This is a genomic window from Arcicella rigui (genome assembly GCF_034929435.1).
Classification (GTDB): domain Bacteria; phylum Bacteroidota; class Bacteroidia; order Cytophagales; family Spirosomataceae; genus Arcicella; species Arcicella rigui.
In genome coordinates this window covers 1-57671 of sequence record NZ_JAYFUM010000017.1, presented here as the reverse complement: position 1 = coordinate 57671, position 57671 = coordinate 1, and the positions used below count along the sequence as shown (strand labels likewise).

Genomic DNA, 57671 nt, shown 5'->3' with positions numbered 1-57671 from the left:
ATAAAAATGCCCAACGATACCGTGTCTTATACAACAACGAATAAAGTTAAGATTGATACTGCTTATTATGACAGAAATGCCTTTAGCTTAAATGGCAAAACAAGCCAGTTGGGTTTACCGACTACTTCTATGATTGTTAGAACTGAAAGTTCAGGCGTAGGCGTAATGGCTTCTGATACTTGTTTTGGTTTACCTTCAAGTTTTCAAACAAATCATCTTTGCGAAGGCGTAACGTTTAAAAATACCCGTACCGACTGGTATTTTTATAGAGGAACGCCCCCTCAGCCCGGCGAAGGTGGTAAATATACCTTACCTGCTGGAGCAATTTATCAAAAATCAGGCGGAGCAGGCGACGCAGGCTTGCAAGTAACCCATACTTTTGATAGCCCCGGCAAGTACTATGTTTTTGTAAGTATGGGAAATCAATGTTTGCCCGATACCATACTTCCGCCCGAAGAGTTTGAAATATTTGCTTATCCAAATCCTGATTTAGGCCCAGATGTACAACTCTGTGCCAGCACGACAACGTTAAATTCAAATAATACGGTTGATAACAGCCGTTACTTTTGGTTGTTTAATGGTAGTTTTCTTCCAAATAATTCACTAAGTACACTTACAGCTACGAGGTCAGGAAAATATACCGTCGCAGTTGAAAGCAATGGTTGTGTTTCTCAAGATTCAATTTATGTAAGCTTGTATCAAGCAAAACCATTTAGTATTGGGGCAGATACTACTATTTGTCAGAATGCTACCTTTACTTTATCTGCCGCCAATGCAGGGGATGCTACCAGTACTTATACATGGAATACTGGACAAACAACATCAAGTATATTAGTGACAAGACCGGGAACATACTCGGTAACTGTAACAACAAATGGCTGTGAAAGTACAGACCAAGTAATAGTAAATGCTTTACCCAGAAGGATATATTCACTCTCGACAAAAACGCCAAGTACTTGCGTACTGAAAGACGGGCAGATAAGTGTTCAGAATCTTTCTGCCAATGATACTTATACTTTTACATGGTTTAAAGACGGCGTTCAACTGTATGGGCAGAATAGTAGCTCTCTTAACGGTTTAGATGCAGGAAGTTATCGAGTATTAATTCAAAGTAGGCTTTCTTGTGATACCACTATCAATATTTCATTATTATCGGTGAATACCAGACCCAATATTGTAGTACAGCCTGTTGATACTTATTGTGATGTATTAACAGATGGTGCAATTAACTTTACGGTAAATGCCAATAGTGGTATTCAGCCCAATATTTATGATTTGAAACTAAATGGTACTCCCGATTTAGCGATTAGCAATGGGACATTAAGTTCTATTCAAACAACTACTCCTCGCAACTATTCAATTGGTGGTTTGGGGGCAGGTTCTTATACTTTGGAGTTGACGGATGCTTCGGGCTGTAAGTTTATTGAAAATAATCTTACAATAGCTGTTCGACCGAGAACTGTTACGTCCATTATCACGCCTCCAAGCGAATGTCAGGGGGCAACTATTACACTAACAGCACAAAATACCAATGGAAGTATTTATTGGAGTACAGGAGCAACCACCCCAAGTATTCCCGTTACTTTTAACGGTACTTATTACGTAACCGTAACTGATGCCTCTGGGCGATGTGTAAGTACGGCTCGTTCTAATGTAACGTTCAAACCTTTACCTGCCATTGGGTTGAATATTCCTTTCAATATTTGTAGTGGTACAAACCCTATCCAGTTGGTTGCTATTCCTACAACAGGTACTTGGCAAGGAACAAATGTAAGTTCAACAGGGCTATTTACTCCGCCGTCAACAGGCGGACAAACGAGTACCGTAAGATATGAAGTAACAGGTACAAATGGTTGCGTAAATAGTGCCAGTAGAGTGATACAAATCATACAAACGCCTACTGTAAACTTAGGACCAGACGGTAATATTTGTAAAAATGGGGTCGATTTTATCGGAATAGCCCCAGAAAACGGTGTTACTTATCGCTGGAATACAGGGCAAACAACAAGTACTATTATTCCACAGCAGTCGGGTAACTTTACACTTACGGCAGTGAATAGTATTTGTACTGCCAGAGACGACATCAATATCATTTTGTTGCCTTCGCCATACATTCCATTGAAAGAGGAATTTGCTCTTTGCGTACCAGACAATTTACCGATTAAATTAGAAGCAAACGCAGGACAAAATGTAACTTATCGCTGGACACCCGGTGGGCAAACCGAGTCATCTATATATGTATCAAACATTGGTACGTATTCAGTAGCTGTTACCAATACCTTTGGTTGTACTTCTATCGCCTCAACCAATGTGGTGGACAGATGTGAGCCGAGTATTTTAGTGCCAACGATTTTTACACCTAACGGCGACAATCTTAACAATTCGTTCCAAGTTTTTACGGCACATATTACAGATTATGAACTCAAAATTTACAACCGTTGGGGCGAATTAGTTTTTGTATCAACTGACAAAGAAGTTTTTTGGGATGGCAAGTACAAAGGCGTGTTGGTAAAACCCGATTCATTCGCTTGGGAAATCACTTATAAATCTGAATATTTCCCCGAACGAGGTACATTAAAGAAACAAGGAGCTGTTACGGTAGCTTGGTAAACAAAAAAGCGTTGAAAACCACTTGAAGTTTTCAACGCTTTTTGTTTTTAGATAGACAACTTATGGCTATTCACTAAATGAAATAAGCTATTATCTAAATGATGATGGCTATTATCTAAATAAAATGAGCTTGTATCTAAATAATGGTGGCGATTCACTAAATGATGATAGGCTATTATCTAAAAGATGATGCCTATTTACTAAATGAAATGGGCTATTATCTAAAGAATGATGGCTATTTATTAGATTAAAGTCTTTATTTACAAGACTAAAGCCTAATAACGCCAAATGCAATTGGCATCACGCCAGATGAAAGCCTAATAACTCCAAATGTAATTGGCATCACGCCAGATGAAAGCCTAATAACTCCAAATGTAATTGGCATCACGCCAGATAAAGGCATTATAACGCTAAATACAATTGGCATAACTCCAGATAAAAGCCTCATAACGCTTAATGTTATTGGCATCACGCCAGATGAAAGCCTAATAACTCCAAATGTAATTGGCATCACGCCAGATAAAGGCATTATAACGCTAAATACAATTGGCATAACTCCAGATAAAAGCCTCATAACGCTAAAGATAAGTAGCATCACACCAGAGAAAAGTCTTATATTAAACAACTCATGGCATGACTAATAGTAATCTGTCAATTGTTAACTCATCCCATTAGTCATGCCATGAGTAATTAGTGGCAATTAAAGCTTTTATAAAGGCTTAATCAACATCGCTTTTACCGTTTAATAAAATTAAGCTCTTCCTCATGCTTTTATTTTGTTATTTCATTAACTTAGAATTGTTTGAATACAAATAGTCAATTTGTATCCAAAGAATATCGACGTTTAGTTATAATAAAACAGCCCAAAAATGTATTCTTACGCCGTTGCCCGTGTCATCACGGGCAATATTTCGTTGATTTGTCTATTAAACTGGCAAAATGCTCGTGGAGACACGAGCAATGGCACAAAAACTTCTGGCGTTTTAACCAAATAAAAACAGATTGGATATTTAGAAATAAATACTTAGTTTTAAAAAAAGAGTGGACTAACTAACTAATTCAGATACATACAATATAACCGCCATAAGGCTATGTTTTTTATAGTTTATGGCGGTTATATATTCGTTATAGGCTATTTTAAAACGACACAATGAAAAAATATTTAGCGACATTATTTTTAGTTTTAGTTGGACTAACCCTTTTCGGACAAAACGCTGACGAGTTAAATGAACAAGCGAAGAAATTCATAGAAACTCAACAGTTTGATAAAGCAGTTCCATTACTTAAACAATCAGCCGAATTAGGAAATGCCGAAGCTCAATATAATTTAGGCTATTGCTATCACGCAGGCGTTGTTGTTGAAAAAAATCAAAAAAAGGCAATCGAATGGTATTTAAAATCTGCCGAACAAGGATTTAATGACGCATTATACCAAATGATGATGGCTTATGGTAACGGAGACGGTGTTGAACAAGACCCTAAAAAAGCATTTTCTTACGCTCTAAAATGTGCTCAAAACAACGATGGAACCTGTATGTGGAATGTTGTTAATTGTTACTACTCAGGAATAGGTGTTGACAAAAACATTGACAAAATGCTTGAATGGGCTACAAGACTTGGAAAATTAGATAATCCTGAAAACTTATCTAAAAGTGGTTATATCACTTCGACACGACTACAACTCGCTAATATGTATCGTGATGGAAAGGACATTAAACAGGATTATTTTAAAAGCTATTTGTGGTTTTTAGTTTATAATGAATTTAAAGTTGACTTTTCCGTTTTACAACAGCAACAAGTAATAAAAGACATTCAAGATTTAGAAACTAAGCTAACAAATGAACAAAAAGCAAACGGACAGAGAGAAGCGGAAAAGTTATTAGGACGACACTTAAAGAATATAAGGAATTTATACAAGACAGACATATAAAAAACAGCCTGTAACACGGGTTTTACGTCAGGCTGGATGACATGCAAACCTGAAACTTTGTGCTTTTAATGAACTTTTATGTTCCGAAACCCGCCCGAACGCCAAGCCTTTTTCGTTGTGTGCAATTAAACAAACCTTCTCAATGTGCAAGTTTCTTCTAACAGCTTTTCTTTTTTGTTTTATTTCCTGTTCGACATCGAAAGAGAGTATGTCTGCTTATAACACAAATGACATAAACAGACTTGTAGCTTTAAGTGGAACGATTAAAACAGAATATACAAAAACAGAGTACGGACCGAATACCTTTAGAATAACAGATGTAAGACTTAGGGACAGTTTGACTATGCTAAACATTTCTTCGATTTCGATTAAATACTCTCAAGACACAATAAATTCGAACGAGTATTTCTATGGCAACAGCATAGTATTACCTGACAGTTGCATCATTTTTTCAAAGGACGATTATAAAGCAACAAACGACCAAGTGACTTCAACGTTGTTATTCTATTTTTTTAATAAAGTAAGACCTTTGAACTTTCATTTTAGCACTTATAAGCCAATAAACGAAAAGACGAAGAAAGTCAATGACAGTATATGGATTTACAAATCTGTACATCAACTGGTAGTAGTTCATTGACAATGTAAATAACTGTAAACAACATTAGGTTGGGTATTATTGAGGCTTGGTAAAACAAAAAAGCGTTGAAAACCATTTGAAGTTTTCAACGCTTTTTTGTTTTCGGGTTGGAAACCCGAATTACTGTCCTTTTACCATTTTTACGAAGGCTTTTGTATCGCCGTCTAAATCTGTGGAGGTACTTAGCATTTTGATAAAGGCACTACCAATAATTGCTCCTGCCGAATGTGATGATGCTTTTTTGAAGGTTTCATTATCTGAAATACCAAAACCGATGAGTCTTGGGTTTTTCAAATTCATGGCATTTACTCTCTCAAAATACTCTTCTTGTGCATCTGAAATACCAGATTTTGCCCCAGTAGTACTTGCCGACGAAACCATGTAGATAAAACCATGTGATATTTCGTCGATATGTCTGATTCTGCTTTCGCTGGTTTGCGGCGTAATCAAGAAAATATTCAGAATACCGTACTTATCAAAAATGGCTTTGTATTCTTCTTCATAAACGCTTGCTGGCATATCGGGCAAAATCAAACCATCAATGCCTACTTCTTGACATTTCTGACAAAAAGCTTCAACGCCAAATTGTAAAACTGGATTTACATAACCCATCAATAAAATGGGAACGGTAATACCTTCTTCACGAATACCTGCCAATTGTTCAAACAAAAGCTTTACCGTCATGCCATTGTCCAAAGCCACTTGGTTGGCTTGTTGAATCGTCTCGCCATCTGCCACTGGGTCTGAATAAGGCATTCCGATTTCGACTAAATCTGCTCCGCCTTCTTGTAAAGACTTCAAAATCAATTTTGTATCATTGATTTTTGGGAAACCAGCAGTAAAGTAAACATTAAGATTATTAGTCTTTTTTTCTGAAAAAAGTGCTGTAATACGGTTCATATAACTAAAGACCTCACCCCCCGCCCCCCTCTCCTGTTGAGAGGGGGAGATACTTTGGATGATAAGCTCCCCCTCTCAACAGGAGAGGGGGCTGGGGGGTGAGGTTTTATTTTTTTATTGTAAAATTCCTTGTGATAATTCTTTAAAATCAAGTCCATCAAAAGTACCTGACGACATCATTAATAAATTACAGCTACGCCATCGCTCGCCTAATAAAAAGGCTTTCAGCGTATCACGCTCGGTAAAAACTAATAAATTCGGATTATTGAAATGACTTTTAATGTCTTCGGGCGTAATAGCTGGCAATTTTTTATGTGCCAATGTTTTTGGACTGAAATAAACAATGGCGACATCGGCAGCATTCAGTTTATTTACGTACTCGCCCAAAAAGTTTTTATTCAAACTACTGAAAGTATGAAGTTCCAAACAAGCCACCAATTTACGATTGGGAAATTGTGCTTTTACGGCTTTGGTGGTTGCTTCTACTTTTGAAGGAGCATGAGCAAAATCTTTATAGATGATTGTTTCATCGTTTTCAGCTACTAATTCCAAACGTTTAGCTGCACCTTTGAAAGAAGGAATGGCTTGGTAAAACTCCTCTTCTTCGATACCGATTTGAGAAAGTACCAATTTTGCACCATTCAAATTTTTCAAATTATGTTCTCCGAATACTTCAATTTCCAATTCCTTTTTGTCAGGTAAAATCAAGAATGTTTTTCCATTTTTTACTTTATAAGGATGAGCTTTGTACGGAAACTTCCTTACGCTTTCGTATTCTTTTTCGCCGATTTTTTTCACTAAAGCGTCTGTTTCATCATATACAAAACTTCCTGCTTTGGGCAAAGTATCAGCCAATAATTCAAATTGATGTACGTAATCGTTGAAATCTGGATAGACATTGATATGATCCCAAGCAATGCCCGACATCAACATTACGTGTGGATGATAATGCAAAAATTTAGGTTGGCGGTCGATTGGCGAGGATAAGTATTCATCACCTTCAATCACAATTACGGGAGCATCCGACAAACTTGCCATCGTATCGAAGCCTTCAATTCTTGCTCCAACCATATAGTCAAATTTACGTTTGTGATACTTCAATACGTGCAGAATCATAGAAGTAATAGTGGTTTTTCCATGACTTCCAGCAATCACTACACGTTGTTTATGCAAACTTTGGCTGTAAATAAATTCGGGATATGAGTAAATTTTAATGCCCAATTCCTGAGCTTTAGCCAATTCTGGATTATCCACACGAGCGTGCATTCCTAAAATTACACAAGTTAAATCATGGGTAATTTTTTCAGGAAACCAACCAATTTCAGCAGGAAGTAAGCCTTTTTCAGCTAACAAAGTGCGTGAAGGCTCATAGATTTCATCATCCGAACCCGTAATTTGGTAGCCTTTGTTATGTAAATCAATGGCCAAATTGTGCATTGCTGCACCCCCAATAGCAATAAAATGTATTTTTTCCATGAAACCAATTTTACGGAAAGATCTCTCCGTAGAAACTAAAACTAAAAACGGAACGTTAAATATTGAATATATCCAATTTTTATGCTTGCAAAGGTCATACTTTTATTGCACTTTTGCACGCTTTTTATTGTAGCTTTTCGTTTATATACAACAATCAAAAAGTATATTTACATAAAAAAACAAGGTGGTTAGTAGCCACGAAGTTAAAAGTATTTTAATCAAAACCCCGCATTTATGCTTTTCGCAGTAGGATGAAAAATTACATTGACCTAATTGACCAAACCATTGAGTTCCCAACTTTGGAATTCAACATTGACCAAGACAATGAACTTTTGTTCAATAATGTGCCACTCATGGACATTATCCAGCAATATGGTACACCCTTGAAAATTACGTACTTACCTAAAGTTGGCGAGCATATCGAGAATGCCAAAAGGATGTTTAAGAACGCCATCAAAAAGTACAACTATAAGGGGAATTACACTTATTGTTATTGTACAAAATCATCTCATTTTAAGTTTATTGTTGAGGAGGTTCTGAGTCACAATGTTCACATTGAAACTTCTTCTGCTTTCGACATTTCTATCATCCGTGATTTATACCGAGAAAATAAGTTATCTAAATCTACTTATATTCTTTGCAATGGCTATAAATTACCCCTTTACACACAGTATATCAGCGAGTTAATCAACGAAGGCTTTAATTGTATTCCAATTTTAGATAACCTTAAAGAGATTGACTTTTACGATAAATTTGTAACAACTGAAACCGTAAATTTGGGTATCAGAATTGCCACCGACGAAGAGCCAGACTTTGCTTTTTATACTTCTCGTTTGGGCTTACGTTATTCAGATGTAATGGATTTGTACAAAAACAAAATCCAAAACAGCGAACGTTATAAATTAAAAATGCTACACTTCTTTATCAATACAGGTATTAAAGATAGTGCCTATTATTGGTCGGAATTGAGCCGTTTTATTTATAAGTATTGCGAACTGAAAAAAGTTTGTCCTGAATTAGATTCTATCGACTTAGGTGGCGGTTTGCCAATCCAAACTTCATTGCAATTCAATTATGATTATCAAGCAATGATTGACGAAATCGTTGAATCAATTTCATGGATTTGCAACAAAAGTAACGTTCCTGTTCCGAATTTGTTTACAGAATTTGGTTCTTATACGGTTGGCGAAAGTGGTGCAGTTTTATACGAAATCATCGACCAAAAATTACAGAACGATAAAGAATTGTGGTACATGATTAATGGTTCTTTCATTACTCAATTGCCAGATTCGTGGGGAATGAACCAGAAATACATCATGTTGCCAGTGAATAACTGGGGAAGTCCTTACCAAAAAGTGAATTTAGGCGGACTTACTTGCGACTCGATGGATTTCTATAATACCGAAGCCCACAGTTCAGATTTGTACTTGCCAATTTTTGAAGAAGGACAAGAACGCCAGTTTGTAGGTTTCTTCCACACAGGTGCTTATCAAGAATCTTTGGGCGGTTATGGCGGTATTCAGCACTGTTTGATTCCTGCTCCAAAACACGTAATTGTGGACAGATTAGAAAATGGAACGATTACAACTCGCCTTTTTGCCGACGAACAAGGAAAAGAAGGAATGATGACGATTTTGGGTTATGGCGAAAAAGACGATAAAGACGAAAAAGTTTTTATCCTTAGTCAAGACGACATGACTTTAGCTGAAAATTTATCGCTTGTTGAACAATGATTTTTTTAAGTGCTGAGTTTTGAGTGCGGAATGAGGAGTGTTTTAACGTGGGCGTTATGATGAAACTTTTTGTTCAAATCTGATGCCCGAAATCCGACAGCCGAATACTCAATCCTTTGAAAATTAATTCTTTGACAAACAATATTTTACGTTTTTTTTCGTAATTTAACTCAAAGAATTCGCTTTCATAATACTCACATACAAATTTTAAGCATGAAAAAAGTAAGCATCATCATTGGTTTTGTAGCCGTTTTATCTCTGGCATCATGTGCAAGAAGAAACAATTGTCCTGCTTATGGAAGCACAAGTATCGACAAACCAAGCTATAAAGGAAGAAACTAATTATCAACAATAATAGTAAAACCATTTTATAAAGAGCAACAGCTAAGGGCATTTCTTTGGCTGTTGCTCTTTTATTTTGCAAGAAACTTATATAAGTATTTTGTTGTATTCAATAAATCGTGTTAGGTTTACACATTTCTAAAAATACCCTTTTTCATATAACAACATCATTTATGCAGGCATTTATTTTTGATATGGATGGCACAATGATTGACAACATGATGGTTCATCATCGTGCTTGGCAATTGAAATTACGAGAATTAGGACTTGACTTGAGCCTCGAAGAAGTAAAAGAACGTTGTCACGGCAAAAATGAGGAAATCATTGAACGCCTTTTTCCAAATCGCTTCACACCCGAAGAACGCTACCGAGTGTCTTTTGAAAAAGAAGCACAGTACCGTGAAGTATTCAAAGACGAATTGAAATTAATTGATGGACTTCAAGCATTTTTGGATGAAGCCAAAGCTGCCAACATTCCTTTGGGTATCGGTAGTGCTGCACCTGTCGAAAACGTAGATTTCGTTTTAGATAATCTGGACATTCGCCATTATTTCACTACGGTTATACATTCAGGTTTAGTAAATCGTGGAAAACCCAACCCAGAAGTATTTGAAAAAGTATCGAAGGAATTGGGCGTTTCTTTAGAAAAATGTATCGTTTTTGAAGATTCACCAACGGGAGCAAAAACTTCAGAAGTGGCTGGTTGTAAAACAATTATCTTAACTACCACCCATCAGCAAGAAGAATTTTCGGCTTTCTCGAATATCAAACTTTTTTTACAAGATTACCAAACTCTTAGCATCGAACAAGTGCTAAACCTCTAAAAATATGAAAAAGTACTTCGTTTTATTTTTATTACTTTGTGTAGTTCATTTCGGACAAGCCCAAGACAAAGTATTCCTATTTTCTTACTTTGTAGATAACGGGCAAGACGGTCTGCATTTTGCCAGCAGTACCGACGGTATTACTTGGAAAGCCCTAAAAGGAGGCGATTCTTTCTTGAAACCCAATGTTGGAAAAGACAAACTCATGCGTGACCCTTGTATCATTCAGGGCAAAGATGGTGTTTTTAGAATGGTTTGGACAAGTGGCTGGAATGATAGAATCATTGGCTACGCTTCATCAACAGACTTAATCAATTGGTCGGAACAAGAAGCCATTCCAGTAATGGAACATGAACCCACCGCCAAAAACGCTTGGGCTCCTGAGGTTTTTTATGACGATAAAACCAAAAACTATTTGATTTTCTGGGCAACCACTATTCCGGGCAGACACTCGGACGTGGCAGAATCTGAAAGAGAAAAAGGTTTAAACCACCGTATTTACTACACAAAAACGCCAGATTTCAAGACTTTCAGTGAAACGAAAATGTTTTTCAATCCTACTTTTAGTGCGATTGACGCTACCATTCTGAAAGATGGAAAATGGTATTATATGTTTGTGAAAAACGAAAATCCTAAACCTGCCGAAAAAAATATCCGAATTACTCGTTCTAAAAAAGCAGAAGGTCCATTTCCAATAGAAGTATCCGCTCCAATCACAGGAAATTATTGGGCAGAAGGGCCAACAAGCATAAAAATTGGCGAATATACTTATGTGTATTTCGATAAATACATCGACCATAAGTATGGAGCTGTACGTTCTAAAGATTTCAAAACTTGGGAAGATGTTTCAGACCAAGTAAGTTTTCCGAAAGGACTTCGCCACGGAACAGTTTTAGAAGTATCTAAAAGTATTTACGATAAACTTTTAGCAGAATAAAGCTGTACTACGACTTTCCAATTCGTACCGCAAAAGTAAAACGGTAACTTTTCAGTTACCGTTTTACTTTTGCATCTTTACTGGCTTCCAATTCTTTAAGTCTTGTCGTCGCTAAAGTAATGTAGGCAACATTTTTCTTACTTTTTGATGAAAGATAACGCTCATAAAGTTTTACAGCTTTTTCTTTATTCTTTGATTTCCAATCATTTACTCTGGCAATTAAATATAAATAATCATCTTTCTCAGAGTACTCAAAAGCTTTTTCATAAGCATCTAAAGCAATTCCATATCTTGACTTTACTTCATTTATAAATCCGATTTGCTCGTAGTACTTCGGCAACTCTTCTGACAAACCCGCTTTTATGGCTTGCTGAAAGTATTGAAGTGCCTTATCCTCTTCTTTCAACTTTATATAACACAAACCAAGGTAATAAAACACAGGTTCTGAGGCATCTTCAACCACCAATACTCGCTCGAAACAAGTAATTGCCTGCGAAATGCTATCAAGATGAAAATAAGAATATCCTAACAATTGCTGAAAGCCCAAGGTAGTATCGCCCAAAGCCATTGTTTTTTTAATAGAAGAAAGTACTTCTTTAAAATTACTTTCACGATAGTTTACTCTTGCATTCAGTTGCCAAGCCGGAATATAGGAGCTATCACAAAAGATACCTTTTTTGATTAAAGTTTTGGTTTGTTGTACACTATCAATTTTTAAATACAATTTCCCCAATTCAACGATACTCTCCACATCGTTGGCATTTAAAGAAATGGATTTCTTCAAATATTCTCTTGCCTGCGAGTCTTGATTGAGCCTTTGGCATAGCGTTGCAAAACTCCTATGCACATAAGCGTTGAGTGAATCTATTTTCAAAAGAGATTGATAAACATTTTTTGCTTGATACAGCTTGCTACTTTTTTCATAAAGATTAGCCAAACCCAACATAGCCTGAGTATTGGTTGGCTCTTGGGATAATATCGTCTGAAAATTATCAATGGCTTCTTTTATCTTTCCAAGCCGAACCTGACAGTAAGCCAAATCTAAACGGCAAGAAATAGTACCACAACTTTGTAGGCGAACTATCGCTTTCTCAAATTGATGATTACGCATCAACATCTGAACATCTGCATCCGTCTGAGCCTCTGCCCTACTCGCACAGATCCATAAAATCAATAAAATATTAATCAGTTTAGCCATTGGTAATGTATTGAATTAAAATATTAATGATGAGAAACTTGTAATTAGCAATTTGAAAGAATGATTTTAAATTGCTAATTATCAATTTTTTAACAAAAAAATAAACCTTTCTAAAATTGTATATATTTATTAATCACACATTTTAAACTATAAATTTAGTTAAAATAAATTAATACAAAAATATTTAAACTAAAATTTTCGTTATAAAGTCAATTCCAAGCTTGAAGTTTGAAAATAAAAGGCTTATTTATTTGCAATACCGTTGCATTGTTGTATTTTTGCAACATGATTACAACAATGAAACATACTCATCATACTTTGAAAATAGAGAAGGTTGGTTTTTATCTTTCTATTCTTTGTGCAATACACTGCATTGCTACGCCAGTATTAATTACGCTTATTCCGTTTTTGGGTGGAAGTTTAATCGCTAACCATACTTGGGAATTATGGTTTATTGGTGGAAGTATCGTATTGGCAGGCGTGATTTTGTGGATAGATTATAAAAAACACTTCAATACAACTCCGCTTTTACTTCTGATTGGAAGCTTAGTAATTAAGCTTATTGAAGTACTTTGGCTGGGAGACCATTTTGAGTTTATTACTGGAAGTTTAGGAGCTTTATTAATTGCTTCGGCTTATTATATCAACTGGAAATCTAAAGTAAAAACCTGTAATTGTTAAGGATTTTTTACTTCAAAAAAATAGCCATCCAAATAAATTGGGTGGCTATTTTTATTTAACAACAAATCCCTTAGAAGTTTACTCCTAATTTCACCGACATTTTATTCAAGCTATAATCAATTCTGTTGTAATACGAATAATCGCCAGCACCAGAATAAGTCTCTGTTTGAAAGGCATTGTATTTATAGCCAATACTTAGCGTAAAATTCGCTTGTCCGCCCGTTGGAATCAGCAAACCAACCATTGGATTCAAAGCCAAGCCTCCTCTTGTTTTCTGATATTCGGTATCGCCAGTACTTAGCCATGTAAAGCCATAACCTGCATCAATGCCCGCAAAAGTTTTTACTTTTTTGTTGCTGCTGTCACCAAATGAATTTCTTATTCCCAAAGAGATTGGTATAAGCTGCTGAGTACTATACCAATCTACCCCAACGGTAATACCAGCCGCCAAATTTTTATAGACCTTCACGCCATTAAAAGTTTGAAAACTAATATTGGCACTGGCTTTTACGGGATAACTATAATAACTGTAATTAATTGGCGTAATCTGATAACCTCTACCAAACAAAACGCCAAATTCGGTATAATTAACAAATCTGTTTTTTAAGTTTTTACCAAAACTTACTTTTTCTTGTGAATAAGCCACCGAAAGTATGAAACAGAAGAGGAATGTGAAAATACTTTTCATGTTATCGTGTTTGGATTAATTCGTTTTTTTAACCAACATTTTACTCAACAATTTCAAATTATTCGGATTGCTGTAATCATACTGATACAAACCATCTTTACCAATCAACATCAATACTCCGTTGAGTGGAATTACATCAAAAGTATCCATTTCTTTAAACTGCTGTACTTGGGTAATATTCATTGGGTCGGTGGCATTGAAGGTTTTCAAGCCGTTTGTTCCTTCACAAATAAATAATTGATTTTTATCAATGCCCAAGCCATAAGGACTATCCATTTGATATGTTTTTTTCAAGGTTGGTACTGCTGGATTCGATACATCAATCACATCTAATTGATTAGCGATGGCTGCACCGCAACGAGAAAAATTACTCACCGAGCGAAGTGTCACGTAAGCAATGTCGTTTTCAACAACAACGGGGTCGCAAGCACGCACGTGGTCGAGGCGAGACAAGTACGTTGGAGCTTTAGGATTTGAATTTTCCCAGATTTGCATTCCAGTGGTTGTTCCTAAAAATAATTTATCCTTGTATGGGAAAATGGTTTCGATACCAAAACCCAATTTAATAGAAGCATCTTTTGTAGGTTTTTCAGGAGTACTCAGGTTAAAAAGCTTCATTTCGTCTTGCGTTACGGCATAAAGGTTATCATCTACAATAGCAAATCTTGCCGTAGAACCAGACTTTCCAACACTGTTCGCAGAAACCCCTGAAGCACTGAACGAGCTTGATGAACTTGATGCATTTGCTAAAGCGAATTTATCGTACTGGGCATAATAAACCATTTGGTTTTCGCAAGCTACTTCTTGTGTAGTAGTGTACCATTTCCATTTAGCATCATAAATGGTTTGGTCGTTCGTATTGAAATTCCAAGTAATGCCATCAATTGTACCATAATTAAAAACATCTTTTACTCTTGAAATTTCTTTTACGGCATTCGGATTACTGATGTCAAGTGCCACAAAATCGGTGTAACTATCGGCATAAAGGATATTGCCTTTTACTGCCATATCGATATTGCCCAAAATCTTAACAAAAGCAAGGGCCCGTGGAGCAGAAGGATTACTGTTATCAATAATGTGGATACCTTTTTTTAATTCATTGATAAACAGAAAATTATCTTTTACATAAATCTTGCCCGGACTTTCTAAATCCTGAGCTGGCAATACTTTTATACTACTTCTGAGTTCGTTTAAAGTAATAAGTACCGATTCAGTACCTCTGTAAGTAGTAGTTTGTTGGCAATTATCCTTACAAGATGCCAAAACAAACGTAAAACCTATCAATAAAAATAGTTTAATTAAAGAGCCTTTCATATTGAGCAACCCAAAGGGCTTTAAGATTTTAAGTTATTATTTCGCAGTACAAAAGCCATTTACACAATCTACACTTGGAGGCATCAGGAAAGCACAATCTGAAACACGATTGTATTTTAGATTAATCTCTTTTTGTAAATCTGTATAATTTTTTACTTTTTCAGCCAATACCTTTTCATCTACTTTTGATAAAGAATAGATGATATACCTCGTAGGGCCACCACAGGGTTTCGAACCCATCGCCATTGCCTTGCAGTCGTTGCCTGCACAAGCTTTATTCTGTGCAAAACTCTCGATGTCGGCTGCCAAAAGAGCAAGCTTTGCGTCATCAGAACTTTCGGCATTAATTTCTTCATTTTTTGAACAAGCAGAAATTAAGATAAAAGTAAGAATGATAAAAATCGAAAGAAGGTTTTTCATCGCTAATATTAATATTTAAGACTGGTTATTACTTTGCCTAAAGACTGCCCATATTTTGCTAAATAAGTCGGGAAAGGATTATTCAGCACATCGGAATCTCGATAAAAAACAGCATCATCAATCCTCCATGTTTTTAGAGATACACCTTTCTTTTTGTATTGCAAATACAGCATTCCACCATCAGCACAACCCGGGCAACCAAATGTTTTACTTTCTTCTTTAGCTAATTCGGCAGGGAAAGCTGATACAATGTCTTTTACTTTATTGTACTCACTTTCAGGCAATTGATAGCCTGTGAAAGTGTAATTTTCTTGGTCGTTACAAAAAGTCTTAGAAGTATCAGCATAGATTTTATTATTAGATACCATATAAATAACCGATGAGCGACAGCCCCAACCTAAACCAACATAACCAAAAACAACATAATTATCAAGCGATTCGACTGATACTTTTTGTGAAGAATTCAACACTTCAATTTCTTTTTTGGTACAAGCCAACATAGCGAATACCAAGCCTAATACAAGGATAAAAAAGTTCTTTTTCATAAGCATTAATGTTGATAAGTTCCGATGCCAACAGAGATTTTTACATTTTTCAAAATTGAATTTTTCTTAGGTTTGGGTTTGGTTGGTTCATAATAAGGCGTAGTTTCAGTTTGAATTTCCACAGGAGGCGTTTGGAAACTTCCTGTTAGTTTTTTTACAGGCAGTGGCGATAACGTTGAAATAGAATCTGCCAATTTAATACGTTCGGGTTCTATTTCTTCGGGTAGCACATTTGGCTGTTCTTCGGGTACTTCTTCTTTCTGAGGAACAGCCAAATTAGCCTTAGTAGGTAGGTTCAGAGGCTTTCTAACATTCTCTTTTTGAGCTATAACAGACGTAGAATGGGTACTCTCAGGCATTTTTATTACCTGTTTTTCTTGAATTTCCACTGGTTCTTCGGCTTGCAATTGTGTTTCTTGGATAAAAAGCCAAGAGCCTACCCCCAAGAGAACAGCCAACACCGCCCCGAAATAAGACCATGGAAAAGTATTTTTAGGACTTTGAGGCAAAGGCGTTTCTTCGATACTCAAGCCCTGCTCAATCTTTTCCCATACGGAATCAGAGGGAGTCAGAGAGGCATCGTCAAAGGCTTTTTGCCATTGTTCCTCAAATGAATTATTTGTAAAATCGTTCATCATTAGCTATTTACGGATAATTGGCTTTGTAAAATGGCTCTTGCTCGTGCATATTGCGATTTTGATGTTCCTTCTGTAATATTTAGCATTTCGGCTATTTCTTTATGCTGATACCCTTCGATGGCATAAAGGTTAAACACCGACTGACAGCCTTTGGGTAATTTCCGAATCATTTCTAATAAATCTTGAAAATGAATTCCTTCAATACTTGTCAGCCCGTCGGTAAATTGATTTTCGTATTCCTGCACATCGCTCATGCCTTGAAAATGTTGTTGAGCCCTGATGTGATTAATGGCAACATTTATCACAATTCGCTTAATCCATGCCCCGAGCGAGCTTTCTCCTCGGAATTTATCTAAATTTTGAAAAATCTTGATAAAGGCTTCTTGCAAGACATCTTCGGCTTCGGCAGTATTTTGGGTATAGCGTGAACAGACCACCAACATCCTACCAGCATAAGCCTGATACAGCTTACGTTGGGCGTTACGGTCTTTTTGCAGACAAGCTTGTATGAGCTGTTCCTCCTTTTCCAAAATCAATTCATTCAATTAGTGAGTCTTACGAAATTCTACAATAAAATTTTGCGTGTTTATCAGTCTTTTCTTATAGACGCTAATCATTATAAAATGGTTGGAATCTGATAAAAATATTTACATTTTCAAGAAGAGAGCCTTTAGTTCTCGGTTTGAAGGCTCATAACTAATGTTTTTAATTATCTTTGCATTCTAAAAATTGAAATTTTACCTTCTGTGAATCAAGAAATAAGAGACAAATACGAAGTCGTTATCGGCTTAGAAGTACACGCTCAGTTACAAACTGAGAGTAAAATTTTTGCGGCTGATGCTGCTTCTTTTGGTGCTTCACCTAATACACATATTTCACCCATTACGCTCGGGCATCCCGGTACTTTACCTAAATTAAACAAAAGAGCCGTAGAGTTTGCCATGAAAATGGGCTTGGCTTGTAATTCTAAAATTACTGAAAATCAATATTTTGACAGAAAGAATTACTTCTATCCAGACCTTCCGAAAGGCTATCAAATTACCCAAGACAAAACTCCCATTTGTATGGGCGGTGGCGTTCATGTAAAACTTTCAACGGGCGAAAAAACAGTTCGTTTTCATCATATTCACTTAGAGGAAGATGCAGGGAAATCTTTGCATACGGATGGCTCAAGCGATAGTTTGCTGGACTATAACCGTGCAGGAACGCCTTTGATTGAAATGGTGACAGAACCCGAAATTAAGTCTGCCGAAGAAGCCGCAACTTTTATGACCGAAGTACGAAAACTGGTTCGTTACTTGGGTATTTGCGACGGAAACATGGAAGAAGGTTCGCTACGTTGTGATGTGAATATTTCTGTAATGCCTGTCGGAAGTAAAGTATTCGGAACAAAAGTTGAGATAAAAAACATGAATTCAATGCGTTTTATTCAGAAAGCCATTGAATACGAAATTGTACGCCAAATTGATGCCGTAGAAAACAACGAGAAAATCATTCAAGAAACTCGTAGTTTCGACCCTGCCAGTGGACGTACTTCGGGTATGCGTGAAAAAGAAACGATGAACGATTATCGTTATTTCCCAGAGCCAGACCTTGTTCCTTTAGTAATTTCAGAAGAATGGCTTAGTTCTGTAAAAGCACAAATGCCAGCTTTGCCGTGGGAGCTTTTCGAGAAATTTACAAAACAATACGGCTTGCCAGAATACGACGCACAAGTACTTACCGACAGCCGAGAAATAGCCGAGTACTTTGATGCGACTTGTCAGTTTACGAAAAACTACAAAGCCGTTTCCAACTGGATTATGGGAACTGTAAAATCTTACTTAAACGACCATAATTTAGAAATCTCTCAGCTAAGTATTCAGCCAGAACAATTGGCTAAATTGATTCAGTTGATTGATGATGGAAAAGTAAGTAACTCAACGGCTTCTCAGCAGATTTTCCCAGAAATGCTTGCCGATAATAGCAAAACTCCATTACAAATTGCAGAAGCTAAAAATCTTATTCAACAAAGCAATAGCGATACACTGCAAGCGTTAATTGATGAAGTTTTAGCAAAAAATCCTGCTAAAGTGAAAGAATACAAAAATGGGAAAAAAGGGCTTTTGAGTATGTTCATGGGTGAAATTATGAAAAAAACAAAAGGCTCGGCAGACCCTAAAGTAACAACTGCTTTATTACAATCAACTTTAGAAAAAATGTAATATACAACACCACAAGTATATTATACCGCAAGCCATGAAAAATGTATCACTAAGCGTTTTATTCGCATTGATGAGTATTACAGCGTTTTGCCAAAAACCAGCAGGCAAAACTGTAATCATTACGGGAAAAGTAGCCAATGTTTATCCCAACAAAAAAGTGTATCTACAATTAATCAATGGCAGAAGTACTGCACTTACTGTGGATTCGTCGGATGTGGCAGCTGATAAATCATTTAAGTTTAAAAGTGCGGTTGTTGATGGTGGTGGATATTATATATTGAATTTTTTTGCGGTTGATTTAAGCCAAAAAATCTTATTGATTTTAGAAGGAGGCGAAACACTCAATGTCATTGCCGACGGAATGGACACGCCTACCAAACGAGGAAGTTTTCAGCTAACAGGCAATTCTAAAAATATCGAGTACTTCAATAAAGTAATTGATGTAAATAAAGCTTTGCAAGTAAAAGTAGAAGGTTGGAATAAAATTGTACAGGAAGCTCAAGCTAAAAAAGACGAAGCTACTATCAAGAAAATTCAACAAGAGTTTCTGGCAGAAGAGCAGAAAAATATCCAGAAAATAAAAGCTATGATTCCAGAAATGGGAACAAATTTGGTGGCTTTGTGGACGGCCGATAATTTTCTGAATCCAGAAAATGACTTAGAAACCATGATAACAGTGGCGAACAAATTCAAAACTGAAAAACCCAATACGCCAAATGTACATATCAAAGCATTTATTCAACAAGTGATGCGTATTCAAGGCATTCAAATTGGTTCGGAAGCTCCAGAAATTGCCTTAAAAACACCAGAAGACAATGTTTTGAAATTATCATCGCTCAGAGGAAAGTACATCTTACTTGATTTTTGGGCTTCGTGGTGTGGGCCTTGTCGCAGAGAAAATCCTAATGTAGTAAGGATTTTCAATAAGTTTAAAGACAAAGACTTTGATATTTATTCAGTAAGTCTCGACCAAGAAAGAAACGCATGGTTGAAAGCCATCGAAAAAGATGGAATGATTTGGCATCATGTTTCAGACCTACAATTTTGGAATTCTGCCGCCGCTGCCGCTTATGGAGTACAAGCCATACCAGCGACTTTTCTGTTAGATAAAGAAGGAAAAATCATCGCTAAAAATTTAAGAGGTGAAGAATTAGAAAAAACATTAGAAGAAATTTTAAAGTAAAAGCCTTGCTAAATGTTGAATCCCTGATAGTTTTATAAAACTGTCAGGGATTTTTCATGTAATTTTGTTTTCTCAGAAAATTAAAACAGACAAGCCACACAGGAACGTCTATCACTCAATTACCCTTTTGAAATGAAAGTAGCCATCATCGGAGCAGGAAATATGGGAATGGCATTTGCCAAATCGTTTATCCAATATGATTTAGTAAAAAAAGAAGACCTTTTCCTTATCGAAAAAAACTCAGACCGTGCCGAAGCATTACGTCTGGAAAAAGCAGGAGTAGTCATTGATACGATTTCTTCAAAAATCGGAGAATATGACTTAATCATTTTGTCGGTAAAACCACAAGATTTTCCTTCATTACAAGACGAACTTCGTGCAGTAATTCAACCCAAACAATTGGTATTGAGTATCATGGCAGGGATTTCAATCGAAAAAATCATTAGCTCGCTGAATCATCCTTTGGTAGTACGTGCCATGCCTAACACACCTGCTTTATTGGGAATGGGAATGACGGCTTTCTCCGCTGCTGGTGATATTACTTTGAGTCAATTGAAAAAAGTAGAAAACCTCATCAACTCGACAGGTAGAGCGGTTTTCTTAGAAGACGAAAGTTTGTTAGATGCCGTAACAGCCCTAAGCGGTAGCGGCCCTGCGTACTTTTTCTATTTAGTAAAAGCGATGATTGAAGCTGGAAAGAAAATGGGATTTGAAGAATCAATGTCGTCATTATTGGTAAAACAAACGATGTTGGGTTCGTTTCATTTAATTAATAATGCAGAGAAAAGTTTAGACGAATTAATCAAAGCGGTAGCTTCAAAAGGCGGAACAACCGAAGCGGCTTTAAAACGTTTTGAAGAAGGACTTTTAGCACAAAATTTACAAGAAGGTATTTTTGCGGCTCAGAAAAGAGCGACGGAATTATCAAAATAAGTTTCGGATATTGGATTTCAGGTTTTCGACTATCACTAAGAAAATCTGAAATCTGATATTTAAATAATATGCCAAAGCAAGTACTCCAAATTTTAATTCTCACCTTATTCTTTTTTACTACGAGAATCCAATAGTTTTAGTCCAAATTCCATTTCTTCATTACTTCATCCAGAAATTACGATAAAAAGCAAAAAAGCCACTACTTGAAACCCAAAAGCTAAAATTCATTGGCAACCAAATACTTCATTAATAAAAGAACTATTTCAAGCAAAAATATAATTTTATACTTATACCCTTTATTTTGAAGCTAATTTTCGCTTTTTTTACATAAATCATTAAAACTAACGTTCAAATTCAATCTATATGTCGATAAAAGTTGCCATTTCTCACAAGACGAAATACAAGTTTGATAGAAGCGTAAGTCTATCTCCACACGTTTTTAGATTACGTCCTGCTCCACACTCAAGGACAGCGATTGAAGGTTATTCGTTCAAAATTTTCCCTAAAAACCACTTTATCAACTGGCAACAAGACCCCTTCGGGAATTATCAAGCCAGAGTAGTTTTTCCAGAAAAAACAACTGAATTACACATAGAAGTAGAGGTAATTGCCAAATTAGAGGTGATTAATCCATTTGATTTTTTTGTAGAAGAGTATGCTGAAAAGTTTCCTTTTCAATACGACGACCAGTTAAAAAGAGAATTAAGTCCTTATTTTGAAATACGAGAATCAGGAGATAGTCTGAAAAGCTGGATTGAAAACAATAAAGTAAATGGTGAAATCAATACGGTAGATTTTTTAGTTCACCTCAACCAAAGAGTATTTAATGATTTGAAATACAACATCCGTATGGAAACGGGTGTACAAACTTGTGAAGAAACCCTTAGGATAAAGAGTGGCTCTTGTAGAGATTCCTCTTGGTTATTGGTTCAAATTCTAAGACATCACGGTATTGCATCAAGATTTGTTTCTGGTTATTTAGTACAGCTTACTCCCGATGTGAAGTCATTAGACGGCCCATCTGGCCCCGAAGCCGACTTTACTGATTTACACGCTTGGGTTGAAGCCTACGTACCGGGTGCAGGTTGGATTGGTCTTGACCCTACTTCTGGTCTTTTTGCAGGCGAAGGTCACATTCCATTATCGTGTACACCAGACTATGTAAGTGCTGCCCCAGTAACAGGAGCTACCGATATTTGTAATGTTACTTTTGAATTCGACAACCAAGTAACCCGAATCCACGAAGACCCAAGAGTAACCAAACCATACACCGACGAACAATGGGAAAACATCATGCAAGTAGGTTATGATGTAGAAAAAGATTTACAAGAAGGTGATGTTCGGATGACGATGGGTGGTGAACCAACTTTTGTTTCGGTAGATGACTTTGAATCGCCTGAATGGAATTCTACGGCAGATGGGCCTCTGAAACGTAAATTAGCTTATGATTTAGCTCTTCGTTTGAAAAACCGTTTCGCTCATGGTGGATTATTGCATTTCGGACAGGGAAAATGGTATCCGGGAGAATTGATTCCTCGTTGGCAATATGCCCTTTATTGGAGAAAAGACGGACAAACTATTTGGAAAAATGATGCTTTGGTAGCAAAAGAAAACGACCAAAAGTTTACTTTCCATGATGCCGAAAAATTCACAATTGAACTTACGAAGTACTTAGGTATCAATACCAATAATATTATTCCAGCCTACGAAGACCCTATTTATTGGGCTTTAGAAGAAGGGAAAATTCCTGTCAATATTGACCCGCTTAAAGTAAATCTAAAAGATTCAGTTGAAAGAAGGACTTTAGCGAAATTACTGGAGAAAGGACTGAACAATCCAACTGGTTTTGTTTTCCCTTTAAAATGGGAGTACGGCACCCAGTCGTGGACAAGTTGTGCTTGGACTTTCAGAAGAAATCATTGTTACTTGATTCCGGGTAATTCTCCGATTGGTTATCGTTTGCCTCTTAATTCCCTGCCAGCTTTATCGGATGACAGAAAAGAATTTCCAGCAGAGCGTAGTCCATTTGAAGATTTACCAGCTTTAGGCGATTTTAGCGAAGTAGTTGAAAAGCGTTATGGAACGATTGCTCCAGACTACGAGCTTCCACCTGCTAAAAAGAAAGTTGGTGACGAAGACGAAAAACTCGACAAAAATAAAGACAAAGAAGAAGGTAACGAAAAGCAAATCATTTTTGAGATTCCAACCTTTACTACGGCTTTAACCATCGAAGAAAGAGAAGGTATAATTTATGCTTTCTTGCCTCCGACAGACTATCTGGAGCATTATTTAGATTTGATTGCTTCGATAGAAGCTACTTCTGAAAAATTACAGATGCCAATTCGTATTGAAGGCTATCCGCCTCCATCGGATTATCGTTTAGAAAAACTTAACGTTACGCCTGACCCAGGTGTAATTGAAGTAAATATTCACCCAGCTAAAAACTGGCAAGAATTAGTAGATAACATCAGTGCTTTGTACGAAGAAGCGTTTTTCGCTCGCTTGGGTACAGAGAAATTTATGGTTGATGGCAAACACACTGGTACTGGTGGCGGAAACCACGTAACCATTGGTGGTTCAAAACCAGAAGATAGTCCAATTTTGCGTCGCCCTGATTTATTACGCAGTTTGATTACTTATTGGCAACATCACCCAGTATTGAGTTACTTATTCTCAGGCCCATTCATCGGTCCAACCAGTCAAGCTCCACGATTTGACGAAGGTAGAGAAGAGCGACTTTATGAAATGGAAATTGCTTTCGACCAAATTCCAGAAGGCGAAAATATTCCATTCTGGATGGTTGATAGAATTTTCAGAAATCTTTTGGTGGATGTTACAGGCAATACACACCGTACAGAATTCTGTATTGATAAAATGTATTCGCCTGACTCATCAACGGGTCGTTTGGGAATTTTAGAGTTCCGTGGTTTTGATATGCCTCCTCATAAACACATGAGTTTGGTACAAAACTTATTAATTAGAGCTTTAATCGCTAAATTCTGGAAAGAACCATACAAGAAAAAACTTGTCCGTTGGGGAACAGAATTACACGATCGTTTCCTTTTACCGCATTATGCGTACTTGGATATGATTGATGTAGTAAACGACTTGAAAGATGCTGGCTACAACTTTGATATTTCTTGGTTTGACCCATTCTTTGAATTCCGTTTCCCTTATTACGGTGGTATTACGGTTGACAATACGCAATTAGAAATCCGTTCGGGTATCGAGCCTTGGCACGTTTTGGGCGAAGAATTATCGAATGCAGGTACAGCCAGATTTGTGGATTCGTCATTAGAAAAAATCCAAGTAAAAGTAACGGGCTTTATTGAAGGTCGTCATATTCTAACTTGTAATGGTTGCCGTGTGCCTTTAAGAAGCACAGGAGTAAAAAGTGAATTTGTAGCAGGTGTTCGTTACAAAGCATGGAATCCACCTTCGGCATTGCATCCAACCATCGGAGCAGACGCACCTTTGGTATTTGACATTTTAGATACTTGGAATAATAAAGTAATTGGCGGTTGTACTTACTTTGTATCGCATCCGGGCGGTAGAAGTTTTGATACTTATCCGATTAACAGTTATGAAGCTGAATCGAGAATGATTAGCCGTTTCTGGGGTTTTGGTCATACACCAGATGCACCAGAAACACAAGAAGCATCGCCAATCAGAAATACGCCAACGATTTCGAGGTTTGTGGCAGAAAACAAAAAAGAGTTAAAAGCAGATACTCCAATAGAATTAGTAAACCCAGAGTATCCACTTACTTTAGATTTACGGAAGTTTTGGAAGAAAAGATAGATTAAGCAAGAGTTATAAATGATAAATTAGGGAAAATTGTCTGGTCGAATCAGGTGATTTTCCCTAATTTGGTTTTAGGGGTATTTGTATTTTCAAATCGAATACTTTTATTATTCTCTAATAAGATACTTCAGATAATTGAGTGTACCCAAGATAGTCTAACCCTAATTTCTCTGCAAAAGTATGTTCCTTATTGATAATTAATTTCTTTCTTAATTCAAGCACCCTTTCAATGTTACTTTTTGAATATTCATCTCTCATTTCATCTGTAATAAAATACTCTGAATATCTTCCTTTATTTTCCAGAGCAAGCATAAAGGATAAGTCGTTGGTTTTTTTCCCCGACTGAATAAATACATTGTCAGTAGTTTTATTTAGGCATACAACCATATTTGCACTTTCTCCTAAATCAGATGAAAATTTAGTTTCTGCAAAGAGTTTTAAAACCTTGTAGTCTTCAATATGCTCTGTATTTACAGGTTGAAAATTATTCGAGTAATTCAACATAAACAAAATATGAGCTTTTGAACGCACTGAACCTAAATTCACTTTATCAGACAATGCTGGCACAACGAATGGTTGCTCAGTTCTATCGCTATAGACTGGGTTTAGTTCGACATTTTTTATAAATTTTTGAAAATGCTGAAATGCTGTCTTTCTTTTACTTGGGCTAAAAATGGTAAAGTAATTCGAGTAAGTTGTAATCCAAAACCATTGTTTTAGCTTTTTTATTTGTTCATTATTTGGTTCAGGAATGTGGTTAAAAAACTCTACCAAAAAAATAAACTGGATATTAGCTGGTAACAGTTTATTATCGACAATTAATAGTTCCTCAAATAAAAATTTAGCCACAAGCTCTATACTTTTTACGGTAATTTCTATTTGACTTTGAAAGTTTGGGTTTTTAGAAAGGGAGATAATATCTGTTTTTTTATTGTCTAAATATAAATCGCCAAACGAGCTTTGAATACTTCTAAAAACCAAATCTCTTACCGCTACTTCTCTTGGTTTTTTATCAACAAAGTTATATTTCTCTATTTTATCAAGTGTTATATCAATTTTGTGTCCTAATCTAAAATTATCGGTATAAGTTTTAGCCGACAATATCCAATCGGGCGTTATTGGCTTTCCCTCTTTATTTAGTAATGTAAATATATCTATCGCTTCATCTAAAGTTCCGCCAGCTATCTCAATTACTGGCATTTGGTATCTACTAAAAGTAGTAACTATTTTTTTTAATCTATCAGTATATTTTTTAGATATTTCAGGAGTGTATTCCCGCTGTATTTTTTCTGAGTAAGTTAAAAAAGATTCATAATCCAATAAGGTATATGCTGGTACAGAACACAGTTCAAGATTACGACCAAATACCTCAAATACTTCATTTTCAAGGTTGTAGTAAATATTAAAAGTAGAGTTAAATGCTTTCTCATTAAACTCAAAATTCTTAATTTTTTCTGGATTAGAAAGGACGCCAAACAGAGCAGACATTCTCTGATAACCATCAAGAATATATTTTCGTTGCCTTTTTTCAAAAGCATCAAAAACAGATTCTTTAATAAAGTAAGGCCCTACCTGTTTTGCTATTCTAAATTCTGTTTCTGGTGTCCAAAATAAAAATGAACCTATGGGATAATTTTTTTTGATGCTATATAATAAGTTGAGTACATTTTCAAGCTCCCAAACAAAATCACGTTGAAACTCTGGAATTAGCAATAACCCCGAATTAATATCATCCAAATAAGTATCAAAGTTGTTATTTGATGGTTTTAAACTGATTAATGAACTCATAGTAATTGATTGATTTTATTAAATATACGTTCCAGTTCATCCGTTCCACTTCTCGCTTTAAGAGATACCTTATTAACCAATGGTGATTTTGTGAACAGTTTTGGAAAAGCGTTCTTAAATCGTTTTTCTTCGTCCTCTTTAGCATTATGGTCTCTATATCTAATACCTGATACCAATAAATTAAAGTTGGATGGTAATTGATTTCGATATAAATCTTGAGCATCTGGATTCAATTTATTAAATGCCTCCAAACCATCGTATTTTAGAAAGTCTTTTTGCTCATCAGATAGATAACGATAGACATTTGCCCACATTACAAACTCTTTGTCGTCAGGATTTTTTGAATTAGACTTTTCTTGTTGAACACTAAATATAACCTCGTCTGGCATATAATTTTCCATCGCTCTTTTTTCAAGAATATGAAAAGGTATATTATTTTTATCAAAATACTGAACCAGTTTGTCGTAATCTGGTTTCATGCTTTGCGTTGAAAACTCCTTATCACTATCCAAAATGACTATTCCACGATAATATTTTCTAGGGTCTGTATTAAGAGTGTTGGATATATACTCAAATGAATTAATTCTTTGAGTTAGTAAATTCTTTACATTACCACAGCCACCAGCGTTATCAAACTGTATCCATCTGTTTTTCAAACATTCTTTAAGATATTCACAATCCTCCTCAAAATGGAAAATGATTGATTTGATAAACTCTTGGTCATTTTTTGAGTTTTCAAGTAGTATCCAGAATGGTTCATTTAATAATGCTATTGCTTCTTCTAAAGCATAAGATTCATGTTTCTTATCGTTTGAAACTGTATAATTAATAGAGGGAGAGTCTTCATAAAAATAATCTTTTGTTGAAACTTCTAATAGTTCTTTGTCTATCGAGTCTAGCCTTTCATATAGAATGGAATTCACGCATTTATCTAAATCAATAAATACTTTCGCTTTAGTATTGGCTGAACCCTGAGGGCATTGGAAGACTATTCTAATAAGATGGACTAAATTAGTAAAGTCATTTGAGTTAAATATATCGTCTTTTATTTCTATTCGCATAGAGGCATCTATTTTTGAGCGTTTTTCATTGCTAACAATTCATCCATTGATTCACTAAATACTCCTTTAGGCCAATTTTTAACATTTCCATTTCCTTCAACTACGACTTCCCTCAAAAAACTCTCATTCAAATCTTCATCGTAATAGACATAATAAATCTTTAAATTTTGCTCTGTAAAATAGGGGTATTTACTTTCTGCAATTAACCGTCTTAGTCTTAGAATAAAGTTTTCAGAATGTGTTTCAATCAAATATCTTTTATTGACATCAATTAAAGATTCAGCAAATCGTTCTGCTAAATTACCATGAGCAGATGGATGTAAATGTAATTCTGGTTCTTCTATAATTGTCAAGGAAGGTTTTTCTTCCTCTATAAATGACTTGGTTATCAAAGGTAAAATTTGGCTCATCCCTTGTCCAACATTTTCTAAAGATGTCTTGAATGGTCTTGGATAATCTCTTTTTAGTTCAAAGTAAAATTTATTACGAAGTGTATCTCTGTCTATATTAACCTCCCAGCTTTCAAATACTTTTTTATACCAATTGCTTACCTTGTTTAGTAATTGACCATCCGAATAAATAGCATCATTGATTAATATTTCATATGCGTGTTTTCCATCTATTCCAATTTTTCTAATATTCTTTTCTTTAGGTTGGTCTTCCTTAATATCTTTCGGTTCTACCCTGTATGAACATACATAATCAAATTCAAAACTGAAGTTTATTAAATTCGGTATTTCTATTTCTCCTTCAAAGTCAACAATCTTTTCCAGTAAAAAACCTTTAAACCTACAATCATACAGCTTTATACTATTATTAATGGAGTAAAGCTTTTCTTTAAAATGATATTGTAATTTAAATTCATCATTATAATTCCATGAATAAATAGTTAGCTTACTACCCCCATATTCTAATTTAACAGTGATGTATAAAAACGTTCTATTTTTCAGTTCCAACTTAAAAACAAACTCTCCTGTAGTATCTTTTTCATAGTTTAAATCTGAATAATTATTCCCCAACACAACCCCTTCATTTTCACAAGTAAAACAATCATCAGTTCTACCAGATAAACTTCCTGAAATCAAAGTAGGAAGTTTGGCTAAGGCACTTTTACCAGAACTATTCTTGCCTATTAAAATAGTCATTGGGGCAAGCTCAATACTTTGCTTACTATTGAAGATTTTATAATTTGTAAACGTTATTTTATTTACCATTGTGCTCTAATTTTATAATCATACAAATATACACTTTATTCTAAGTTGAAAGATTCTAACTCAAACATCCTTAGTAAGGATTGAGAAACTCCCTTTTCACGAATATTACATCTTGTCAGACTAATATGATAAAAGTATTTATGCTGAATAAATTTAGAATTTAAGAATAAGTACCTGCATATTTCTACATTCCCCCAAAAATTCACCTAAGAGCAAATCTAAAGGCTCAAAACCGAAATTTGTCAACAACCGTACAAATTTTTCCTACAAAAATCTTAATTTTAGTAAATTTTAAGCACTTCATTTATAACCAGTGAGCAATGATTACAGATATATCCCCTAATTTACTTCAAGCCTATCAACAAGAAATTAATTCTTATGATGAAATTCTGGGAGCTGATGGTCAGGTGAAACCTCATTGGCGAACGCTTTTCGCTACTTTAGAGAAGTTGGGAATGAAAGAGCTACAAGCTCGGAATTTCGAACTTATTAATAAACTCCGTGAAAATGGGGTTACTTATAATGTTTATGAAAACTCTGGAAGTTTGAATCGCCCTTGGCAATTAGACCCTATCCCTTTTTTAATTGAACAAAAAGAATGGAATAACATTGCTCGTGGACTAAAACAAAGAGCTTTGGTGCTTGATTTGATGTTGCGGGATATTTATGGGCCACAACGTTTAATCAAAGAAAATATTCTTCCTGCTGAATTGGTTTATGGAAATACTGGCTTTTTTAGAGTCTGTAATGATATAAAAGTACCCTCTGAAAATCAATTGATTTTATATGCTGCCGACCTTGCTCGTGGCCCTGATGGTAGAATGTGGATTGTGGATAATAGAACCCAAGCTCCTTCTGGCTCGGGCTATGCACTCGAAAACAGAAGTGTGATGAGTAAGATTCTACCAGAACTTACTAATGGAATGTTTGTAAGTCGCCTCTCTCCTTTCTTCAATAGTTTTCAACATACGGTTGCTTCTTTGGCGGTGAAAGCCAAAGAAAATCCTAATATTGTTTACTTAACTCCGGGTTCAAACAACGAAACTTATTTTGAACACGCTTACTTGGCGGCTTACTTGGGTTATACTTTGGTACAAGGCGATGATTTGCTGGTGCGTGATGGCTACGTTTGGCTAAAATCTATTGATGGCTTAGAGAAAGTGGATGTGATTGTGAGAAGGATTGACGACGACTGGTGCGACCCACTCGAACTTCGTCAAGATTCACGACTGGGTATTCCGGGTTTACTTCATGCCATTCGTTTGGGAAATGTTTCGGTGATAAATCCTCCCGGCTCAAGTGTACTTGAGAATAATGGGCTTCTTCCCTTTATGAATGCTGCTTGTAGGTTCTTCTTGGGCGAAACGTTGATACTCCCTGCCGTAGCTACTTGGTGGTGCGGACAACCCAAAGAATTAAATTTTGTATTAAACAATCTCCATAAACTGATTATCAAAAATACGAATCGTAAACAAAAAATACGTTCGTTGTATGGACGATTATTAGAAAAAGAGGAATTAGAATCACTCCGAAAAGCGATTATTGAAAACCCTGCTGAGTATGTAGCTCAAGAAGAAGTAAGTCTTTCTACTACGCCATCGTTGGTAAACGGAAAGATTGAACCTCGTTTTGCTGCCATGCGTGCTTACTTGGTTTCAGATGGCAAAAATTATCAAGTAATGGATGGCGGACTTACTCGTAGCTCGCCAGAAAGAGACCGTTTCGTGATTTCAAACCAGTACGGAGGGGTTTCAAAAGATACTTGGATTGTCTCTGATACTGTTCCACAACTTACACAGAAAATTGTAGTACCGCCTACGGCATCTTCAATGCAGCATCATACTTCCTTGCCAAGTAGAAGTGCTGAGAATTTATTTTGGGTGGGTCGTTACTGTGAACGAACAATGGCTGCTACAAAATTCTTGAAAATCACGATTAACGCTTTACAAGAAAATGTCAATTTTGGCGGCTCAGTAAAATCAGAACATATTGATGTTTTATTAAAATCTGTTACACATTTAACGCTTACTTATCCCGGTTTTACCGATGAAGAAAACACGGCGATTCGTAAAAACCCTTATAAAGAAATTCACGATTTAGTGTCTAATTCAAGAAGAGGTGGCACAGTGGCTGGAAGTGTAGAATGTTTTCTTAGAGGAGTCATTGCGGTAAGTGATAAGTGGAGTCATGATACTTGGCGAATCATTAATTTGATTGAAAACAGTTTGAAAAAAATAAAATCTTTGAACGCTGAACAAAATAACCCTAATGAAATCCAGAAAGTATTAGACAAATTGCACACAAGGCTATTTACTTTTTATGGTATCATTTCAGAGTCGATGCCACGTGACAAAGGATTTTATCTTTTAGAAGCAGGCAAACTGATTGAGCGTATTCTTTCACGAATCAGCATTATTCGTTCTACTTTTAGTTTTAAAAATGACCATAACGTAGAAAATGACTTGATTGAAGCAACCCTTATCAATCATCATTTGTTAGTACATTATCGACTGTTGTATAAATCGCATTTGAGCTTGGAAGCCATGCTTGATATGGTTTTACAAGAAGCCGATTTGCCGTACTCTTTAAGCTACCAATTGGATGCTTTAGCCGAGTGCCTTGCGAAACTTCCAAAAACATCGCAGTCGGACAGACTTACAAAAGCCGAGAAAGCTGTTTTGGAAGCTTCCACGAAAATTAAATTGACCGATATTTCAACCTTGTGTAGTTTTCAAGCAGATTCTTTGTACCGTGAAAACTTAGATAGTTTATTAGCCAAAGTTTTTGAGCTTATTTCATCCGTAACGGTGAGCCTAACAGATTTGTATTTTACTCATACGGTTATGCAGCATTCGTTAATGGAAAGCCCAGCAAATAGTGAAACCAATGAAATATAAACTTACACACCAGACAAAATATAAGTACTTCGAGCCAGTCAATAGTTACCATAGCTTGGTTTGTTTGAAACCTCAAACATTAACCAATCAGACTTGCCATGAGTTTTCTTTGAAAATCAGCCCAAAACCTTCTGAAATCGTAGAAAGAAAAGATTTTTTTGGCAATACTGTTCATTATTTTTCGATTCAATCTGCTCATCAAGAATTAATTGTTCAGGCTGAAAGTATCGTAGAAACCTTTTCAAAAAATATTAGAGCCGATTACTCTCTTTCTTGCCGACAAGCGAAAGAAAAAATAAAAAGAACGCATTTATTAAAAGTTGAACTTTTACAATATTTATTACCAAGTCCATTTATTAATTGGGACGCTGAAATAGAAGATTTTGCCAAAGACTGTTTTCCAGAAAATCAATCTTTGTATGAATGTGTAAAGGCTCTTTGTCATAAAATATTTACAGAATTCAACTTTGTTTCTAATTTCACCAGTATCAATACACCCATCAAAACAGTCTTGAAAGAGCGAAAAGGCGTTTGTCAAGATTTCTCACATTTAGCCATTGCTTGTCTGAGAAGTTTAGGTTTTCCTGCTCGTTATGTTAGTGGTTATTTAGAAACACTTCCGCCTCCGGGCAAAAAAAAATTACAAGGTTCGGATGCTTCTCATGCTTGGATTTCGGTTTTCATTCCTGATATTGGCTGGTGCGAATTCGACCCAACCAACGATTTAGTACCACAAGAAAGACACATTATTACAGCTTATGGACGTGATTACAGCGACGTTCCGCCATTAAAAGGCATTATTTTTAGCTCTGGTCGTCATACGCTTTCTGTTTCCGTAGATGTCATTCCATTACTTTAACCATAGTGACCATTAGCATTAAATTGTTAATCGCTAATTCATTACACTCATTCGCCAAATCACTCATTCACTAAATAGTGAAGAAATCGGAGTGTTTTTCCGTATATTTGAGAAAAACATATTAATTCCTAAATGATTAAACCAAAACAATCAAAAGAACAAACTTTTCGTGACAGAATCAAAGAAGAAATTCTTGAGTTCTTTCGCCTAAATGAAGATACAGCTTGGTCGCTCAACCAAGTTCATAAAGCTTTTGCCATTCGTGACCGTAGCACTAAAACTTTGTACGGAGAACTCCTTGAAGAACTTCAAAAAAACAAAAAACTCATTCGCCAACAAAACGGAAGTTATATCATTGATACCGTAACGGAATTCGTAGTCGGTAAAGTAGATCATGTAAATGCTCGATTTGCCTTTGTGGTAGTTGAAAACCGTGAAGATGACGTTTGGATAAATACTCGTGAACTCAACGGTGCTGTCGATGGCGATACCGTGAAAGTATTGGTTTTTCCAAAAAACAAAAAAGGTACTACCAGAGCCGAAGGCGAAGTAGTAGAAATTGTAGAAAGAGGTAGAAAAGAAATTGTAGGTACAATCGAGATTTTACCGAACTACGCTTTTGTAACGCCCGATGCCAAAAAGATTTATCAAGACATTTTTGTTTCAAAATATGATGTCGGTGAAGCTCAGAATGGCGATAAAGTAATCGTAAAAGTGATGACTTGGGCTGAAAAGGAGCGTAAAATGGAAGGTCAGGTAATAGAAGTACTCGGAAAAGCAGGAGAAAACAATACCGAAATGCACGCTATTTTAGCTGAATTTGGTTTGCCTATTACTTTCCCGAAAGCTATCGAAGACGAAGCTGAAGCCATTCCTGTAAAAATTCCTGCCGCAGAAATCAAAAAACGTCGTGATTTCAGAGAAACGACGACCTTTACGATTGACCCAGTCGATGCAAAAGATTTCGACGATGCTCTTAGTTTTACTTTCTTAGAAAATGGTAATTACGAAATCGGTGTACACATTGCCGATGTTACGCATTATGTTTTGCCAGAAAGTAATTTAGAAGCCGAAGCTTTTAAAAGAGCTACTTCGGTGTATTTGGTGGACAGAGTAGTACCGATGTTGCCTGAAAAATTATCGAATGGCTTATGTTCGCTTCGCCCGAATGAAGATAAATTGACATTTTCGGCCGTTTTTGAAATTACTCCAGATGCAAAAGTTGTGGGCGAATGGTTTGGCAGAACCGTTATTCATTCAGACAGAAGGTTTACTTATGAAGAAGCTCAAGAAGTATTGGATGGTGAAGGAATCAATGTGATTTCAGAAGAAGTAAAAGAAACTGAAATTGTAGCAGAAGAACCCAAGAAAAAAGGACGTAAAAAGAAATCGGACGAAGTAACAGTATTGCCGAGTTTCTCGAAAGAACTTTTAACCTTGAACCAATTAGCTCACAAACTTCGTGACGAACGTTTTGCTAAAGGTGCGGTAAATTTTGAAACCGTTGAAGTAAAATTCAATTTAGATGAAAACGGAAAACCGCTTGGGATTTATCAGAAAATCAGAAAAGATTCGCATAAACTGATTGAAGAATTTATGCTACTTGCCAATAAAAAAGTAGCAGAATATGTTTTCAATTTACGCAAAACCGAACCAAGAAATACGATGGTGTATCGTACTCACGACGCACCAGACCCCGAAAAACTGAGGAATTTCTCTACTTTCGCCAAGCGTTTTGGTTATAATGTACAAACGGAAGTTTCGCAGATTAGTACTTCGTTCAATGCTTTGATGCACGATGTAGAAGGAAAACCAGAGCAAAATATTTTGGAAAATTTGGCAGTAAGAACAATGTCGAAAGCCAAGTACAGCACCGACCCAATCGGTCACTTTGGTTTGGCATTTCCGTTTTACTCGCATTTTACCAGCCCGATTCGTCGCTATCCAGATATGATGGCACACAGAATGCTTCAACATTATTTAGATGGCGGACAGCCTTTGGAACGTGCCGTTTGGGAAGCCAAATGTAAGCACAGTTCTGAAATGGAAAAAATGGCAGCCGAAGCCGAACGTGCCTCTATCAAATACAAGCAAGTAGAGTACATGAGCTTGATGGAAGAAGGCAAAGTTTGGGAAGGAATTATTTCGGGCGTTACTGAATTCGGAATTTTTGTAGAAATTACCGAAACGGCTTCCGAAGGTTTAATCAGAATGAATGATTTGAAAGATGATTTCTATGATTTCGACCGAGATAATTACAGAATCGTTGGACAAAGAAATGGACGAGTATTTACTTTTGGCGATAAATTACAAGTAAAAGTAAAAGAATGTAATTTGGGCAGAAGAAGTATGGATTTGATTTTAGTTGGCAACGGCGGAAGTGAAGGCAAAAAGAAAAAACCTTCACATCGGGGCGATTCAAGGCATAAATCTAAAAATCCTAAATCAGCACCAAGAGGAGACAGACGTTCGTCGCCGAAAAGTTCTGAAAGTAGAGATAGAAAAAAGAGAAGATAAAAAGAAAGTCCCTATGCTGAATAAGTATAGGGACTTTTTTTATTGTAAAACCAGTTCACTTGCTTTTAGCAAATTACTGGTGGTTAATTCTGAAAGTGATTCTTCTGGTTTTTCGGTTAAATGAATCGTTTTTACACCTGCTTTTTTCCCAGCTTTAATATCACGGTGGGCATCACCAATCATCCATGAAGCATCACGGTCTATTTTATATTTGGCAATTGCCTTTTCAATCATCAATGAATCAGGTTTACGAGTCAATGACGCTGAATTAAATTTTTCATGATGTGGGCTAAAGTAAATATCATCTAACAAATAGCCACATTGCTCTTGGAAATAATTATGGCATTTCCACACATCTTCACGAGTATAAATTCCTTTTGCAATACCCGACTGATTTGTAATTACTATTAATAAATATCCTGCTTCTTTGAATCTTTTCAACGCCTCAATCGCACCATCTGGAATTATTAAATCTTCAAGGCGATACACATAATCCACTCGGTCAATATTCAACACGCCATCTCGGTCTAAAAAAATACATTTCTTCATTACTTATAAATTTAGTCAATAGATAACAAACTGCTTTGTAAACACGATAATTGTGTACGAGGCTAAAATTACAGAACAATATAACAATTTTATTATTTTTTTGTATATTTTCTTTGGAAAATCTATTGAACGGTAATAGTATTTAGATAAACCACAAAAAAACGCAGACTTTTTGAAAAGTCTGCGTTTTTTCATAAAAAATCTTTGGAAGATTTCGGATGTCAGTCGTAAGATTTCGGAAATCGGATTTCAGATGTCGGATTTATTTTTGCTTACAAAGCTATTGTAGGATTCAGACTTATTTTAATTAAAGTATAATATCTGATTACCGACAGCCGAAGTCTGAAATCTGATTACCGAAAGCCGACAGCCAAGATAAAAACTACAATTTATCCCAAGGAATACGGCTTAATAATAAAACCAAACCTAAACCAAAGAAAAGTAAAGCGTTTTTGTGGCGAACCAATGAATCAGTAGCACGCTTGTTTTTAGAATATCCAATCGTAATCAACACAATAGCGATAATATTTGTTGAAATATGTTCAACAGCAATTTTACGATACTCTGCAATTTTCATTACTTCTGAACCAAAATCTGTAAAAGCTTTTAAGCCAAAAGGACTTAAAAATAAGTACAAAACCAAACCAATCAATAATTGAGTATGGTTTGAGATAAGGAAAAATAGACCAAATTTGCGGTCTGTTTCTGTGAAATCACTTTTTGAGTTTAAGCCCATTACCGCACGGACAATTACGATAAGCCCTAAAATCATCACTACGAAGAAAAGAGTCTTATGAATGAGTTGAAATATTTCGTACATAAATTTTGAATTTTGATTTGTCAATTTTTCCCAAAGATAATAAACAAAGCCTTCGTTTATGGTGTAATTTTATAAAAACATCTATAACCTTTAATTCGCCACAGGAATTTAAAACCTAACAATAGCCAGAAAGTAATGGCGTTTAAATTTTATTCAATTTTTAAACCGATGAAATATGAATTTTAAGAGAATTGTATTGTCAGTAATTTGTATAATTCCATTCAATACTTTTGCCCAAAGCATTACGCAAACGCAAGCTTTACAAAAAATGCTTGAAACCGAAAAAGCCTTTGCTCAAAGTTCAATTGACCAAGGTACGAAGAAAGCTTTTCTTACTTTTTTGGGAAAAGATGCGGTTGTTTTTGATAAAAATATGCCCGCCAACGGCATTGAAAAATGGGAAAAACTTGAGCTAAAAGAAGTAATTACTTGGCAACCTTATGTAGCAGAAATTGCCCATGATGGAGATTTAGGTTTTACTACGGGCGATTGGCAAATACATCCGAAAAATGCAAAAGAAAAAGCCATTGGGTTTGGCAGTTTCATTACTGTTTGGAAAATACAAAGTGATAGTACTTGGAAAGTCGCCGCAGACATTGGCGTAAGTCATAAAGAGTTAATAAATGATAAAAGTTTTCTTTTGAAGAATTATCCGATTTACAAACCTTCTGAATTAAAAAATAACGCTACCTTCGCTGAACGTTTTGTTTTTATGAACGACCATTTTTATTGGAAAAATGCTAAAAACTCGCCAAATCCATTCGAGCCACATTTGGCTCAAAATGTAAGAATTTATCGAAACGACCAAAAGCCAATTGTTGGCAAAGAAGCAGCCAATACTTTCTTGAAAAAAACGTTTGACAAAAACTTAGTTTACACAGGTTTCAAAACGATTACTTCTAATGCTGGCGATTTAGTTTGTGTTTATGGCACAATTTCAGGCAACAAAACGGGAACATATCTAAGAATTTGGCGACAAGAGGCAAAAGGAGTATGGAAAATTGCCCTTGAAGTGGTAAGTATTTGAGTGATGTTGGCTTTGAGCTATCAGCTTTGAGCTAAAAATTCAGTACTTATAAGTAATGAATAATACGATTTAATTGACGTTTTATATTTTTAGTAAATATCTGATAATTAGAGAATTGAAATACTAATCACCAATCTCTAATTACTAATCACTACTTAATTATATCATTATGTACGCACTAAAAAACTGTAAAATATTTACTTCAGAACAGATTTTGGAGAACACAATTTTGCTAATCAAAGGAAATAAAATTGGTCAATTTTTCGCCGAAGACGAAGTAGAAGAACTCGCCAATCTTGACCCTGATATTCAAATTGTAGATTTGAAAGGTTTCAATATTGCTCCTGCTTTTATTGATATTCAGATTTATGGCGGAAGTGGAAGTTTGTTTAATTCTAAAATAAGCGAAGAAACCATTCATAAAACCCATTTAGAAATTCGTAAATCTGGAACAACACATTTTCAGATTACGCTTTCCTCTACGCCACTTCCAACGATTTTAGAAGCGATAACAGTAGCCAAAAGTTATTTAAAAAATGGCGGAAAAGGCTTGGCTGGACTTCATATCGAAGGCCCATTTTTTAGTTTTCCCAAGCGTGGAGCTCACGTAGCAGAATTTATCCGTAAACCTACCGACGAAGAGCTAAAAACCATCATCGACGCTTGTGTGGGTTTGCCAACTTACATGACCATTGCCCCAGAAGAATTTACAGAAGCACAATTAGACTTACTTTTGCAAAGCGATATAAAAATTGCGGCTGGTCACAGTTCGGCTACTTATGCACAAGCTCAGTTTGCTTTCGGCAAAGGAATCAAAAGAGTAACGCATTTATTCAATGCCATGTCGGCTTTCCAAAGCAGAGAACCGGGCTTGGTGGGTGCTACTTATGACTCGGAAGTTTGGGCAAGTATTATTCCCGACGGCATCCATGTTGATTTTAAGAGTGTAAAAATTTCTAAAAAAATCATGGGCGAAAGACTGTTTATGATTACTGATGCTGTAACAGACGACGTTTCTGGAGATTACAAATTTATCCACGCAGGCACACATTATACCGATACCAAAGGTACTTTATCAGGTTCAGCCCTAACGATGATGCAGGGCGTAAAAAACTGCGTTGAAAAAATAGAAATTCCATTGGAAGAAGCCCTACGAATGGCTTCAACCTATCCAGCAAAAGTACTTGAGCTTGACCATACTTTGGGTAAAATAAAAAAGGATTATCAAGCACATCTTGTCATTTTTGATGAAGAATTAAAAGTAAAGGGTATCATCGAAAATGGCTGTTTGGTTTGGTTTTAGCGATAATTGTGATTGAGTGAGTTCCTCAAGCGATAACTTCCAAATCTAACCTTAAACAGATACTATAAACCCTGAAAGCCAAATACCGAAAGCATTTAAAAAATGAATTTGATTTCAAAACAACCGAATACAGGTACAACGATATTTACAGTAATGTCTAAATTGGCTTCAGAATATGAAGCATTGAATTTATCTCAAGGTTTTCCCAATTTTGATTGCTCGCCCAAGCTGGCAGCCTTGGTAAATCATTACTTACAAAAAGGAATGAACCAATATGCACCCATGACGGGTATTCCTGCCCTTCGTGAAGTGATAGCTCAGAAAGTAAGCGATTTATACCAAGTAAATTATCATCCAGAATCTGAAGTTACCGTAGTTTCTGGGGCAACCGAGGCACTTTATGCGGCCATTACGGCGGTGGTTCATCAAGGCGATGAAGTAATTTTGCTTGAACCTTGTTATGACTCCTACGCTCCTGCCATTACGCTTAATGGTGGTATTCCTGTTTATGTTACACTCAGTCCCGAAAATGGCTATCAAATTGACTGGAACATTGTAAAAGCCAAGATTAACGAAAAAACGAAGTTAATCATCTTAAATACGCCACACAATCCGACAGGAACGGTACTTTCCGTAGAAGATTTAAACACTTTAGCTGACATCGTAAAAGACAGTAATATCTTTTTGATTGGCGATGAAGTGTATGAACACATCATTTTTGACGGACTTTCACATTGGTCACTCCTCCGCAATCCTGTACTAAAAGAAAGAAGTTTTATTTGTGGTTCTTTCGGAAAAACCTTTCACGTTACGGGTTGGAAAGTTGGCTATTGCCTTGCCCCAAAGCAACTGAGCGAAGAATTCAGAAAAGTACATCAATGGCTGACTTTCTCGACAGTTACGCCGATTCAATACGCATTAGCTGATTTTTTAAAAGAACCCGAAAACTATCTTTCAATTCCGATGTTCTATCAACAGAAGCGAGATAAGTTTTTGAGTTGTATCCAAAATTCTCGTTTTTCCTTTACACCAGCCAAAGGTAGTTTTTTTCAGTGTGTGAATTATGAAAAAATTACAGACGAAAACGACTATGATTTAGCCGTTAGGCTTACGAAGGAAATCGGTGTAGCGAGTATTCCTGTTTCGGTATTTTATCATCAAAAAAACGATTTTAAAATTCTTAGATTTTGCTTTGCAAAAGATGATGAAACGTTAGAAAAAGCAGGAGAAAAACTATCGAAACTTTGAGATTTTTGATGTCTGATTTCGGGATATTGGATTGATGATAAAATCAGTCACTTGTAAAATTTAAAATTTGTAAACTTAAACTATTGGATTTATTTCCCAACAACATGAAACATCCCATTTATATATTACTCTTATTGATTACTTGTGCTTCTTGTACTAAACAACCTAAATTAGACGGTATCGACCTCGAAAAATTTCGTGCTGATTATGGCGGATGCAAAGGAGACAGAACAAAAATGATTGAAAAATTAAAATCATTAAAGAGTGAAATCAAAGGAGTAAGTTCAAACGATTTGGATAATTACTTTGGAAAGCCCGACATTCAACAATTATCCGACCGTAGCCAAGAGTATTACATTTACTTTTTAGAAGCAGGAACGCATTGTGAGGACATAAAAAAGCCATCATCATCGCTGATAATGGCTGTAAGATTTAGTGCTATGGGAATGGCAACCGAAGTGAACTTTCAAAGAGGAATGCCAGAAGAATAAACTAAAATTTGATAGGTAATTCATAGAAGGAAGCAACTTCAATTCCTTGAATTTTTGCAGGATTCCATGGCCCCATTTTCTTTACTACTTTGATAGCTTCTGCACCCATATTTACATTAGAGCAATAATCTATAATATGGACTCTGTTTACTTCACCATAACGTTCTACTTTAAATCTTACAACGATGGTTTTGCCTTTTGCATCTTGCGGAACTACCAAGTTCTGTTTAATAAACTCATTTAATCTTTGTTGTCCTCCAGGAAATGAAGCTGGTACTTCTACATCATAATAAGTAGAGTCCGTATCAACAGCCATACTCTTGAAATGAGTACTTCTCTCCTTGTCTTTGTAGCTTGCCGAGCTATTTCTTACCTCTAAAACACTTGTGATTAAATTTCTATCTTTCTCAGAAAAAGCAGCAGATGGGACAGAGCTTTTTTGAGCATTTGCTTGTGTTCCTAATACAGCGATTACGAACAATGCGTTTATAAAATTTTTCATGGCGAAGTATTTATTTATAACTACTAAAAGGACTAAATAACATAGCGAATCTAATTTCAGGAAGCAAGTATGTATAATACAGTAAACTTGATTCTCGACATTAATGGCGGCTATTGTCAAGTAATCTAAAAATAGAAATAAATACTAAGCAGATTTTGGGGGCGTTCCCTAATAAGTTAAGTATTATTATGAATTTGAGCGGACACAAATTTAAGTATTTTTTGTGTCTTTACAAGATTTAATATTCAATTCTTTTAGGGATAACCTTGTGTAACTAAAAGCTTTAGTTACACATTAGATTTAGTCTTTATCAAAAAACCAACCTAACACAGTCGAGCTAATTGAAAGTACAAAACTAAAAATTAGCGGAGGAATAAAACCTGTTACGGTGAAACCCTCAATGAAGTAATCAACGATATACACAACAATCACGTTAATCACTAACAAGAACAATCCTAAAGAAAGAATAGTAATCGGAAAACTGATTAATTTCAGAATGGGTTTTAAAAAAGTATTGGCAAAACCCATCGCTAAAACGACTAAAACCGCCGTCTGAAATCCGTCAATTTTAATGCCAGAAATGTAGCGAGAGCCAAACAAAACCACAATAGCTATGATTATGTACTTAATAATGATATTTATCATTTTTTTTTGATTGATTTAGATTTTAACCTGAATGTCTTGAACGAAGTACACCAATAATTTCATCAAAGTCAATACCTCTTTGCTCCAACAACACTAAATAATGAAATAATAAATCAGCGGCTTCGCCTTTGAATAAATCATCGTTTGAATCCATTGCTTCAATCACCAATTCAACTGCCTCCTCTCCTACTTTTTGAGCAATTTTGTTTGTTCCTTTTTTGAAAAGACTGGCTGTATAAGACTTCTCAGAAGGATTATTTTTGCGGTCACGGATTACAGCTTTTAAGTGATTCAACCAACCAGCTTGTCCCGGTTCGTTCTTCTCGTTCCAACAAGTATCTGCCCCAGTATGGCAAGTTGGGCCAGCAGGATTTACTTTAATCAAGAGCGTATCTTCATCGCAATCGTTCAAAATTTCTACTACGTGCAAGAAATTATCCGAAGTTTCGCCTTTTGTCCAAAGTCTTTGTTTTGAACGGCTAAAAAAAGTAACTACTTTTTCTTTTTCGGTTTTCTCCAAAGCTTCTTGATTCATATAACCAAGCATCAATACTTTGTCTGTTTTGGCATCTTGTATGATTGCTGGTACTAAACCTCCTTGTTTTTCAAAATCTATTTTCATCTCTTGTTAAGATTGTTTTTTATTTTCTTGAAATAATAGCGATTCTTATTCCTAAAAGAATCAAGACTATTCCTGTTACTTTTTCTTGTATTTTACTGAATGATGGATATTGTAAAAGCCAATTTCCTAATTTTCCGAACACCAATGCGACTAAAATATTGACAATCGTTCCTGAGAAATCAAACCAAAGACCTAAAAGCAAAATTTGCCATTGCGTATTGGGCAAATTGGGCTGAATAAACTGAGGTAAAAATGCTAAGAAGAAAATGGCTACTTTGGGATTCAAGATGTTCGTCCAGACTCCTTGTGTAAAAATTTTCCAGTGCGACATGGGTTTTAAATCCAGCAAATTATTATTTTGACTTTTGCTCATCAAAGATTTTACACCAAGATAAATCAAATAAGCCGCACCAACATACTTTATTACATTGAATGCCAGAGCCGATTTGGCAATAATGATAGATAAACCTAAAACTGCGGCAAAGATATGCACCAAACAGCCAACCATAATTCCTAAAGCCGAAAATACTCCTGCTTTAATTCCTTGTGTGGTACTTCGGGTGGCAACATAAAGCATATCCGAACCGGGCGTGATGTTCAACATCAACGAAGCAAAAGCAAACATCAAAAAATTAGCAGATGGATTCATAGCCAAATTATAGTCTCATTGAAATTCCTTTATCTCTTAAATACTCTTTTAATTCAATAATATCTATTTCCTTGAAATGGAAAATACTTGCTGCCAAACCTGCATCGGCTTTTCCTACGGTGAATACTTCGTTGAAGTGTTCCATTGTTCCTGCTCCGCCCGAAGCAATGATTGGAATTGATGAATTTCCAGAAATTGCCGCTGTTAATTCATTGGCAAAGCCAGCTTTCGTGCCGTCGGTATCCATTGAGGTTAGCAAAATTTCTCCTGCTCCACGCTCTTCTACTTCTTTTGCCCAAGCCAAAGTACGCAAAGCTGTTGGTTTTCTTCCTCCGTGTGTATGAACGATGTGTTCTGAAATTCCATTTTCAGTAACAATAAAACGAGTATCAATCGCCACGATAATACATTGTGAACCAAACTGCAAGGCTAATTCATTAATCAATGCTGGTCTTCTAACAGCCGATGAATTGATAGATACTTTATCCGCACCCGCATTAAGCAAAGCTGAAACGTCTTCAATAGAAGAAATTCCTCCGCCAACTGTAAATGGAATATTTACATGGCGAGCTACATTTCTTACCAAATCTATCAGTGTTTTGCGATTGTCAACGGTAGCAGTAATATCTAAAAACACCAATTCGTCTGCCCCTTGTTCAGCGTAAATTGCACCTAATTCTACGGGGTCGCCTGCATCACGAAGGTTCACGAAATTTGTGCCTTTCACTGTGCGACCGTCTTTTATATCAAGACAAGGAATTATTCTTTTTGTAAGCATTGTATTTAGCTTTCGGCTATCAGCTATGAGCTTTCAGCCTTTTTTTAGACTTTAAGATTTTTAGACACAAGATTTTAGATACAAGAATCAAGACTTTTTTTATTTTGAGACTTGAAGACTTTAGGACTTAAAGACACAAGATTTTAGATACAAGAATCAAGATTAAAGACTTGTAAATTTTATTTGGATTTTAATTTCCTTAAACTGCCGAAATCTGAAATCCGAAATCCAATATCCCAAATCTCAACATCTATTTATGTAAATCTGCAATCTGTTTCAAAGTAATTCTACCTTCATAAATCGCTTTGCCGACGATTACGCCGAAGATATTCATTTCGTCTAATTTCAAAATATCATCCATTACCGATACTCCTCCGCTGGCAATAATTTGTAGGCTTGGAAATTGGTCTTGGAGATTTTTATATAATTGGAAACTTGGTCCTTCTAATAATCCGTCTTTAGCTACATCTGTTGAAATTGTATATTTCGCTCCTTTTTCGATATAATTTCCTACAAAATCATAGACCGAAGTAGTGGTAGCTTCTTCCCAACCTGAAATGGCTATTTTTTCATCACGAGCGTCTGCACCGAGAATGATTTTTTCTCCGCCATAGTTTTGTAGCCATCCTTCAAATAAATCGGGATTTTTTACGGCTACACTTCCGCCTGTTACTTGTTTTGCTCCTGAATTAAAAGCAATTTCAATCATTTCGTCTGATTGTACTCCTCCTCCAAAATCAATATGAAGATTAGTTTTAGTCGCCAACAATTCTAATACTTTATGATTGACGATGCGTTTTTGTTTTGCACCGTCTAAATCAACCAAATGCAAACGCTGAATACCTGCATCTTCAAAAGACTTGGCTACTTCTAAAGGATTTTCATTATAGATTTTTTTCTGAGCATAATCGCCCTGCGTAAGACGAACACATTTTCCGTCAATTAAGTCTATGGCTGGAATAATTTGAATCATTGTTTTTGGGACTTTAGGACTTTAGGACTTTAGGACTTTAGGACTATGTAAAAATACTTATCCTCAAGTCCTAAAGTCTTCAAACCCAAAAATCTTAAAGTCATTTAATCTTATTTAAATATTTTGATAAACCATGTAATTGATTTTCTATACTTCTTAGATTTTCAATCAGAAATTGAAAATCGTCTTCTGAAATATATCCTAAATTCTTAGCTATTATTAATTGTGTTTCTACTTCATAAGCAGAAGAAAGACTCATATCTACAAAACGGGCAAAATCTTTGTCACTTCTTCCTGAACCTTCAGCAATGTTTGAAGGAATAGAAACCGAAGCCCTTCTAACTTGAGAAGTTAATCCATACTGTTCTTCTTGAGGAAACAATTTGGTGATAACATAAATTTCAGTCACAAAAGCAACAGCTTGTTTCCAAACGTTCAATTCTCTAAAATTATGTCCTCTCATAAAATAAAGAAGTTTTAAAATTATCATCCTTTAGTCCGCAAGTCTTCAAATCCTAAAGTCTTCCAGTCCTAAAGTCCTCCAGTCTTACAATCTCAAAAAATTCTCAATAATCTTCTGTCCTTCTTTTCCACTGATTTCAGTGTGGAATTGGGCGGCGTAGAAGTTTTCTTTGTGAAGCATCGCTGAAAATGGTTGTACATAATCGCATTCGGCAACGGTATATGTACTGATTTCGGCATAATAACTATGCACAAAATACATAAAGGCATTTTCCTTCAAGCCTTCCGTCAACTTACTTTTTAGATTATAAATATTGTTCCAACCTACGTGTGGTACTTTGAAATTACTTGAATCAAAACGTTTTACGTTAATATCAAAAATGCCCATGCAAGTAGTATCGTTTTCTTCCGAATGCTTACACATCAGTTGCATTCCAACACAAGTACCTAACACAGGTTGTTTCAACGAAGGAATTACTTTATCCAAACCTTTTTCACGCAAGTATGCCATAGCAGTACTTGCTTCGCCAACGCCCGGGAAAATCACTTTATCAGCCGAACGGATTTCAGCCTCATCGTCTGTCCAAAGGTAGTTTACGCCAATTCTGTCCAAAGCATACATTACCGACTGCACATTTCCTGCGTTGTATTTGATTATTACTGTTTTCATTTTTTAGAATTAAGAGAAAAACAATTTGAAATTCACCGTCAACACTCCCGATTAAGCATTAAAAAAGCCTGACTCTTTTCAGGAATCAGGCTTCTATTTATATCGAATACTTGTGTCGTTGCTATTGGCACAATACTCATCAGCCTTTCCTGTTTAGGAAACGAAATGATGGTTATGATGTGTGCCTTTGAAAATCATGATGCAAAAATAGTTATTATTTTGAAATTTACTTTCTAAAGATTTGGTATTTAGTGTGAAAACGAGAATTATTTGTTTTAGCTGTAAGCTTTGAGCAATGAGATTTGAGATTTTAGCTGCGAGCCATGGGCTAATAGCTATGAGCTTTTTTCTTATCAAATCAATAAAATCTCATAGCTGATGGCTCAAAGCTCGTAGCTAAAACAAACTCATCTGCTCTACTTTTGGTAAAAATTTGGGGCTTTTCAGTTCTAAGCCACAATGCAAATTAAGCTGTTGAATCCAGTACAAGGCTAATTCTGGGGCTAAAATATTTTCGTTTACATGGACAAAAAGATAGAGTTCCTCTAAACCATGCTGAAACCATTGTTTTAGTTTTTGTACCCATTCATCTATTCTTTGGTAATCTGTGGGATGCTCGTTGCCTACCCAACGAATGGTTGCTACTTTGTTCGACAAACTTTGATGCACTACATCTCTCCTACCCGCCACTTCGGTAATGACCGTTCCGTGTCCAAAATGATGTAATAATTCAAGAGCATTCTGCCAAACTTTAGGATTTTTAAACCAATCTTCATGACGAAACTCTACGGCTATTTTTAAGTTTGTTGGTAGGTTTTGTAAATACTTTTCTAAAATATGAAAATGCCTTGGCGTAAAATATGGAGCTAATTGTAAAAAAGGCATTCCCAATTTTTCGTCCAGATTCATGATTTGTTCACAAAAAGTAGCGGTTAAACCTTCCGTTTTTTGGAGTAATTTATCATGAGAAATGATTTGTGGAAATTTCGGGCAAAAAGTAAAGCCTTCTACCGTTTCATTTTTCCAACGCTGAATAGTTTCTTCATTCGGAATTTGGTAATGAGTAACATTCAGTTCGATGGTGTTGAATTGCTTGGAATAGAGCGACAAGTAATCGTTAGTTTTTGCTGAATGTGGATAAATTTTACCATTCCAATCTTTGTTTGACCAAACAGGACAGCCCACGAGTACTTTAGGCATTTTTACAGGGATATTTCCCAGTACTTTTTCATTGAAGGTATTGTCAGCTTGTAAGGCAAAATTTACTTTATCTAAGGCTTGTATCGAAAGTTTACCGAAATCCATTGTTATGTATTTTATTTTTTAAAGGTAACAAAAAAATCCTGCCTTTGCAGACAGGATTTCAATAGACTTTTTATCATTAATGGGGTTTATCCTAATATTTACTTAGTTACTGTATCGGTTTTTACTTTCCTCATCCACTCTCGCTTTTCTTCTATGGCTTTCTTGATTCGTTCAGGAACCGCCCCTTTAACTTTGACGTGCTTTTCCATTTTATTTTGTTTATTATGCTGTATATGAGACAAATACAACACAAATATACTTTTTTTTCTAATACATCAATAATTTAAATTATACTATTGATGGCTCGACCTAACAAAAAAATCCTGCCTTTGCAGACAGGATTTTCTTATTTCACAGAAACATTAATATAAGCTTTTTTTAGAGTACAGAGAATATATGAAGGTTTAATCCTCACTCAAAATTCAAAACTCTAAACTCAAATTACTTTGGGTCAAGACCTTTTTCGATTCTGAATAAAACATCTTCAAAATGATACTTTGTCATTTTATCGGTTGTCAAAGGTAAAGCAGCTTTAAGCTCGCTTTTCAATGCCAACAAATGTCCACGAGTTACCGAAGTAACGTCTGTTTTATGTGGATCAACTGATGCTGGAATGACTGTTCCTCTGAACGCAAAACCAACTTGAGTTGGTGCAGCAGGAGCATTTAAAATAGCAATTAGTTTCTCAGTATAGGCTTTTTGTAAATTTCTACGAGTAGCATCTACACTTTTATGCGTTTTTAGTTCAGACCAAATAGCATTACGGATGTCTGTATATAATTCATCCAAACTATATGAAGTACTATTTTTAGCATTTATTTCAATAATTCTTTGTAAACGGTCGCTGGCAAATAAGTTATTCAAGGTTGTTTCTTGAATACGGCTTATAGCGTCAACGCCATTATCAGGGCGAATTTTTGAAATAATTTTATCATCCAACAACCAAGTTGGTGTTTCAAAAACCTGACGACTCAACCAATTAACGGCTTCTTTCTGTGTTGCTTTTGGCGTAGCTTCGTAAACAGCTCCTTGTTGGTCGGTAGTTTTAGGTGTTTCAAAAATTCCTCCCACATTTTTAGTAACATGACCGATATAACGACGATACTGCAATACGATTTCGTTGTAAGCTTCATTCAACATTTCATAATCCTGAGCTTCCTCTTTCGTCCATTCAGTTAGATTTGGCAATATTTTCTTTAAGTTCTTGATACCATAATCACTTGCCAACATATTATTATCGCCCAAACATTCGCTCTGTGTGCGTGGGTCATAAGGATTGGTTTCTGTACCAAACCAAATTCTTGGATTTTTAGCAAATTCTTGAATATACTGTTTGCTTAATGTTTTTTGGTCATCTTCTGGCGTAGCACCATCTAATGTCTGATACGCCCATTTTATCGCCCAAATATCATACTCTCCGATACGTGGGAATAAGTCTTTTACACCATCTTCTGGCTGAGCAACATAATTGAAACGAGCATAATCCATAATAGAAGGCGTATGACCATGTTCAGCAATCCATTTCGGGTCACGAAGTTTTTCTACTGGAACAGTACTGCTTGAACCATAATTATGGCGTAAACCAATGGTATGACCAACTTCATGCGACGATACAAAACGAATTAATTCACCCATCAATTCATCATCCAATTTGTTTTTTCTTGAACGTGGGTCAACTGCACCAGCTTGCGTCATGTACCATTTTTTCAACAACTTCATGATGTTGTGATACCAACCAATATGACTTTCTAAAATCTCGCCCGTGCGTGGGTCACTTACATTTGGTCCATAAGCATTTTCAATATCCGAAGCAAAATAGCGAATAGCCGAGTAACGTGCATCTTCTAAACTAATGGTAGTATCTTTATCACTCAGGATTTCTCCACGAATAGCATTTTTCCAACCAGCGGCTTCAAAAGCTTTTTGCCAATCGTCAACGCCCAATTTCAAATACTTACGCCATTTTTCAGGAGTAGCAGGGTCGATATAATATACAATTGGCTTTTTCGGTTCAATCAATTCTCCTCTTTTTTGCTTGGCTGCATCTTCTGCATTTTTAGGTTCTAAACGCCAACGAACCGCAAAAGTTTGGTCTTCTGTTCTTTGGGCATTTTCGTCAAAAACTGTGTAGCCGTTTGCGAAGTATCCGACTCTATTATCAAAATAGCGTTTTTTCATCGGAACGGTCGGCAATAAAATCATTGAAGTATTGATTTCTAAAGTAACCGCACCTGCTGCTGCCGCCGCCGGAATATTCACCGAAGGAATGGGACTCGCTGGACCAAAACTTGGCATCGGCGGTGTAGCCATGAAAGTTTTTACGGTTCTGATTTCAATATTGATAGGAAATGATTTTATCGACTGAATATAAGAACGGTCTGGAGCTAATCCGTTGAACTTATAAATTGATTTTGTATAAGGCGACAATGAAAAAATTTGATTATCTCCCTTGAAAAAATCCGTTACTTCTATCACCGAAGCATTTGATTTACTAACAGTATCTTTCTTGATTGCCTTTAAGTCAAAAGCCTGAGCAATTGGCTCTACATTTGAGTTTTTTACGGCTTTATAAATCGGTGCAGTTGAATCTGGCGAAACGTTAATGTACTGAACGGCACGCAAAAATATTTTATTCTCTGGTGCTTTTTCAAAACGAATCACTTGTCGGTTCAACATTTCACCGCCATAAGTACCAGGAATAGTAGCAACTTTCGCCAAACGAGTAATCGTCATGATTTCTTTTCCTAATAAAGAATCAGGGATTTCAAAAAAGTATTTTTCATCAATTTTGTGAATCGTGAAAAGCCCTTTGGTACTTTTTGCTTTATCAGTAATTACTTCACTGTATGCTTTTGGACCGGGTTTCGGGGCTTCTGGTGCTTTTGCAGGAGCAGTTGATGCAGTAGGAGCTTTTGGTTCTGCTTTCTTTTCTTGAGCTTTCAACAAAATCGGAGAGCAAGCCAGCAGTAGGGTTAAGAGTTTAATTGGATTTTTTAGCATGATGAATTATTTAATTTGTATTTTTTGAAGACCAAACTTACATAATTAAGGATTAAATTAAAAGGAATGTTTGATGAAACCACTCATTTTGTGAGCAATGGAAAACAAGCCTAAATCGCTTTTACTTCTAAAGCACCCGATTTTCTTAAATTCGTAACCATAATACCCAAATTACGAGCTTGCTCACTGAGTTTATCTGCGTACCAATCAGAATACGAAGCATCAATGACCAAATGTTTGAATTGAACTTTGCCGATAATTTGCTTTAAATCTTTCACAGATTTATTGGCAAGAACCAAGTAATCAAAAGTTTGAGTTGGTACTTCTAAATTTTTATTTTTAAGATTTTTTCCCAACCACAAAAAGCTTAGGTTTTTCCACATAAGTACCGATATGGAGTCTTTACTTTGCTGACAAAATGCTAATTCTTTTACTGAAATAGCTGAATGCAAATCATATTTCAGCGTATCAGTAATCCCACATTTCGACCAATAATTATTCATTCTAAAACCAATATCTTTTCTACTTTTCAGAAATGAATCGTCGGCTATCAAATAGGCTTTTTTACCTTTTGTAATATTAAAGACTGAATGTTTGGGAACAGAAAAGAGTGTTAAAGTATCCTGATTTCTTTGAACAAAATATTGGGTAACATTTCCCACAATCAAAGTAAAAGTTAATCCACAACTTATCCACACCCAACGAAATGCCTTTGTTCGCCAAAGAGCAATGATTGTAAACATCAATAAATACAAAACATACATTTGAAAAGTAGAAAGCCATAAAAACTTGGCAATGGCAAAAGGAAGGTTTTCAAACCAAAGTACTGTTTTGTTGAGAGCCAAGATGGAATATTTCAAACATTGACCAAAAAAGTAAATAATTGACTCGGCTTGAAAGAAAAGTAAAATTTTAGCCAAAATGATAAATCCCAAACCTGCCATCAAAACAACTGATGAAAGTAAAATCACGATTGGATTGGCAAAAATGAAGTAATTCGGAAATTGATGAAAATAATAAATCGTAATTGGGAAAGTAGCGATTTGTGCCGCAATGGCAACAGTCGTTACTTTCCAAGTATGGTCGGCAAGCCAATGAAACCAGCTTTTACTTTTGTCAATTATCAACAAAGGATTCAATTTGGGCTGAAAGTAAATCATACCAAAAACTGCCAAATATGATAATTGAAAACCAACATTATAAATAAAATTAGGATTTATCAACAACAAGCAGAAAGCAGAAAAAGCCACCGTATTATAAGAATTATCTTTTCGCTGAAAAGTTTTGGCTATCAAAATCACCGAAAACATCAGCGTAGAACGCAACACTGGCGAAGACAAGCCTGTTAGAAAAGCATAAAACCAAAGCGTAATCAAAACCGTAACTAACCACAGAATTTTTCCATTTTTTCCCCACTTTCTCAGAAAACCCAGCAAAAACATCAAAACACCACAAATTACGCCCACGTGTAAACCTGAAACAGACAAAACGTGAATTGCTCCAGCCGCAGAATATGCCTGCATCAAATTGCTATCAATATCATCTCTTTGTCCCAAAATCATGGCGTTTGCTACGCCATATTCTTGCTTTCCTTCAACATAAGTGGTAAAAATTGAATCTGCTACAATATTACTTTTGATAGCAAAAGACTTTAAAAAATCAGGATTTTCATTTCCCATTTTTTCAATCATCGACGCACGACAATACTGTTGAAAATCAATATTTTGCCAACGCATATATTGTTGATAATTAAACTCTTCTGGGTTTTTCGGCGAAGCTATTTCCTGTGGTTTTCCTTTTATCAACAGTACATCACCAAAATTGGGTTTATCCACAGTATGATTATCTAAATACAGTAAAATTTTTCCTTTGGCTGGTAAAATCTCATTACTCTTTACCAAAGCCCGAACCTCAGTGACCACTTTCCATGAATTTTCTTTTTCTTCTACCAAATTATCCACAATTACTTCATAATGGCTCACCCCTTGTAGCTGATGTGAATAATGTTGTGGATAACTTTTTTCGTCGTGGAGAAATGCCAACAGATAGCCAGAACTACAAAGCCACAAAAGCCCAGTACAACCAACAAGAAGTTGATTTTTAAACCTTTGTCGGAAAATAAACAAAGTAACATAAGCCAAGCCCAAACATAAGCAAGTGGCTATTGCACCAATAATATTGGTAGGAGTAAAATAATTGTAAAGTACAATGCCTACAATAAGGGCTATACAAAAACGGACGAACGGAAATTGAGTGAAGTTGTTCATTGTTAGCGATTTAAGGTATAGAATTCTAAATTAATAAATTTTTCGGAATAGTTTATTATTCAGCTTTTCTCATTTAAGTATCATTTCCATTTCAAATCTCTGTATCTTTGCGGATTAGCCGATTCCAAACAAAGATTCCAGAATTTATGTCGATATTAATTGCCGAGAAATTAAAAAAATACCTCAAATCAAATGCTTTACCACAAAGTGTTGCTCGTGGTAAAGTCATTTATCAAAAAGGAGGAGCTTCATTTGAAAAAATTTCTTATACCGATAAAGGCGAAGCAAGCATCAGAGTAAAAAGTGATTCAAGTTCAAAATACTACACTGTTCAAATCCGCAATTGGAATACTGCCATCGTAGGTTCAAGTTGCTCATGCAGTTACGATTGGGGCGGAATTTGCAAGCATCGTGTGGCTGCCTTATTACTTTTGGAGCAAGAAATTTTAACTCGTAAACTAACACCCATACAATCTTTACCCCTCAAGAAAACCTATCCAACGTCACAGCATATCATCAGAATCAGTACTTTCGATGATTGGTCTTTGAAAAATCATGCAAGTTTAGACGATTGGAAAAATAGAACTGCTGTTCAAAATATTCAGATAAAATCTGCCATTGATGGCATTGCCATTGTTGAACTTGAGTATAAAAAGGAAATTTTTCATCTAAAATTTGAAAAACTTCGCTTCAATAGTGAAGTACAAACTTCTTGCTCATGTAGCCAAGACATCGAAAATCATCTCTGTATTCATAAATTGGCAGCTTTAATTGCCATTAGAGATGCCTACGGACCAAATAGTCCTTTTGATAGAATGCGAGATTATACTGCCGAAAAAAATAAACTTTTGGCAGAATACGGTTTTTCTTTAGAAGACGATTTACAAGAAAAATTTGATTTCAAAATCAAGCCTGACGGTTCTGTTCAATTGGTTCGCTTAGACCAAAGTATTCAGAAATTGAGTCAATTTCAAAATTGGCGAAATATCAACAACCGTATTTTTCGTACTCCTGAAAATTCTTTCTTGATAAATAACGACGACGTTGACCGTGAACAACGCCAAATTTTATATGTACTCAGGTTTAAAGGAACAGAATTTGTCAACGACGTAGCCATTGATACTTATTCTTACAAAGCCGGAGCAAATGGAAAAATGGCTTATATCCGTTCACTCAAAGAAAGTGATTTTGAAAGTTTCCCGATTTTAACCGATGCCGATAGCCAGTTGATTAGCCTAATCAACAGTATCAAAGACGAAGGATTGAAAGCTTTTGGAAAGAAAAAAGATTTACGTTTGCCTTACTTTTACGATTACTTAAATCGTGATGAAGTTTCTGCCAATGATTTACCAATCGTTGAAGAGTATATCAATAAAAAACTTGATAGAATTTTTAATCTTCTTTCCGAGCGACCAGTTCATACCAGTAAAACTTCTTATGTAAGTAGTCAAATTGATATTGAAGAAACATCCATCGGCAAAGAGCGAATACTTCCTTCATTTGTACTTTCTGAAGAAGATGATTTCATCGTTTTAGAAGGCTTCACAACCTTGAATGGTAAAACCATCAAATTGGCAGCTCTGATGAATCCCAATAGTTATTGGATTCGTAGCTTTGGCAATGTGCTTTATAAATTAGCCAATCCAGAAGTAGCCAATTTGTTGAGTTATCTTCCTAAAAATGGTATCATCAAAGTTCGTAAAAGTAATTTTGCTGGCTTTTTTCAAGATTTTGTCTTGCCTTTGGCAGAAAAATTCACCGTTGATTTACAAGTAGCACAAGTAATTGAACACGACAATATCGCTTTCAAGGAAATCAAAATCTACTTAAAAGAAGATGAAGGCAATTTACTTTTTGTTCCTGTTTATGAATATGAAAACGGTTTAGAATTTCCGCACGACCAAAAGTTGAATAAAATCACTTATGAAAACGACAAAATCACGATTCAGTACAGAAATACAGAAGTAGAAAAGGCGAATTATCAAATCATCAAAGAGCAGCATCCAACATTTGCGGCACAAAGTCAGTATCCGTTTTTCTATTTATCATTTAATAATGTACTGAAAGACGGCTGGTTGTTTAAGTTTTTTGATGAAATAAAAAATCACAACATTACTATTTTAGGTTTCAAAGACTTAAAGAAATTCAGATATAGTCCACACAAAGCACAATTCAATATCAAAGCAGGTTCGGGAATCGACTGGTTTGATATGAAAATTGAAGTACAATTTGGCGACCAATTTATCGGTATCAAAGAAATTCAAAAAGCAGTTTTGAAGAAACAAAACTATGTTGAATTAAAAGATGGTTCGCTCGGAATGTTGCCCGAAGAATGGTTGAAGAAGTATGAAAATGTATTGAAATTGGGCAAAGTAAAAGGTGATAATTTACAGCTTTCAAAAATGCACTTTTCATTAATTGATGAATTGAGTAAAGATATCGACAGCTTTGAACTTGAAAAAGAACTATTTGAAAAGAAGCAAAAGCTACTCAATTTCAAAGAAATGGCTGATATCGCTTTGCCACAAAACATTCATGCACAACTCCGTGACTACCAAGTAGAAGGTTATAAATGGTTGAATTTCTTAGATGAATTTTCATGGGGAGGAATTCTTGCCGATGATATGGGTTTGGGAAAAACACTTCAAATGCTTACTTTCCTTCAAGAACAACAAAATCGTAAGCCCGACGGAGTAAATTTGGTGGTATTACCAACAACTTTGATTTTCAACTGGCAAGCAGAAGCAGAGAAGTTTTGTCCGAAGTTAAAACTATTCATTCACCGAGGCGGAACACGCCAAAAAGTAAATGAACATTGGCATGAATACGACATCATTCTAACAACCTACGGAATGGTGCGTTCGGACATTGAATTATTCAGAGAATTCAAATTCAATTATATCATTCTTGATGAATCGCAAGCCATCAAAAACCCTGATTCATTGATCTCAAAAGCAGTAAAATTACTTCAATCTCGCAATCGTTTGGTAATGACAGGTACGCCTGTTGAAAACAATACTTTTGATTTGTATTCGCAAATGGAATTTATCAATCCAGGTTTATTGGGAAGCGGAGAGTTTTTCAAAGCTGAGTTTTCAAACCCAATTGATAAAAATCAAGACAAAGAAAAGGCCGCACAACTCAGAAAGATTGTGTATCCTTTTATGCTAAAACGTACAAAAGAAGAAGTAGCGAAAGATTTACCAGAAAAAACAGAAAGTATTATTTACTGCGAAATGGACAAGAAACAGCGAAAAGTATATGATACTTTCCGTGAAATATATCGCCAAAAACTGGTTGATAAAATGTCCACAGATGGTAGAGAGAAAGCGGCTTTTCTGATTTTGGAAGGATTATTGAAACTTCGCCAAATTTGCGATAGCCCTGCACTTTTGAATGATGATACAGAATACGATACAAATTCAGCAAAACTGGAGGAAATCATTCGTGAAATTGAAGAGAATGCTGGGAATCATAAAATTTTGATTTTTAGTCAATTCTTAAAAATGTTGGATTTAATCAAACAACATCTTGAAAAACATCATATTAAATACGAATATTTAGACGGTAAAACAACCGACAGAGCCGACAGAGTAAATCATTTTCAAGATGATGAAAATTGTCGAGTATTTTTGATGAGTTTAAAAGCAGGTGGCGTTGGTATCAACCTCACAGAGGCCGATTACGTTTACTTGGTTGACCCTTGGTGGAATCCGGCAGTAGAACAACAAGCCATCGACAGAACGCACAGAATTGGGCAGAAAAAGAGTGTTTTTGCTTACAGAATGATTTGTAAGGACACTATTGAAGAGAAAATTTTATTGCTTCAAGATAAAAAGCGAGACATTGCCAAAGATATTATCAGTACAGAAGACGGTTTCTTGAAAAAACTTTCACAAGACGACATTATCGACTTATTCTCTTAAAATAAAAACAGTCATATTATGAATTTAAATTTAGAATATGACTGTTAAAACTTTTATAAGGTAAATGAAAGATTTCGAGGAAAGGTAAAACGCAAAATTCAGCATTCTCAACTCAGAACTCTAATTAAACTCCCCTTTGCTTCATTATTTTCATGGACATAAACTTATACTTTATTCCAATTGAAAGACACAGCCAACCATCATTTGCAGTATCACTATATGAATTTATCCCACCGATTTTATGAGGTACTCTCAAATTATACTCAGTTGTTGCGTCTAATTTATCGTTATAAATCCAAGAATACCTCAAATCAACTAAAGTAGAAAATCTTTTACTCAGTCTGAATTCAGAAATAAACCCAAACGGAACTGCCAATTCACGAGTATAATAAATTCCTTTAGCACCAACACCCGCCCCACTTTGTTGAAATAAAGCAGTATGCCTACTTGTTCCATCGGCAGTCGTTCGCAAAAACGAACCTGTTTTCAAATCATATACATCCGTATGATAAAAAATTAAACCAAAACCTAAGTAAGGTTTAATGCTAAAATTATAATTCAGATTACTGTCATCCAGAAGCCTAATGAGATGTAGATTGGACAAAAAATTAATTTGAAAAAATTCACAATTAAATCGAGCGTGATAAGGAGCATACTCCCTTCCTTCAAGATTTCCTGTATTAAAATCAAGTAATATATTCACTTTTTCAGAAATTCCTTTTTCAACAGAGAAGTTAAAATTAGGTCTTAGCATGAGTACATCACCCAATTCTCCTGTAACGGAAGCTAATCCCACACGAGAATTAATTGAAAAACCATCAATGTATGAGATTTGCCTTTGGCAAAAGATAGGATTTTGTAAAGAAATATACAAAATCAAGTAAGTCAAGTAGTTACGTAGATTTGTTTTCATAGCAAATGGTGTTTTTTGCTAATGAAAATACTAAATATCAATTCAAAAATCAACTTTTATTTTTTTGCTTTAAAAACAAACAGCCGTTGATAGTTTATCTAACAACGGCTGTTTAAATATTTTTGGGGTTTATCTACTTTCCCGCATGTGATTGCAGTATCATCAACGGCACTGGGCTTAACTTCTCT

Annotated in this window: 47 protein-coding genes (1 of these 47 running past the window's edge); 20 read left to right on the top strand and 27 right to left on the bottom strand. The window is 35.6% G+C overall.

Annotated features, from left to right (window positions below):
• Positions 1–2610 carry the 3' portion of a T9SS type B sorting domain-containing protein gene (locus tag VB248_RS14555; protein WP_323297525.1) on the top strand. The gene continues 1518 nt to the left of window position 1, outside the view, so the window shows 2610 of its 4128 coding nt (coding positions 1519–4128); its start codon lies off the left edge, out of view; it ends in the stop codon at positions 2608–2610.
• A gap of 268 nt (positions 2611–2878) precedes the next feature.
• Here VB248_RS14555 and VB248_RS14550 read toward each other — a convergent pair whose 3' ends face one another.
• A complete protein-coding gene (locus tag VB248_RS14550; RefSeq protein WP_323297524.1) occupies positions 2879–3235 on the bottom strand; it encodes a hypothetical protein in 357 nt (118 codons plus the stop codon).
• Between the two features lie 244 nt (positions 3236–3479).
• On the opposite strand from VB248_RS14550, the gene VB248_RS14545 reads away from it, so the two are divergent.
• Together VB248_RS14545 and VB248_RS14540 are read left to right on the top strand one after the other, a co-directional pair.
• On the top strand, positions 3480–3605 hold the full coding sequence (locus VB248_RS14545; protein ID WP_323297523.1) for a hypothetical protein: 126 nt from the start codon (positions 3480–3482) through the stop codon (positions 3603–3605).
• 155 nt (positions 3606–3760) lie between these two features.
• Positions 3761–4540, top strand: coding sequence for a tetratricopeptide repeat protein (locus tag VB248_RS14540; RefSeq protein WP_323297522.1), 780 nt, complete (start codon positions 3761–3763; stop codon positions 4538–4540).
• A 757-nt stretch (positions 4541–5297) separates the two neighbouring features.
• Here VB248_RS14540 and trpA read toward each other — a convergent pair.
• Together trpA and VB248_RS14530 are read right to left on the bottom strand one after the other, a co-directional pair.
• Positions 5298–6077: a tryptophan synthase subunit alpha gene (gene trpA / locus VB248_RS14535; protein WP_323297521.1), complete on the bottom strand. Its 780-nt coding sequence runs from the start codon at positions 6075–6077 to the stop codon at positions 5298–5300.
• 114 nt (positions 6078–6191) lie between these two features.
• On the bottom strand, positions 6192–7553 hold the full coding sequence (locus VB248_RS14530; RefSeq protein WP_323297520.1) for a UDP-N-acetylmuramate--L-alanine ligase: 1362 nt from the start codon (positions 7551–7553) through the stop codon (positions 6192–6194).
• Positions 7554–7804: 251 nt separating this feature from the next.
• Here VB248_RS14530 and VB248_RS14525 point away from each other — a divergent pair, with 251 nt between their 5' ends.
• From VB248_RS14525 to VB248_RS14510, 4 genes are all read left to right on the top strand, one after another.
• Entirely contained in the window at positions 7805–9286 is a 1482-nt protein-coding gene (locus VB248_RS14525; protein ID WP_323297519.1) for a type III PLP-dependent enzyme domain-containing protein, read from the top strand.
• Between the two features lie 213 nt (positions 9287–9499).
• Positions 9500–9628 (top strand): hypothetical protein, encoded by a 129-nt coding sequence (locus tag VB248_RS14520; RefSeq protein WP_323297518.1) that lies wholly within the window; start codon positions 9500–9502, stop codon positions 9626–9628.
• Positions 9629–9801: 173 nt separating this feature from the next.
• Positions 9802–10452: an HAD family hydrolase gene (locus VB248_RS14515; protein ID WP_323297517.1), complete on the top strand. Its 651-nt coding sequence runs from the start codon at positions 9802–9804 to the stop codon at positions 10450–10452.
• A gap of 4 nt (positions 10453–10456) precedes the next feature.
• Complete coding sequence (locus tag VB248_RS14510) at positions 10457–11389, top strand: glycoside hydrolase family 43 protein (RefSeq protein WP_323297516.1); 933 nt, start codon at positions 10457–10459, stop codon at positions 11387–11389.
• A 55-nt stretch (positions 11390–11444) separates the two neighbouring features.
• On the opposite strand, the gene VB248_RS14505 is transcribed toward VB248_RS14510, so the two are convergent.
• Positions 11445–12587, bottom strand: coding sequence for a tetratricopeptide repeat protein (locus tag VB248_RS14505; RefSeq protein ID WP_323297515.1), 1143 nt, complete (start codon positions 12585–12587; stop codon positions 11445–11447).
• A gap of 297 nt (positions 12588–12884) precedes the next feature.
• On the opposite strand from VB248_RS14505, the gene VB248_RS14500 reads away from it, so the two are divergent.
• Positions 12885–13268: a MerC domain-containing protein gene (locus VB248_RS14500; protein WP_323297514.1), complete on the top strand. Its 384-nt coding sequence runs from the start codon at positions 12885–12887 to the stop codon at positions 13266–13268.
• Between the two features lie 70 nt (positions 13269–13338).
• Here VB248_RS14500 and VB248_RS14495 read toward each other — a convergent pair whose 3' ends face one another.
• Genes VB248_RS14495 through VB248_RS14470 form a run of 6 tightly spaced genes read right to left on the bottom strand, consistent with a single transcriptional unit; the run spans position 13339 to position 17403 of the window.
• Positions 13339–13956 carry a hypothetical protein gene (locus VB248_RS14495; protein WP_323297513.1) on the bottom strand — a complete coding sequence of 206 codons (618 nt, stop codon included), beginning with the start codon at positions 13954–13956 and terminating at the stop codon, positions 13339–13341.
• Between the two features lie 15 nt (positions 13957–13971).
• Positions 13972–15270, bottom strand: coding sequence for an LVIVD repeat-containing protein (locus tag VB248_RS14490; RefSeq protein WP_323297512.1), 1299 nt, complete (start codon positions 15268–15270; stop codon positions 13972–13974).
• Between the two features lie 36 nt (positions 15271–15306).
• Entirely contained in the window at positions 15307–15690 is a 384-nt protein-coding gene (locus tag VB248_RS14485) for a hypothetical protein (protein WP_323297511.1), read from the bottom strand.
• Between the two features lie 8 nt (positions 15691–15698).
• Positions 15699–16235, bottom strand: a complete 537-nt coding sequence (locus VB248_RS14480; protein ID WP_323297510.1) for a hypothetical protein — start codon at positions 16233–16235, stop codon at positions 15699–15701.
• 5 nt (positions 16236–16240) lie between these two features.
• Positions 16241–16873, bottom strand: a complete 633-nt coding sequence (locus VB248_RS14475; protein WP_323297509.1) for a hypothetical protein — start codon at positions 16871–16873, stop codon at positions 16241–16243.
• The gene (locus tag VB248_RS14470; RefSeq protein ID WP_323297508.1) at positions 16873–17403 is read right to left on the bottom strand and encodes an RNA polymerase sigma factor; all 531 of its coding nucleotides are present in this window, start codon (positions 17401–17403) and stop codon (positions 16873–16875) included. Before VB248_RS14470 ends, VB248_RS14475 begins: the two co-directional genes overlap by 1 nt.
• 216 nt (positions 17404–17619) lie before the next feature.
• Between VB248_RS14470 and gatB the strand changes: the two genes are divergently transcribed.
• The 4 genes from gatB (at position 17620) to VB248_RS14450 (ending at position 24994) form a co-directional block, all read left to right on the top strand.
• Positions 17620–19077 carry an Asp-tRNA(Asn)/Glu-tRNA(Gln) amidotransferase subunit GatB gene (gene gatB / locus VB248_RS14465; protein ID WP_323297507.1) on the top strand — a complete coding sequence of 486 codons (1458 nt, stop codon included), beginning with the start codon at positions 17620–17622 and terminating at the stop codon, positions 19075–19077.
• 34 nt (positions 19078–19111) lie between these two features.
• Entirely contained in the window at positions 19112–20260 is a 1149-nt protein-coding gene (locus VB248_RS14460) for a TlpA disulfide reductase family protein (protein ID WP_323297506.1), read from the top strand.
• Positions 20261–20392: 132 nt separating this feature from the next.
• Positions 20393–21193: a pyrroline-5-carboxylate reductase gene (gene proC, locus VB248_RS14455; protein WP_323297505.1), complete on the top strand. Its 801-nt coding sequence runs from the start codon at positions 20393–20395 to the stop codon at positions 21191–21193.
• Between the two features lie 363 nt (positions 21194–21556).
• Complete coding sequence (locus tag VB248_RS14450) at positions 21557–24994, top strand: transglutaminase family protein (RefSeq protein WP_323297504.1); 3438 nt, start codon at positions 21557–21559, stop codon at positions 24992–24994.
• A 117-nt stretch (positions 24995–25111) separates the two neighbouring features.
• Here the strand turns inward: VB248_RS14450 and VB248_RS14445 are convergent, their stop codons facing one another.
• The 3 genes from VB248_RS14445 to VB248_RS14435 are packed head-to-tail and all read right to left on the bottom strand — an operon-like array spanning position 25112 to position 29060.
• The gene (locus VB248_RS14445) at positions 25112–26785 is read right to left on the bottom strand and encodes a DUF262 domain-containing protein (protein WP_323297503.1); all 1674 of its coding nucleotides are present in this window, start codon (positions 26783–26785) and stop codon (positions 25112–25114) included.
• Entirely contained in the window at positions 26782–27846 is a 1065-nt protein-coding gene (locus VB248_RS14440; RefSeq protein ID WP_323297502.1) for a hypothetical protein, read from the bottom strand. The genes VB248_RS14445 and VB248_RS14440 overlap by 4 nt, the downstream gene beginning before the upstream one ends.
• 8 nt (positions 27847–27854) lie before the next feature.
• Complete coding sequence (locus VB248_RS14435; RefSeq protein WP_323297501.1) at positions 27855–29060, bottom strand: AAA family ATPase; 1206 nt, start codon at positions 29058–29060, stop codon at positions 27855–27857.
• 320 nt (positions 29061–29380) lie between these two features.
• Here VB248_RS14435 and VB248_RS14430 point away from each other — a divergent pair, with 320 nt between their 5' ends.
• The 3 genes from VB248_RS14430 to VB248_RS14420 all read left to right on the top strand — a co-directional run bounded on the left by VB248_RS14430 (position 29381) and on the right by VB248_RS14420 (position 35333).
• Entirely contained in the window at positions 29381–31957 is a 2577-nt protein-coding gene (locus VB248_RS14430; RefSeq protein WP_323297500.1) for a circularly permuted type 2 ATP-grasp protein, read from the top strand.
• Positions 31947–32816, top strand: coding sequence for a transglutaminase family protein (locus tag VB248_RS14425; protein WP_323297499.1), 870 nt, complete (start codon positions 31947–31949; stop codon positions 32814–32816). Before VB248_RS14430 ends, VB248_RS14425 begins: the two co-directional genes overlap by 11 nt.
• A 132-nt stretch (positions 32817–32948) precedes the next feature.
• On the top strand, positions 32949–35333 hold the full coding sequence (locus tag VB248_RS14420; RefSeq protein WP_323297498.1) for a ribonuclease R family protein: 2385 nt from the start codon (positions 32949–32951) through the stop codon (positions 35331–35333).
• Positions 35334–35372: 39 nt separating this feature from the next.
• Here VB248_RS14420 and VB248_RS14415 read toward each other — a convergent pair whose 3' ends face one another.
• Complete coding sequence (locus VB248_RS14415) at positions 35373–35882, bottom strand: D-glycero-alpha-D-manno-heptose-1,7-bisphosphate 7-phosphatase (protein WP_323297497.1); 510 nt, start codon at positions 35880–35882, stop codon at positions 35373–35375.
• Between the two features lie 382 nt (positions 35883–36264).
• Positions 36265–36702 (bottom strand): hypothetical protein, encoded by a 438-nt coding sequence (locus tag VB248_RS14410; RefSeq protein WP_323297496.1) that lies wholly within the window; start codon positions 36700–36702, stop codon positions 36265–36267.
• Positions 36703–36877: 175 nt separating this feature from the next.
• On the opposite strand from VB248_RS14410, the gene VB248_RS14405 reads away from it, so the two are divergent.
• The 4 genes from VB248_RS14405 (at position 36878) to VB248_RS14390 (ending at position 40771) form a co-directional block, all read left to right on the top strand.
• Complete coding sequence (locus VB248_RS14405; protein ID WP_323297495.1) at positions 36878–37729, top strand: YybH family protein; 852 nt, start codon at positions 36878–36880, stop codon at positions 37727–37729.
• 169 nt (positions 37730–37898) lie between these two features.
• Positions 37899–39032, top strand: coding sequence for an N-acetylglucosamine-6-phosphate deacetylase (gene nagA, locus VB248_RS14400; RefSeq protein ID WP_323297494.1), 1134 nt, complete (start codon positions 37899–37901; stop codon positions 39030–39032).
• Positions 39033–39134: 102 nt separating this feature from the next.
• Positions 39135–40280, top strand: coding sequence for a methionine aminotransferase (locus tag VB248_RS14395; protein WP_323297493.1), 1146 nt, complete (start codon positions 39135–39137; stop codon positions 40278–40280).
• 104 nt (positions 40281–40384) lie between these two features.
• Positions 40385–40771 (top strand): hypothetical protein, encoded by a 387-nt coding sequence (locus VB248_RS14390; protein ID WP_323297492.1) that lies wholly within the window; start codon positions 40385–40387, stop codon positions 40769–40771.
• Position 40772: 1 nt separating this feature from the next.
• On the opposite strand, the gene VB248_RS14385 is transcribed toward VB248_RS14390, so the two are convergent.
• The 11 genes from VB248_RS14385 to VB248_RS14335 form a co-directional block, all read right to left on the bottom strand.
• Positions 40773–41273, bottom strand: coding sequence for an energy transducer TonB (locus VB248_RS14385; RefSeq protein ID WP_323297491.1), 501 nt, complete (start codon positions 41271–41273; stop codon positions 40773–40775).
• A gap of 300 nt (positions 41274–41573) precedes the next feature.
• Complete coding sequence (locus tag VB248_RS14380; protein ID WP_323297490.1) at positions 41574–41918, bottom strand: phage holin family protein; 345 nt, start codon at positions 41916–41918, stop codon at positions 41574–41576.
• Positions 41919–41940: 22 nt separating this feature from the next.
• A complete protein-coding gene (gene hisIE, locus VB248_RS14375) occupies positions 41941–42540 on the bottom strand; it encodes a bifunctional phosphoribosyl-AMP cyclohydrolase/phosphoribosyl-ATP diphosphatase HisIE (RefSeq protein ID WP_323297489.1) in 600 nt (199 codons plus the stop codon).
• Positions 42541–42559: 19 nt separating this feature from the next.
• Positions 42560–43189, bottom strand: coding sequence for a LysE family translocator (locus VB248_RS14370; RefSeq protein WP_323297488.1), 630 nt, complete (start codon positions 43187–43189; stop codon positions 42560–42562).
• Between the two features lie 7 nt (positions 43190–43196).
• Positions 43197–43967: an imidazole glycerol phosphate synthase subunit HisF gene (hisF, locus tag VB248_RS14365; RefSeq protein ID WP_323297487.1), complete on the bottom strand. Its 771-nt coding sequence runs from the start codon at positions 43965–43967 to the stop codon at positions 43197–43199.
• Positions 43968–44217: 250 nt separating this feature from the next.
• A complete protein-coding gene (gene hisA / locus VB248_RS14360; RefSeq protein ID WP_323297486.1) occupies positions 44218–44940 on the bottom strand; it encodes a 1-(5-phosphoribosyl)-5-[(5-phosphoribosylamino)methylideneamino]imidazole-4-carboxamide isomerase in 723 nt (240 codons plus the stop codon).
• Positions 44941–45040: 100 nt separating this feature from the next.
• Positions 45041–45403, bottom strand: coding sequence for a four helix bundle protein (locus VB248_RS14355; RefSeq protein WP_323297485.1), 363 nt, complete (start codon positions 45401–45403; stop codon positions 45041–45043).
• 84 nt (positions 45404–45487) lie between these two features.
• Positions 45488–46072, bottom strand: coding sequence for an imidazole glycerol phosphate synthase subunit HisH (hisH, locus tag VB248_RS14350; protein ID WP_323297484.1), 585 nt, complete (start codon positions 46070–46072; stop codon positions 45488–45490).
• 396 nt (positions 46073–46468) lie between these two features.
• On the bottom strand, positions 46469–47377 hold the full coding sequence (locus VB248_RS14345; protein WP_323297483.1) for a DUF72 domain-containing protein: 909 nt from the start codon (positions 47375–47377) through the stop codon (positions 46469–46471).
• Positions 47378–47818: 441 nt separating this feature from the next.
• On the bottom strand, positions 47819–50377 hold the full coding sequence (locus VB248_RS14340; protein ID WP_323297482.1) for a zinc-dependent metalloprotease: 2559 nt from the start codon (positions 50375–50377) through the stop codon (positions 47819–47821).
• Between the two features lie 110 nt (positions 50378–50487).
• Positions 50488–52644: a ComEC/Rec2 family competence protein gene (locus VB248_RS14335; protein WP_323297481.1), complete on the bottom strand. Its 2157-nt coding sequence runs from the start codon at positions 52642–52644 to the stop codon at positions 50488–50490.
• Positions 52645–52790: 146 nt separating this feature from the next.
• Between VB248_RS14335 and VB248_RS14330 the strand changes: the two genes are divergently transcribed.
• A complete protein-coding gene (locus VB248_RS14330; protein ID WP_323297480.1) occupies positions 52791–56570 on the top strand; it encodes a DEAD/DEAH box helicase in 3780 nt (1259 codons plus the stop codon).
• A 124-nt stretch (positions 56571–56694) separates the two neighbouring features.
• Here VB248_RS14330 and VB248_RS14325 read toward each other — a convergent pair whose 3' ends face one another.
• The gene (locus tag VB248_RS14325) at positions 56695–57483 is read right to left on the bottom strand and encodes a hypothetical protein (protein WP_323297479.1); all 789 of its coding nucleotides are present in this window, start codon (positions 57481–57483) and stop codon (positions 56695–56697) included.
• Between the last annotated feature and the right edge of the window lie 188 nt (positions 57484–57671).

What these genes read in the sequence shown, in the direction of transcription:
- VB248_RS14435 (WP_323297501.1), bottom strand. Translation starts at nt 29,060, where the DNA reads ATGGTAAATAAAATAACGTTTACAAATTATAAAATCTTCAATAGTAAG.
- VB248_RS14525 (WP_323297519.1), top strand. Translation starts at nt 7,805, where the DNA reads ATGAAAAATTACATTGACCTAATTGACCAAACCATTGAGTTCCCAACT.
- VB248_RS14500 (WP_323297514.1), top strand. Translation starts at nt 12,885, where the DNA reads ATGAAACATACTCATCATACTTTGAAAATAGAGAAGGTTGGTTTTTAT.
- VB248_RS14335 (WP_323297481.1), bottom strand. Translation starts at nt 52,644, where the DNA reads ATGAACAACTTCACTCAATTTCCGTTCGTCCGTTTTTGTATAGCCCTT.
- VB248_RS14485 (WP_323297511.1), bottom strand. Translation starts at nt 15,690, where the DNA reads ATGAAAAACCTTCTTTCGATTTTTATCATTCTTACTTTTATCTTAATT.
- VB248_RS14520 (WP_323297518.1), top strand. Translation starts at nt 9,500, where the DNA reads ATGAAAAAAGTAAGCATCATCATTGGTTTTGTAGCCGTTTTATCTCTG.
- hisA (WP_323297486.1), bottom strand. Translation starts at nt 44,940, where the DNA reads ATGATTCAAATTATTCCAGCCATAGACTTAATTGACGGAAAATGTGTT.
- VB248_RS14410 (WP_323297496.1), bottom strand. Translation starts at nt 36,702, where the DNA reads ATGTACGAAATATTTCAACTCATTCATAAGACTCTTTTCTTCGTAGTG.
- VB248_RS14545 (WP_323297523.1), top strand. Translation starts at nt 3,480, where the DNA reads ATGTATTCTTACGCCGTTGCCCGTGTCATCACGGGCAATATTTCGTTG.
- VB248_RS14475 (WP_323297509.1), bottom strand. Translation starts at nt 16,873, where the DNA reads ATGATGAACGATTTTACAAATAATTCATTTGAGGAACAATGGCAAAAA.
- proC (WP_323297505.1), top strand. Translation starts at nt 20,393, where the DNA reads ATGAAAGTAGCCATCATCGGAGCAGGAAATATGGGAATGGCATTTGCC.
- VB248_RS14540 (WP_323297522.1), top strand. Translation starts at nt 3,761, where the DNA reads ATGAAAAAATATTTAGCGACATTATTTTTAGTTTTAGTTGGACTAACC.
- VB248_RS14340 (WP_323297482.1), bottom strand. Translation starts at nt 50,377, where the DNA reads ATGCTAAAAAATCCAATTAAACTCTTAACCCTACTGCTGGCTTGCTCT.
- VB248_RS14460 (WP_323297506.1), top strand. Translation starts at nt 19,112, where the DNA reads ATGAAAAATGTATCACTAAGCGTTTTATTCGCATTGATGAGTATTACA.
- VB248_RS14430 (WP_323297500.1), top strand. Translation starts at nt 29,381, where the DNA reads ATGATTACAGATATATCCCCTAATTTACTTCAAGCCTATCAACAAGAA.
- trpA (WP_323297521.1), bottom strand. Translation starts at nt 6,077, where the DNA reads ATGAACCGTATTACAGCACTTTTTTCAGAAAAAAAGACTAATAATCTT.
- VB248_RS14445 (WP_323297503.1), bottom strand. Translation starts at nt 26,785, where the DNA reads ATGAGTTCATTAATCAGTTTAAAACCATCAAATAACAACTTTGATACT.
- VB248_RS14395 (WP_323297493.1), top strand. Translation starts at nt 39,135, where the DNA reads ATGAATTTGATTTCAAAACAACCGAATACAGGTACAACGATATTTACA.
- VB248_RS14390 (WP_323297492.1), top strand. Translation starts at nt 40,385, where the DNA reads ATGAAACATCCCATTTATATATTACTCTTATTGATTACTTGTGCTTCT.
- VB248_RS14440 (WP_323297502.1), bottom strand. Translation starts at nt 27,846, where the DNA reads ATGCGAATAGAAATAAAAGACGATATATTTAACTCAAATGACTTTACT.
- VB248_RS14345 (WP_323297483.1), bottom strand. Translation starts at nt 47,377, where the DNA reads ATGGATTTCGGTAAACTTTCGATACAAGCCTTAGATAAAGTAAATTTT.
- VB248_RS14480 (WP_323297510.1), bottom strand. Translation starts at nt 16,235, where the DNA reads ATGAAAAAGAACTTTTTTATCCTTGTATTAGGCTTGGTATTCGCTATG.
- VB248_RS14425 (WP_323297499.1), top strand. Translation starts at nt 31,947, where the DNA reads ATGAAATATAAACTTACACACCAGACAAAATATAAGTACTTCGAGCCA.
- VB248_RS14420 (WP_323297498.1), top strand. Translation starts at nt 32,949, where the DNA reads ATGATTAAACCAAAACAATCAAAAGAACAAACTTTTCGTGACAGAATC.
- VB248_RS14355 (WP_323297485.1), bottom strand. Translation starts at nt 45,403, where the DNA reads ATGAGAGGACATAATTTTAGAGAATTGAACGTTTGGAAACAAGCTGTT.
- VB248_RS14405 (WP_323297495.1), top strand. Translation starts at nt 36,878, where the DNA reads ATGAATTTTAAGAGAATTGTATTGTCAGTAATTTGTATAATTCCATTC.
- VB248_RS14530 (WP_323297520.1), bottom strand. Translation starts at nt 7,553, where the DNA reads ATGGAAAAAATACATTTTATTGCTATTGGGGGTGCAGCAATGCACAAT.
- VB248_RS14385 (WP_323297491.1), bottom strand. Translation starts at nt 41,273, where the DNA reads ATGAAAAATTTTATAAACGCATTGTTCGTAATCGCTGTATTAGGAACA.
- hisF (WP_323297487.1), bottom strand. Translation starts at nt 43,967, where the DNA reads ATGCTTACAAAAAGAATAATTCCTTGTCTTGATATAAAAGACGGTCGC.
- VB248_RS14515 (WP_323297517.1), top strand. Translation starts at nt 9,802, where the DNA reads ATGCAGGCATTTATTTTTGATATGGATGGCACAATGATTGACAACATG.
- VB248_RS14505 (WP_323297515.1), bottom strand. Translation starts at nt 12,587, where the DNA reads ATGGCTAAACTGATTAATATTTTATTGATTTTATGGATCTGTGCGAGT.
- VB248_RS14495 (WP_323297513.1), bottom strand. Translation starts at nt 13,956, where the DNA reads ATGAAAAGTATTTTCACATTCCTCTTCTGTTTCATACTTTCGGTGGCT.
- VB248_RS14370 (WP_323297488.1), bottom strand. Translation starts at nt 43,189, where the DNA reads ATGAATCCATCTGCTAATTTTTTGATGTTTGCTTTTGCTTCGTTGATG.
- nagA (WP_323297494.1), top strand. Translation starts at nt 37,899, where the DNA reads ATGTACGCACTAAAAAACTGTAAAATATTTACTTCAGAACAGATTTTG.
- VB248_RS14415 (WP_323297497.1), bottom strand. Translation starts at nt 35,882, where the DNA reads ATGAAGAAATGTATTTTTTTAGACCGAGATGGCGTGTTGAATATTGAC.
- VB248_RS14380 (WP_323297490.1), bottom strand. Translation starts at nt 41,918, where the DNA reads ATGATAAATATCATTATTAAGTACATAATCATAGCTATTGTGGTTTTG.
- VB248_RS14330 (WP_323297480.1), top strand. Translation starts at nt 52,791, where the DNA reads ATGTCGATATTAATTGCCGAGAAATTAAAAAAATACCTCAAATCAAAT.
- VB248_RS14325 (WP_323297479.1), bottom strand. Translation starts at nt 57,483, where the DNA reads ATGAAAACAAATCTACGTAACTACTTGACTTACTTGATTTTGTATATT.
- VB248_RS14490 (WP_323297512.1), bottom strand. Translation starts at nt 15,270, where the DNA reads ATGAAAGGCTCTTTAATTAAACTATTTTTATTGATAGGTTTTACGTTT.
- hisIE (WP_323297489.1), bottom strand. Translation starts at nt 42,540, where the DNA reads ATGAAAATAGATTTTGAAAAACAAGGAGGTTTAGTACCAGCAATCATA.
- VB248_RS14510 (WP_323297516.1), top strand. Translation starts at nt 10,457, where the DNA reads ATGAAAAAGTACTTCGTTTTATTTTTATTACTTTGTGTAGTTCATTTC.
- hisH (WP_323297484.1), bottom strand. Translation starts at nt 46,072, where the DNA reads ATGAAAACAGTAATAATCAAATACAACGCAGGAAATGTGCAGTCGGTA.
- VB248_RS14450 (WP_323297504.1), top strand. Translation starts at nt 21,557, where the DNA reads ATGTCGATAAAAGTTGCCATTTCTCACAAGACGAAATACAAGTTTGAT.